This window comes from Streptomyces sp. NPDC091287 (genome assembly GCF_044768525.1).
Classification (GTDB): domain Bacteria; phylum Actinomycetota; class Actinomycetes; order Streptomycetales; family Streptomycetaceae; genus Streptomyces.
Map to the genome: position 1 here is coordinate 339,971 of NZ_JBIVUV010000006.1, position 56,913 is coordinate 396,883.

Below are 56,913 nucleotides of genomic sequence, written 5' to 3' on the forward strand. Positions count from 1 at the left end.
CTCGATCATCCGGTCCCGCAAGGCGAAGGGGAAGTACAGCACCTTCCCCGACTTCCTCGACAAGGTCGAGGCGGTCGTCTGCAACAAGCGCACCGTGGAATCGCTCATCAAGGCCGGCGCGTTCGACGAGATGGGCCACACCCGCAAGGGCCTCGTCGCCCACCACGAGCCGATGATCGACAACGTGGTGCAGGTCAAGCGCAAGGAGGCCGAGGGTCAGTTCGACCTCTTCGGGGGCGGCGAGGAGGAGAGCGGCGAGCCGGGGTTCGGGCTCGACGTGGAGTTCTCCGACATCGAGTGGGAGAAGGCCTACCTCCTCGCCCAGGAACGGGAAATGCTCGGCCTGTACGTCTCCGACCACCCGCTGTTCGGCCTGGAGCACGTGCTGTCCGACAAGGCCGACTCCTCGATCTCCCAGCTCATGAGCGGGGACTACGGAGACGGCGCCATCGTCACCGTCGGCGGCATCATCTCCGGCCTCCAGCGCAAGATGACCAAGCAGGGCAACGCCTGGGCCATCGCCACCGTGGAGGACCTGGCCGGTTCCATCGAGTGCATGTTCTTCCCCGCCACCTACCAACTGGTCTCCACCCAGCTCGTCGAGGACACCGTCGTCTTCGTCAAGGGACGGCTCGACAAGCGCGAGGACGTGCCCCGGCTGGTCGCCATGGAGATGCAGGTCCCCGACATCTCCAACGCCGGGACCAACGCGCCCGTCGTCCTCACCATCCCCACCGTGAAGATCACCCCGCCCATGGTCACCCGGCTCGGCGAGGTGCTCAGCCACCACCGGGGCGACACCGAGGTGCGCATCAAGCTCCAGGGCCCCCGCAAGACCACGGTCCTCCGGCTCGACCGGCACCGGGTCAAGGCCGATTCGGCCCTCTTCGGCGACCTGAAGGTGCTGCTCGGCCCGGCCTGCCTGGCCGGCTGAGCAGGCGCCACCGCCGACGAGAACGGCAGGAGGGGCGTCCCGCATGTGCGGGACGCCCCTCTCGCTGTCCTCAACGCCTGTCTCTACCGCGAGCGGCCGACGGGTCAGTTGTGGCCGAAGCGTCGCTGATGCTTGCGCGCCACGTCGGACGGGCTGCCCTGGGCCTGCGTCTGCGCCTCGTTCTGCGACTCGTACGCCGTCGACTTGGCCTGCTCCGCGCTACGCTCCGACGCGGACGCGCGGTCGTGCTGGCTGCCCTGCTTGCGGTTCTTGTTCTTGGCCATGGTGAATGCCTCCTGTGGGGAATCCTGGGGGGCCAGGACCGCTGTCAGATTCACATAGCGCCGCAAACACCGCATGTTGGATCATTACCGTGCGTAGCGGTTTCCGCAGTGGGGCCCCGTTCCACCGCCTTCGCCCGGTCTTTCCGCGTTTCCCCGACGCCTTGCGCAACGCGACCTTCTTCCCTTCTCGCCTTTCCCTCCCCCTTCCTTTCCGGATCCGCCACGCCGATGATCCAGTTCCGGCCGTTAACCCCCGCGCGGTCGGGCAGACTCGAAGGAAACCCTGGGTAAGCGGACCCGGTCATCGAGGAGCGGGCCGCTGAACCGTTCCCGAATTCGGAAGAGGGTGGAACGCGTGGACCGTTGCGTCGTCCTGGTGGACGCCGGCTACTTGCTGGGCGCAGCCGCGAGTCTGCTGGCCGGAGAGCCCGCCCGTTCCCGCATCACCGTCGACCACGCGGCCCTCATCCAGGGGCTGCGCGAGCGTGCCGAGGCCGACACCCAACAGCCCCTGCTGCGCATCTACTGGTTCGACGGCGCCCCCGACCGGGTGCCCCAGCCCGAGCACCGCCGGCTCCGCGTGATGCCCCGCGTGACCGTCCGGCTCGGCGCCCTGACCCGCAGCGACGGGCGCTGGGCGCAGAAGGGCGTCGACGCCGCCATGCACGCCGAGCTGACCGAACTGGCCCGGAACCGGGCCTGCTCCGACGTGGTCCTGGTGACCGGTGACGGCGATCTGCTGCCCGGTCTGATGTCCGCCAAGGAACACGGGGTAGCCGTCCACCTCTGGGCCGTGCAGGCCGCCGACGGCGACTACAACCAGTCCGAGGACCTCGTCGCCGAGGCCGACGAACGGCGGGTCCTGGACCGGGCCTGGATCACCAAGGCCGTACGCGCCAAGGACCTCGGCGGCACCTGCGCCCCGCCGCCCGTCCCGCGCCCCGAGATCGCCGCGATCCTCTCCGCACCGCTGCCGGAGGCCGCCCTCGCCGCCTCCGCCGAACGCGCCTCCGAGGCCCAGGCCGCCGCGGCCCGGAGCGGCGCCGCCGCCCCCGCCGAGAACGCCGCAGCAGCGTCCGACACCCCGTCCGCCCCCGGCCACAAGACCGTCCCCACCCCCAAGGATCTGGCCGCGCTGCGCGCCCACGCCACCCACCCGGACCGCCAGCACCCGCCCCAGCCCGCGAACGCCACGCTGCGCTGGTCCTCCGACAAGGGCTGGGTGGAGCGCGGCGGGCCCCTCGGCGAGCCGGCGGAGACCGCGTCCCTGCCGACCCTTGCCCAGGTCACCAGCGCCGAACAGCGCTGGGCGGACCGGGAAGAGGACATCACCACCGTCGGCGGCGACCCCTTCGAGGTGGGCCAGGTCTTCGCCCGCCGCTGGATGGAGCGCCTGCCGGAAACCGTCCACCTGCAGAAACTCTCCACCATGTACCCGCGCATCCCGCACCGGATCGACGGTGAACTCCTGCGGTACGCGGCCCGCTTCGGGCTCCTCGCCCACAAGGACGACCAGATCGACGAGCACGACCGGTACGCGATCCGGGCCGGCTTCTGGCGGGAGATCGACGTGCGGGCCGCCGCCGAGCACGTACCGGCGGGGGAGTAGCCGTCCCGCACCGCCCCGCGCCGCCCGGCGACGCGGGGTGGCCCCGGACGTGAACCGGGGCATGTGACCCCGTACCCTCGTACCTCGTGAGTACGGGCACTGCACAGGCGCAGAGGGACACCGGCACCGTGTGCGCGGTGCGCGATCTGGTCAAGACCTATCCCGCCGTCCGAGGCCGTCGGGGTACTCCCGCGACGCCCGAGGTCCGCGCCACCGACAGCATCAGTCTGGACGTCGAGCGCGGCGAGATCTTCGGACTGCTCGGCCCCAACGGCGCCGGCAAGTCCACCCTGGTCCGCCAGCTCACCGGGCTGATGCGGCCCGACTCCGGCAGCGTCGAGGTGCTGGGCCACGACCTCGTACGCCACCCCGAGCGGGCCTCCCGGCTGATCGGCTACCTCGGGCAGGAATCCACCGCCCTCGACGAACTGACCGTCTCGCTCGCCGCCGAGACCACGGGGCGGCTGCGCGGTCTCGCCGTTCGGGACGCGCGCGCCGAGCGGGACGCGGTCCTGGAGGAGCTGGGCCTCACCGCGATCGCCGGGCGGCCCCTGAAGAAGCTCTCCGGCGGTCAGCGGCGGCTCGCCTGCTTCGCCGCCACCCTGGTCGGCGACCGGCCCGTCCTCGTCCTCGACGAACCGACCACCGGAATGGACCCGGTCGCCCGCCGCGCCGTCTGGGCCGCCGTCGACCGTCGCCGGGCGGAGCGCGGGGCCACCGTCCTGCTGGTCACCCACAACGTGATCGAGGCCGAGACCGTCCTCGACCGGGTCGCCGTCCTCGAACGCGGCCGGGTCATCGCCTGCGACACCCCCGCCGGGCTCAAGGAGCAGGTCGCCGGGGAGGTGCGCGTCGAGCTGGTGTGGCGTGAACGGGCCCCGCTGGACGTCCCCGAGGTGGCGGCTCTGCGGCCGTCCGCCCAGGAGTCCGGGCGGCGCTGGGTGCTGCGGCTCGGGCCGGACGAGGCGCGGGCAGCGGTCGCCGCGGTGACGGGCGGCGCGGCCTTCGCCGCGCTCGACGATTTCACCCTGGCCACGCCCAGCCTGGAGGATGTCTATCTCGCGCTCGGGGGAGACGCGGCCAATGCGACCAAGGGGCTGGTTAAGGCGTGAGAGGCGTGGGCAGCGTGAACGGGGTGAACACGGTGAACGCGGTGCATGTACGCGGCAGTTCGGGTGTGTTGGACGTGTTGGACGTGTTGGACCTGTCTCAGGGGGGCAGCCGCAGGTGACAAGCATCATTCCGGCCAGGACCGCACCGCCGGGCGTCCGGCCCGCGCCCGGCACCTCCGGCACGGGCCCCGCCCGCACCGTCGCCGGGCCCCTCGCGCCGCGCGCCCGGCTGCTGCCCTCGCTGGCCGCCGTCTACCGCGCCCAGCTCTCCCGGGCGCGCGTCGCCCGGATCCCGCTGCTCTTCGTGGCGACCTTCCAGTCCGTCGGGATCATGGTCCTGATGCGGGGGGTCGTGGACGGCGGCGCGGAGGCCCGCGCGGTGGTCGCGGGATCCAGCGTCCTGGTCGTCGCGTTCGTCGCGCTCAACCTGCTCGCCCAGTACTTCGGGCAGCTGCGGGCGGGCGGTGGGCTCGACCACTACGCCACCCTGCCGGTTCCGCCCGCCGCGGTGGTGCTCGGCGCGGCCGCCGCCTACGCCTCGTTCACCGTGCCCGGCACGGTCTTCACGGCGATCACCGGAAGCGTGCTGTTCCAGCTGCCGATGACCCATCTGTGGGTCCTGGTGGCCGTCGTCCCGCTCTCCGGCGCGGCCCTGGCCGGTCTCGGCGCCGCCCTCGGGCTGCTCGCCCCGCGTCCGGAGCTGGCGACCCTGCTGGGCCAGCTGGGGATGTCCGCCGCCCTGCTGCTCGGGGTGCTGCCGGCCGACCGGCTGCCGGAGCCGGTGGGGTGGGCGCGTGACCTGCTGCCCTCGACGTACGGGGTCGAGGCGCTGGCCCGGTCCTTCGACGCCCGCCCGGACTGGGGGCTCATCGCGTTCTTCCTGGCGATCTGCGCGGCGGTGGGTGTTCTCTCGCTGGCCGTGGCGACGTGGGCGTACCGGCGGGCCGCCGTACGCTAGCGGCGCCGGGGGCGGCCCGGGTGCGGCATCCGGTGAGGCGCCTCACAGGGTGGCCTGGCACGATGGCACGGTGACCGCACCTCTGACGCCGCCCCACCAGCCCGGCCCCCATGACCCGTGGCAGGCCCCGCCCTCGGGCTCCCACCCAGCGCCCTCGGTGGGCGATCCGGACAACCCGGATACGGCCACGGAGCTCCGTCAGGCCGCCGTCGTCCTCGTCCTGGTCGCGCTCGCGGGCCTCGCGCTCGGGCTGCTGTGGCTGTGGCTCGCGCCGCGTGTGCCGCTGGTCTCCGACGACACGGCCGTCTTCCTCAAGAACAGCGAGGGCGAGGAGGCGATCGGGGCGGACGGGACGTTCGTCCTGCTGGCCCTCGGCTTCGGCGCGCTCTCGGCCGCCGCCGTCTTCTGGCGGCTGCGTCGCGGGGGCGTCATCGTGGTCGTGGGGCTGGCGCTGGGCGCGCTGCTCGCCTCGCTGGTGGCGTGGCGGGTCGGCATCTGGCTGGGACCGTCGTCCGACGTGGTGGCGCGGGCCCGGGAGGCCGGCCAGGGCGTGACGTTCGACGCGCCGCTGGAGCTGCACTCGGTGTGGGTGGCGGTGCTGGCGTGGCCGTTCGCGGCGATGGGGATCCATCTGCTGCTCACGGCGGCGTTCGGGCCGCGGGATGTGGGGCCGGACTGGTCGGGGTACTCGGAGTATTACGGGGGGCCGGTGCAGGGGCCCCTGGCGGGGCCGTCTACCGGGTCTCCGGGTGGGGGGACGCCTTCTGCGGGTGGGGGTGGTGGGGCGGCCTAGGGTCGCCTGCGGCGGGCCTGTTCCCCTACCCATCCCCAAGCTCTCAACTTCGTTCGAGCAGGGGAGACCCCACTCTTCCCGAAACCGGGGCGCTGCCCCGGGCCCCGCTCCTCAATCGCCGGAGGGGCTGGAAATTCAGTCCCTCCGCGCGATCTCCGCGAACGTCGCCCCCGCCAGTTCCGCCAGATCCGTGGCCGCCAGTTCGACCTCCAGGCCGCGGCGGCCCGCCGACACGCAGATCGTGGGGTGGGCGCGCGCCGACGTGTCCAGTACCGTGCGCAGGCGCTTGCGCTGGCCCAGGGGGGAGATGCCGCCGCGTACGTAGCCCGTGGTGCGTTCCGCGGCGGCCGGGTCCGCCATCGCGGCGCGTTTGCCGCCCACCGCGGAGGCCAGGGCCTTGAGGTCCAGGGAGCCGGCCACCGGGACCACCGCGACCGTCAGAGCGCCGTCCACGTCCGCCACCAGGGTCTTGAAGACCCGGTCGGGGGAGACGCCCAGGGCCTCGGCGGCCTCCTCGCCGTAGGACGGGCTCGCCGGGTCGTGGTCGTAGGCGTGGACCGTGAAGGCGGTGCCCGCCGCGGTCAGGGCGACCGTGGCCGGGGTGCCGCCCGACTGCTGCTTCTTGGGTTTCTTCGCCACCGGGGGCCTGTTCTCGTCAGTTGGGGTGGGTGGGGGCCCGGGTCAGGTCGGTCGCGGGCAGCGAGGGCAGGTGCCGGATGACCGCGGTCTCCTTGCGCAGCAGCGTCAGCTCCTCGCGCAGTCGGGTCGCCGTGTCCGGGGCCTGGAGCAGGCGCTGTTTGGTGGGGACGTCCAGGACGGTCGCCGCCGCGACCAGGTAGGAGATCACGGACGGGTCGTCGGGGAGGTCGGCGCCGGTCGCCAGCGACCGTTCGCTCGCCCCGGCCAGCCGCTTCTGGTAGGTGCGGAAGGCCCGCAGGACGCCCTCGGCGAGCGCTCCCGCCTCGTCCCCCTCGTCCTCGCCGGGCGGTTCCTCGGTCAGCTCCTCGACCTCGGCGGTCAGATACGGGCCGCTCGCCTCGACGGACAGCAGCCTGACCCGGGTGGTGCCGGTGGCCAGGACCTCGAAGCTGCCGTCGGCGCGCTCGCGGATCGTCGCCGCGTCGGCGACGCAGCCCACCCGGTGGAAGGTCTGGATCGGGTCGGGGCCGAAGCCCTCCGCCGGGGCGCGCTCGGAGGGAGGGGCGGCCGCGACGGTGTCCGGCATGCCGGTGGCCGTCGGGGCGGTCTCGCGGCCGTCGCGGATCGCGACCACGACGAAGCGGCGAGGTTCGTCCTCGTCGCTCTTCAGCAGCTCCCGCATCATGGCGCGATATCGCTCTTCGAAGACGTTGAGCGGCAGCACCAGGCCGGGGAACAGCACCGCGTTGAGCGGGAAAAGGGGAAGGCGGGCGGTGGTCACAACGCTCAAGCGTAATGGCCCCGGGGGCGGCCGTGGTCGGCCCGGTTGCGCAACGGGGTCAGGGAGGCCGCCTGGAGCCGTGCGCCGTCCCGCGCGTCCAGGAACCGGCCGAGCGCGTCCTCGGACACCGACGACCACGGGAACGACGTCGCGTACAGGCCGATCAGGTTGAACTGGTGCAGCGCCTCCGCCCAGCGGCCCCGGGCGAGCAGGACGTACGCGAGGAGGTTGCGGACCTCGGCCGGCCACGGATCGCCGGGCCGGTAGGCGGCGGAGAGCCTGATCGCCAGGTCGGCCGCCGCGTCGATCCGCTCCTCCAGTACGGAGGTGGTGCGGCCCGCCGCCTGGGTGTCCAGGAGCAGCGCGAAGGCCGCCCGGACGGGGAGGGCCTGCACCAGGGAGTCGGGCAGCGCGTCCTCGGCGGCCTGCTCGGCGAAGTCGAAGCACTCGCGGTGCGAGCCGTACCAGGCGGCGGAGAGGTAGCGCAGGGCCGCCACATGGCAGCCGTAGTGGTGCGCGGAGCGCCGTACGGCCTGCTCCCACAGCGCTTCGAAGGCGGTGTGCGAGGCGTGGGTGCCGCGTGCGTGGTCCAGGGCGAGCCGCCACGGCACGGGGTCGCGCGGGTCCGCGTCGGCGGCGGCGGTGATCAGCGGGCCGACCTCGCGGAGCCGTTCCGCGCGGGCGGGCGACTCCCAGGCCCGGCGGACCGACAGCTCCGCCTTGACCAGCAGCGCGTCCGGGTCGCGCGGGGCGGCGGCCAGCCAGTCGACGAGCCAGCCGTCCCGGCCGCGGGCGAAGGCGACGAGCCGGCCGAGGTAGCGGTCCCGGTTCTCCCAGTCGGCGGCGGACCGGGTGGTGGCGAGCAGTTCGGCGGCGGGTTCGTAGTCGCCCAGGGCAGCGGCGACCAGCGCGGGAGAGAGCCGCTCGTCCGGGGCGTCGAGCAGCACCGCGTCATCCGCGGACAGTCCGGCGGACAGCGGAGGGCTGTGCCGGATCATGCGCGCGGTACTGAGCAGAGCGCGAAGGAATGCCATGGTGCAGACCATTGAAAAGCGCTGGTGAGGGCCGCGCCAGGGGTGTGCTGTGAAGCTTCTGTGCCGAGTGAATGGGTTGTATCGGACCGGGTCAAGAAAGGGCAAAGGAAATGTCCTTCGATGGCTTGATCGCACCCTCCCGTGACGCTCGCCCGTCCCTACGGTCACACGGTGCGGGCGGCCGGGTCCCTGGCCCCGACCGCCCCACGCCCGCGTGCGCAGCCCTCCGGGGTCAGCCCCTGCGCAGCATCCGGGACGCCCCCGCCGCCACCGTGGTGGCCAGAACCCACCCCACCAGCACCAGACCGGCCGCGGCCCACTGCCAGGCGTCCTCCATCCGCCAGTAGCCGTCCTGCCCGAGGTTGATCACCGGGATCAGCAGGTCCAGCGCGTACAGGGCGGGGTTCCACTGCGGATGCTCCTCGCCCTTGATGGAGGGCGGAACGTGCTGCGCGAACGCCGCCGTGCCCGCCGCCCACAGCACCGCCATCCACACCGCGGCCCGCCCCGGACGGTAGCCGTACGCCACCGTCCAGTCCTGGAGGTAGCCCCACGCCTTCGCGGCGGGCGGCAGCGTCTCGCGGCGGCGGCGCTGCTTGGCCAGCAACACCTCGCGCGCGTCCGCGTCCTCGCCGCAACTGCGCATCACCGTGGCCAGCCGCTCGTACGGCTCGGGGACGTACTCCGGGGTCGCGGCCTGCACCCACTCCAGCCGCCGGGAGAGCGGGAAGTGGCCGTAGGGGACGAGGTTCTCGTAGACGAAGCCGCCCATCGCCAGACCGCCCGGGCCCGGCCAGCTCGTCGACAGGTCGATCAGGGTCACCACCTTCGCGCCGTTCAGCACGACCCGGCCCTCCTCCGGGCGCTCCGCGTTGAACCGCAGCTCCGGCGTCACGATCCGGCGCAGCGACAGCTCCTCCTGCCGGGTCATGGTGAACCGGGCCTTGTGCAGGTCCACCGCGTCCCCGAACCGCCCGTCGTCCAGCCGCACCCCGCCCCGGCACTCGAAGATCTGCGAGCGGGTGCCGCGCGCCGGCGTCGGGGCGTAGACCACGCCGTACGGGGGAGTGGTGCCCTGGTTCCCCGTGTCGACGCTCACCCACGCCTCGGTCATGTAGAGCGTGCGCTCCACCGTCAGCTGCGGGGCGTTCAGCGCGCGACGGTCCTCCGCGGCGCGCAGCCGGCTGCCGCGCAGGCTCAGCGAACCGCCCACCTTCGCCCCGCGCAGGCTCAGCTCGCCGAGCGTCTCGATCATCTCGGCCTGGAGGTCCTGGGCGACCGCCATGCCGTCCCCGACGACGGCCCGGCCGTGCCGGTCCGGGCCGACGCTGAGCTGGTTGATCAGCAGATCCGTGCCGATCTGGGCGTCGGTCAGCCGGATGCCCCGGTCGACCCGGCAGCGCGGCAGATGCAGATCGCCCTCAGTGTGCAGCCGCGCGGCCTCCAGCCGTGGCAGCGCGCACCCCACCAGCCGCAGGGTCGTGAAGTGGCACTCGGGGAGCACCACCTCCTGCTCGAAGCGGCAGCCGGTCAGCTCCACGTACGGAGCCACCCGGCCGCCCGCCAGATCCAGCTTTCCGGTGATCCGCACCCCCCGGAGCTTCAGCGCCGCCACCCGGCCGGGCCGGGCCGGCGGGCCGCTCAGCAGCAGTCGCGCCACCGTGCGCGCGCCGACGCTCCGCTCGGGCCCCCACACCTGCGGGGCGAACGGATCGTTGTGGGTCGGGTCGTAGCTGCGTAAGTCGTAGGTGGTCCCGTTGCGGAAGGACTGCCACATGCCCAGCTCCGCTGCGCTGAGGCCGTCCGGGATATCGCCTTCGTGCGGCTCGGTCACGGCCGCTCCCTCCGTGCACACATGCTGTAGTGCTGTTCTTCCCTCCCTGTGACGCCGTGAAAGCTAGCGGTCAGCAGTGACAGCCGGACATGGCCGAGACGCGTATCGCCCAGTGGTACGGGCGACCGATATCAGCCAGTGATACGGGCGACCGGTCGCTCCGAGCGGTCTGAGAGAATTGCCGTGTGATCTCTCGAATCGATCTGCGCGGTGACGTCCTCCCCGAGGGCGCCGCCCTGCGCGACCTGCTGCCCCGTGCCGAGTTCGACGTGGAAGCCGCCCTGGAGACGGTGCGGCCCATCTGCGAGGACGTGCGCCATCGTGGCTCCGCGGCAGTGATCGACTGGGGGGAGAAACTGGACGGTGTCCGGATCGCGTCGGTCCGGGTGCCCGCCGACGCCATCACCCGCGCCCTGGCGGAGCTGGACCCGGCCGTCCGGGCAGCACTCGAGGAGTCGATCCGCCGCGCCCGCCTCGTCCACCGCGAGCAGCGCCGCACCACGCACACCACCCAGGTCGTCCCCGGCGGCACCGTCACCGAGAAGTGGGTGCCCGTCGAGCGCGTCGGGCTCTACGTCCCCGGCGGCCGCTCGGTCTACCCCTCCTCCGTCGTGATGAACGTCGTCCCGGCCCAGGAGGCGGGCGTCGAGGGCGTCGCGGTCGCCTCCCCGCCGCAGAAGGACTTCGGCGGGCTGCCGCACCCCACGATCCTCGCCGCCTGCGCCCTGCTCGGCGTAGACGAGGTGTACGCGGCCGGCGGCTCCCAGGCCATCGCGATGTTCGCGTACGGCACCGAGGACTGCCTCCCGGTCAACCTGGTCACCGGCCCCGGCAACATCTACGTCGCCGCCGCCAAGCGCCTCCTCAAGGGCCGCATCGGCATCGACGCCGAGGCCGGGCCCACCGAGATCGCGATCCTCGCCGACGCCACCGCCGACCCGGCGCACGTGGCCGCCGACCTGATCAGCCAGGCCGAGCACGACCCGATGGCCGCCGCCGTCCTGGTCACCGACTCCGAGGAGCTGGCCGCCGCCACCGAGGCCGAGCTGGCCCCCCAGGTCGCCGCCACCAAGCACATCAAGGACCGCGTCGAGCCCGCCCTGGCCGGCCGCCAGTCCGCGATCGTCCTGGTCTCCTCCATCGAGGACGGCCTCAAGGTCGTCGACGCGTACGGCGCCGAGCACCTGGAGATCCAGACCGCCGACGCGGCCGCCGTCGCCGACCGGGTCCGCAACGCCGGAGCGATCTTCGTCGGCCCCTGGTCGCCCGTCTCGCTCGGCGACTACTGCGCCGGCTCCAACCACGTCCTGCCCACCGGCGGCTGCGCCTGCCACTCCTCGGGCCTGTCCGTGCAGTCCTTCCTGCGCGGCATCCACATCGTCGACTACAGCCGCGACGCGCTCGCCGAGGTCACCCACCACGTCGTGACCCTCGCCGAGGCGGAGGACCTCCCCGCCCACGGCGCGGCCCTCAAGGCACGTTTCGCCGAAGGCGAACTCGACGAGCGCAGTGGCTGGAAGGTTCCGCAGCAGTGAGAGACGACAGCACCACCCGCGAGACCGTGAACCCCTGGGACGAGCTCCCCATCCGCGACGAACTGCGCGGCCAGTCCCCGTACGGCGCACCCCAGCTCGACGTCCCCGTACGCCTCAACACCAACGAGAATCCGTACCCGCTCCCCGAGGCGCTGGTCGACCGGATCGCCGAGCGGGTCCGCGAGGCCGCCCGCGGCCTCAACCGCTACCCCGACCGGGACGCCGTCGAGCTCCGCACCGAGCTGGCCCGCTACCTGTCCCGCACGGCTGGACACACGGTGAGCAGGGCCAACGTATGGGCCGCCAACGGCTCCAACGAGGTCCTCCAGCAGCTGCTCCAGACCTTCGGCGGGCCCGGCCGCACCGCGATCGGCTTCGAACCCTCGTACTCCATGCACGCCCTGATCTCCAGGGGCACCGGCACCGGCTGGATCTCCGGCCCGCGCAACGACGACTTCACCATCGACGTGGACGCCGCCCGCGCCGCCATCGCCGAGCACCGCCCCGGGGTCGTCTTCATCACCTCGCCCAACAACCCCACCGGCACAGCCGTCGACGCGGAGACCGTCCTCGCCCTGTACGACGCCGCCCAGGCCGCCGGCCCCTCGATGGTCGTCGTCGACGAGGCCTACGGCGAGTTCAGCCACCACCCCTCGCTGCTCCCGCTGATCGAGGGCCGCCGCAACCTGGTCCTCTCCCGGACCATGTCCAAGGCGTTCGGCGCGGCCGGGCTCCGCCTCGGCTACCTCGCCGCCGACCCGGCCGTGGTCGACGCGGTCCAGCTGGTACGGCTGCCGTACCACCTCTCCTCCGTCACCCAGGCCACCGCGCTCGCCGCCCTGGAGCACACCGATACGCTGCTGGGATACGTCGCGCAGCTCAAGAGCGAGCGCGACCGGCTGGTGGCCGAGCTGCGCGCCACCGGCTACGAGGTCACCGACTCGGACGCCAACTTCGTCCAGTTCGGCCGCTTCGACGACAGCCACGCCGTCTGGCAGCAGATCCTCGACCGGGGCGTCCTGGTCCGGGACAACGGCGTACCGGGATGGCTGCGGGTCTCCGCGGGAACCCCGGCAGAGAACGACGCGTTCCTCGATGCGGTACGCGAACTGAAGAAGGAGCACGACGCATGAGCCCCCGCGTAGGCCGCGTGGAACGCACCACGAAGGAAACGTCCGTGCTCGTCGAGATCAACCTCGACGGCACCGGCAAGGTCGATGTCGCCACCGGGGTCGGCTTCTACGACCACATGCTCGACCAGCTCGGCCGCCACGGCCTCTTCGACCTCACGGTCAAGACCGAGGGCGACCTGCACATCGACAGCCACCACACCATCGAGGACACCGCCCTCGCGCTCGGCGCCGCCTTCAAGCAGGCCCTCGGCGACAAGGTCGGCATCTACCGCTTCGGCAACTGCACCGTCCCGCTGGACGAGTCGCTCGCCCAGGTCACCGTCGACCTCTCCGGCCGCCCCTACCTCGTGCACACCGAGCCCGAGAAGATGGCGCCGATGATCGGCGAGTACGACACGACGATGACCCGGCACATCCTGGAGTCCTTCGTCGCCCAGGCGCAGATCGCCCTGCACGTCCACGTGCCGTACGGGCGCAACGCCCACCACATCGTCGAGTGCCAGTTCAAGGCGCTCGCCCGCGCCCTGCGGTACGCCTGCGAGCACGACCCGCGCGCCGCCGGCATCCTGCCTTCCACGAAGGGCGCCCTGTGACCGGCCTCAACACCATCCTGATCGTCGTCGGCCTCTTCCTGGCCGGCGGCGTCTACTCCTTCGCGAAGCAGGGGATGCCCAAGGGCGTCATCGTGCTGCTGTCGATCGGCTCCGTGATGTGCCTGGTGGCGGGCATCCTGCGGATCCAGGGACTGTGGGACTGAGAGGCACGCTGTGACTGACCGAACGACTGGCAAGAAGAAGGTCGTCGTCTTCGACTACGGCTTCGGCAACGTCCGTTCCGCCGAGCGGGCCCTCGCCCATGTCGGCGCGGACGTCGAGATCACCCGCGACTACGACCGCGCGATGAACGCCGACGGGCTCCTCGTCCCCGGCGTCGGCGCGTTCTCCGCCTGCATGGACGGGCTCAAGCGGGCCCGCGGCGACTGGATCGTCGGCCGCCGGCTCTCCGGCGGCCGCCCCGTCATGGGCATCTGCGTCGGGATGCAGATCCTGTTCGAGCGCGGCATCGAGCACGGCGTGGAGACCGAGGGCCTGGACGAATGGCCCGGCACGGTCGGCCCGCTGAAGGCCGACGTCGTCCCGCACATGGGGTGGAACACCGTCGAGGCCCCCGAGGACTCCCGGCTCTTCGCGGGCCTGGACGCCGACGCGCGGTACTACTTCGTGCACTCCTACGCGGCGCACGACTGGTCCCTCGAAGTGACCAACGCCAAGATCCGTGCCCCCAAGGTCACCTGGGCCACGCACGGCGAACGGTTCGTGGCCGCCGTGGAGAACGGCGCGCTGTGGGCCACCCAGTTCCACCCCGAGAAGTCCGGCGATGCCGGCGCCCAGCTGCTGACCAACTGGATCGAGACGCTGTAATGCCGAAGCTTGAACTGCTCCCCGCCGTCGACGTCCGTGACGGCCAGGCCGTCCGCCTCGTGCACGGCGAGTCCGGCTCCGAGACCTCCTACGGCTCCCCGTTGGAGGCCGCCCTCGCCTGGCAGAGCGCCGGCGCCGAGTGGCTGCACCTCGTCGACCTGGACGCCGCCTTCGGCACCGGCGACAACCGCGCCCTGATCGCCGAGGTCGCCGGGGCCATGGACATCAAGGTCGAGCTGTCCGGCGGCATCCGCGACGACGCCTCGCTCGCCGCCGCCCTCGCCACCGGCTGCCGCCGGGTCAACCTCGGCACCGCCGCCCTGGAGACCCCGGAGTGGGTCGCCAAGGTCATCGCCGAGCACGGCGACAAGATCGCCGTCGGCCTCGACGTCCGCGGCACCACCCTGCGCGGCCGGGGCTGGACCCGCGACGGCGGCGACCTCTACGAGACCCTCGCCCGTCTCGACGCCGAGGGCTGCGCCCGCTACGTCGTCACCGACATCGCCAAGGACGGCACCCTGGAGGGCCCCAACCTGGGCCTGCTGCGGGACGTCTGCGCCGTCACCGACCGCCCGGTCGTCGCCTCCGGCGGCGTCTCCTCCCTCGCCGACCTCCGCGCGATCTCCCTCCTCGTACCCGAAGGCGTCGAGGGTGCGATCGTCGGCAAGGCGCTGTACGCGAAGGCGTTCACGCTGGAAGAGGCCCTCAAGGCGGTCGCCGCATGACCGATTCTCCCGAGTCCACCGCGGCTTCCTCCGTGCGCCGGATCTCCACCGGCGCGCCCTGGGAGGAGAAGTTCGGCTATTCGCGCGCCGTCGAGCTCCCCAACGGGCTCGTCCTGGTCGCCGGCTGTACCTCCGTGGTGAACGGCCAGATCTCCGCGGGCTCCCCGTACGAGCAGGCGATCACCTCCTTCGACGTCGCGTTCGCGGCGCTGGAGCAGGTGGGCCTCACCCGCGAGGACGTCGTCCGCACCCGGATGTACATCACGCACGCCCGGGACGTGGAGGACATCGGCCGCGCCCACAAGGAGCTGTTCGATGCCGTACGTCCCGCCGCTTCCATGATCATCGTGTCCGGTTTCGTGGACCCGAGCCTGGTCGTCGAGGTCGAGGTCGAGGCCTACCGGGGAGGCGCGAAGTGAGCCTCGCCGTACGGGTCATCCCCTGCCTGGACGTCGACAACGGCCGGGTCGTCAAGGGCGTCAACTTCCAGAATCTGCGCGACGCGGGCGACCCCGTCGAGATGGCCAAGCTGTACGACGCCGAGGGCGCCGACGAGCTGACCTTCCTCGACATCACCGCCTCCAGCGGCGACCGCGAGACGACGTACGACGTGGTCCGCCGCACCGCCGAGCAGGTCTTCATCCCGCTCACCGTCGGCGGCGGCGTCCGCACCCCCGACGACGTCGACAAGCTGCTGCGCGCCGGGGCCGACAAGGTCGGCGTCAACACCGCCGCCATCGCCCGCCCCGACCTCATCCGTGAGATCGCCGAACGCTTCGGACGCCAGGTCCTGGTGCTCTCCGTCGATGCCCGCCGCACCCCGGAGGGCACGTTCGAGGTCACCACGCACGGCGGCCGCAAGGGCACCGGCATCGACGCCGTCGAGTGGGCCCACCGGGCCGCCGAGCTGGGCGCGGGCGAGATCCTGCTCAACTCGATGGACGCCGACGGTACGAAGGACGGCTACGACACGGAGATGATCGAGGCGGTACGGAAGCACGTCACCGTCCCCGTCATCGCCTCCGGCGGCGCGGGCCGGCTCGCCGACTTCGCCCCGGCGATCGAGGCGGGGGCCGACGCGGTGCTCGCCGCGTCCGTCTTCCACTTCGGTGACCTGCGGATCTCCGAGGTCAAGGGCGCCCTGCGGGAAGCGGGCCACCCGGTCCGCTGAGCCCGTACGGGAGCCCGAGGCGGTATCACCGGTCTGCCGGGACCGGTGATACCGCCGATGCGTGTCCAGGGGGCGCACCGTGAGAGTGGCGAACGCCGGCGGACGACGTCGGCGGCCACGCGGCGCACCCCGAGCCCCCGGACGACGGGCTTCGTGGGTCTCGCGTGGTGTGGTTCCGCCACCACCGAGAGGATCCCCCTCGTGCAGCAGCACCTCCTCCCCTCGCACCAACACCCCCCGCGCCCGAGCCGCCCCCTTACGTCCACACTCCGCCCCCGTACGGTCGCGGGTCTGCTGACCGCCGCAGCGGCCACCGCTGGTCTCCTGATGACCGCCCTGGTCCCGGGCGCCCAGGCCGCCGACAACCCCTACGAGCGCGGCCCCGCCCCCACCAACGCCTCCATCGAGGCGAGCCGCGGCTCCTACGCCACCTCGCAGACCTCCGTCTCCTCGCTCGCCGTGAGCGGGTTCGGCGGCGGCACCATCCACTACCCGACCTCCACCGCCGACGGCACGTTCGGCGCGGTCGTCATCTCGCCCGGCTTCACCGCCTACGAGTCCTCCATCGCCTGGCTCGGCCCGCGCCTGGCGTCCCAGGGCTTCGTGGTCTTCACCATCGACACCAACACCACCCTCGACCAGCCCGACAGCCGGGGCCGCCAACTCCTCGCCGCTCTGGACTACCTGACCCAGCGCAGCTCGGTGCGGACCCGGGTCGACGCCTCCCGGCTCGGGGTGATGGGCCACTCGATGGGGGGCGGCGGCAGCCTGGAGGCGGCCAAGAGCCGCACCTCGCTGAAGGCGGCGATCCCGCTGACCGGCTGGAACACCGACAAGACCTGGCCCGAACTGCGTACGCCGACCCTCGTGGTGGGTGCGGACGGTGACACGGTCGCCTCTGTCGCCACGCACTCCGAGCCGTTCTACGAGTCGTTGCCCGGCTCCCTGGACAAGGCGTATCTGGAGCTGCGCGGCGCCTCGCACTTCACGCCGAACAGCTCCAACACGACGATCGCGAAGTACAGCATTTCCTGGCTGAAGCGATTCATCGACAGTGACACCCGCTACGAGCAGTTCCTCTGCCCGCTCCCGCAGCCGAGCCTGACCATCGCGGAGTACCGGGGCAACTGCCCGCACACCGCGTAGTCCCGGCGTCCCCCGGCCCTGCCGTGCTGTGCTCCGGCACAGCGCGGCAGGGCTCCGGCTGGGAGCGCGCACCGCACCGGGCCGTCCCCGCCGGGTACCTGGACGCGGCGCTTCCACCCTCGCCGACGCGACCGTACGGTGCCGGTGTGACCCCATCGACGACCGTGCGCAGTCCGCTCCGGCTGTACGGCCGGGACGATGAACTCGCCACTCTGGAAAGCCTGTTGAAGCTGTTGTGGCGGGGTGACGGAGGTGCGCTCGTGCTGGCCGCGCCGCCCGGTCTCGGCCGTACGGCGCTGCTGCGCGCCGCCGCCGACGCACACCGCGACCGGGGGCCCGTGCTGTACGCCACGGCGGCCTCCACCGGACGGTCCGTGCCGGGTGGCGGGCCGGTCGCCCTGCTCGGCCCGTCCCTCACCACCGGCCTGTCGCCCGCCCCGTACCCGGTCATCACCCCCGAGGCGCTGGCCCGCCGACTGCGGGAACCGGGCGCCGGGCACCCCCTGTTGGTCTGCGCCGACGACGCGCACGCCTGGGACCGGGCGTCCCGGTCCGCCCTCGCCTTCGCGGCCCGCGGGCTGGGCCCGGGCAGCCGGACCGCCGTCCTGCTCTCGGCCGCCGACGGCACCGCCTTCGCCGGGCTGCCCACGCTCCACCTCGCACCCCTGGACGAGGGCGCGGCCTCGGCGCTCCTGGACCGGCTGACCGGCGGCACGGCCCTCGGACCGGCCCCTGGTGCGGCCCTCGGACCGGCCCCCGGTTCGGCTCGCGGTACGGCTTGCGGTGCGGCTCCCGGTTCGGCTGGCGGTACGGCCCTCGGGCCGGCCCCCGGTACGGCTTTCGGGCCGGCCCCCGGTGCGGCCCTCGGTTCGGCCGCCGGTACGGAGGGGATCGACCCGGTCGTGCGGGCCGAGCTGCTCCGTGAGGCGGCCGGAAACCCGCGCCTGCTCGTCGGGCTCGCCGGACGCCTCACCCCGGACCAGCTCGCCGGCCGCACCCCGCTGCCCTTCCCCCTGCCCGGCGGTGAACCGGTGCTCGCCGCCCACGCCGAACGGCTCGACGGCCTCCCGGACCGGACCCGCACCCTGCTCCTGCTCGCCGCCGCGGCCCAGGAGCACGAGCCGGACGGCGCCGGGGCGGACGCCCTGCTCGTGCTGCGTGCGGGCACTCGCGTCGGACTGCCCCGGGACTTCCTGGACCGGGCCCTGTTCGGTGCCACCGCCACCGACGGCCTCCTCCAACGGGCGGGCAGCCGCGTCCACTTCGCCCACCGCCTCGTCGCCCGCGCCGTACTCCACCACGCCCCTTGGCCGGACCGCCGAGCCGCCCACGAGCTGCTCGCCACCCTGTTGGCGGAGACCGGCGACCGGGCCTTCCCGGGCGCCTCCTCCCCGTCCCCTCCGGACGCCCCGGCCACCGCACCCCCGTCCGTCCCGCTCGCCGCCCTCGTCCAGCGGGCCTGTGCCGCGCCCGGGCCGGACGCCGCGCTGGCCGCCCGGCTCGAAGCGGCCGCCGGAGCCCCCTACCCGCACGCCGAACGGTCCGCCGCCCTGGCCCGCGCCGCCCTGCTCTCCACCGAACCGGCGCTGCGGGCGGCCCGCCTCGCCGCGGCGGCCGAGCAGGCGGGGCTCGCGGGCGACCCGGCCCTGGCCCGGGCCCTGCTGGCCAGGACCGGACCCCGGGCGCCCGGCACTGCGGGGCCGGCCCCCGAGCCCGCGCGGGGCCTCGCCCCCTACGTCCACGGCATGCTGGCCCTGCGCTCCGGGCCCGCGGCCGACGCCCACGAAGCGCTGCTCGCCGCGGCCGCCCTGCTCGGCCCGCGCGATCCCCGCCGGGCCCTCGACGCCCTCCTCGGCGCGGCCGAGGCCGCCTGGTCGGCGGGGGACGCGCTCGGCTACCTCGACGCCATGAACCGTCTCGCCCGCACCCCGCTGGAAGCGGGTTTGGAGCACTACCGGGCCGGCATGTGCGCCGTGCTCGAAGGCCGCACCGCCGAGGGCCACGCCCTGCTCCGCCACTGCCTCGACCCCGCCGGGGACTCCGGCGCCCCGGCCGCGCTGCTCCGGGCCGGGGTCGCGGCCCTCGTCCTCGGGGATGTCGCCGCCGCCTGCCGCGCGGGCGCCCGCGCGCTCGCCGCCGTACGGACCAGGGGCCCCGACGCGCTGCTGCCCCAGGCCCTCGAACACCTCGCCTACGCCGAACTGCGGGCCGGGCGCCACGCCGGTGCGCGGGCCCACGCCCTGGAGGGGCTGCACGCCGCCCGCCGTACGGGGCAGCCCAACAGCTCCGCCCATCTGCACGCCGTGCTCGCCCTCGCCGCCTCCGTGGAGGGGCCCGCCGAGGCGTGCGCCGCGCACGCCGACGCCGCGCTGACCGGGGCGGGGCCGCACGGTCTTGCCCAGGCCGTCACCCTCGCCACCTGGGCACGGGCCCGCGCGGACCTGGCCTCCGGGCGGCCCGGCGAGGCGGCCGCCCGGCTGGCCCCCCTCGTCGGGACCGGCCCCGGACGGGGCCACTTCGCCGCCCGGATGCTCGCCGTGCCCTGCTGGGTCGAGGCCGCCGTGCTGGGCGGCCGACAGCCCGAGGAGTCCCGCGAACTCCACGCCGCCGTCGACGAGTTCGCGTCCTGGGCCGCCCGGACCGCCGACCCGGGGGCACCCGCCCAACTGGCCCGCTGCCGGGCCCTGCTGGCCCCCGCCGACGAGGCCGACGCCCGCTACGCCGAGGCCCTGGCCCACCACGGCCGGGCGGGCGGCGACTTCGAACGGGCCCGTACCCAACTGCTGTACGGGCAGTGGCTGCGCCGCCGTCGGCGCACCCGTGAGGCACGCGGCCCGCTGCGTGACGCCCTGGTCGCCTTCCAGTGCTGCTCGGCCCGCGCCTGGGCCGACCGGGCGGCCGGGGAGCTGCGGGCGGCGGGGGAGCCGGTCGGGGCCCCGCGGAACGCGGCGGACGGACCGCTGGCGGCGCTCACCCCCCAGCAGCTGCGCATCGCCCGCTGCGTCGCCGACGGGGCCACCAACAGGGAAGTGGCGCTGCGGCTGTCGCTCAGCCCCCGCACGGTCGACCACCACCTCCGCAACGTCTTCGCCGCCCTCGGCATCCGTTCCCGCACCGAACTGGCCCGGCTGCTCGCCGGCTAAGGGCTGTCCCGCGATTCCCGGTGGATCAGCGCGCGGCGTCAGATGCGGTGCATCGCAAGGCGGAGGGGCATCCGCATACTGGATGTATGGGGATGTTCCGACAACGCGGCGAGGTGCCGTAGCTGTCGTCGTGCGCCCGCCGGGAATCGCGGGACAGCCCTGAGAAGGGGTCCGGAAGGCCCGGAGGTTGCGAGACCGTGATGACGAGTTCCGCGCAGACCCCTAGGTACCGACTGGGCGGTATGTCATTCTGCGGGCGTCAGGATCGTGTCGCCGCGCTCGCGCCCCGCCCGGGCCGGGCGCCGGGCCCGCCGCTCGCGCGGCCGGTCGATTCCCGGTGGAGGCCGCCATGCCACAGGTCGTACGTTCGCGGATCGGGGCGCCGCACGGACCGTCCCCGGCAACGCCGTTGCCGCACCGCTTCCGGTCCCTGGCCGACCGCGAGGCCGTCGAGGTGCTGCACCGGGCCGCCCGGGTCCTCGTCGCCTCACTGCCGGCCCTCACCGACCGGCTCGTCGAGGCCCTGTACGCCCAGGAGCCCGGCTACCGGGCGGCCATCGACTCCGGCCGGGCCGAGGTCTGGCAGGAGGTCCACCACTCGCTGCGGCACAACGTCGGCTCCCTGATCCAGCCCCGGGAGTTCCGGGAGTCCGCCCACCGCACCTCCCGCTGGATCGGTGAGATCCGCGCCGAGCAGGGCGTGCCGCTCGACGCCGTCCTGCACGCCTTCCGGATGGGCGGCGCGATGGTCTGGCAGGACCTCGTGGACGAGACCGCCCGGCGCGACCCCGACGACGTACGGCTGCTCGTCCATGTCGCCGCCGACGTGTGGAATTTCGTCGACGAGCACTGCGGGATCGTCGCGGACGCCTACCGGCAGGCCGAGCGGCGGCTGTCCTGGCGGCGCGAGAACCGGCAGCGGCTCATGGTCGCCGCCCTGCTGGACGGGACCGCCCGGATCGCCGACCTCGCCGAGGCGGCCGCGATGCTGGGCCTGCCGGAGCAGGGCCGGTACGCCGTGCTCGCGGTGGCCGCCGCCCCGCGCGGTCCGGGGGTCGCCGCCCGCCCGCCGCTGACGCTGCCCGCCGCCGCCCCGGACGCCCCGGCGCTCTGGCACCCGGGCCCGGACGCCGAGTTCGCGATCCTGCCGCTGGCGGGCCCGCCCGGCGAACTGAGCGCGCTGGCCGCCGCGCTGGACGTACCGGCCGGCGCCCGGGCCGGGATCGGCTCCGCGGTCGAGGGCCTGGCCGCCCTCGGCGACGCCCGGCGGCTGGCGGAGACCGCGCTGCGCGCCTGCCCCGCGTCCGGGGGCACCGTCCTGCTCGACGAGCACCTCCCGGACGCCCTGGTGGTGTCCTCCCCGGCGCTCGCCGGGGCGCTCGCCGACCGGGTGCTGGGCCCGCTGGACCGGCTGGACCCCGCCGACCGCGACGTCATCGTGGAGACCCTCACCGCCTGGCTGGACGCGGACGGCTCGGCGCAGCGGGCGGGCGCGAAGCTCTACTGCCACCGCAACACCGTCCTCAACCGCCTCCGCCGCTTCGAACAGCTCACCGGCCGCTGCCTGACCCGCCCCCGGGACGCGGTCGAGGTCGCGCTCGCCCTGGCGGCGCGGAGGCTGCTCGGCACCTGAAGAACCGACACCTGGAGAACTCCGCAACGAATATTGCGCAATTAATCTTGCGCAACTTTTCCTGTGCATCTACGGTCGAGTCATGCCCAGTGAAGAGCGACACCGCGTCTCCGACCTCGACACCCTCAAGGCGATCGGCCACCCCCTGCGCCTGAAGCTCTACCGAGCCCTGCACATCAAGCGCACCGCCACCGCCTCCCAGCTCGCCGACCAGGTCGACGAGGCGGTCTCCCTCGTCAGCTACCACCTGCGCAAGCTCGCCGACCACGGACTGATCGAACCGGCCGAGGGCCAGGGCACCGACGGCCGGGAGCGCTGGTGGCAGCCGTCCTCCCGAGGGCTGACCTTCAGCGACACGGACTTCGACGACGCGCCGGACAAGGCGGCCGTCTACGCCGCCGCCGGCCGGATGTCCTTCGACCAGCACGTCGAGCTCTACCGGGCCCACCAGGACGCACGGCACACCTGGGACGCGGAATGGCGTGGCGCCTCCTGGAGCGCGGAGAACCTCCTGCGCCTCACCGCGGAGGAACTGGCAGCCCTCGGCCGGGAGATGGGCGCGCTGATCGACCGCTACGAGGAAGCGGGCCGCGCCCGCGAGGAAGCGGGCGACACCGAGGGCCGCGAGAGCGTCGCCCTGCACACGTACGGATTCCCCTTCCGCCCCTGAGCCCGCGTCACTCCGCCCCGAAGGACGAACCCATGACCGTCACCGCCGTGGAAGCCCCCGAACGCCCCGCCCACCGCGACCCCAACGTCCAGCGCTGGCTCGGCGCTTACACCGCGTCGATGATCGGCGACAGCATCTACTTCATGGCCCTCGCCTGGGCCGCCGCCCGCACCGGCAGCGCCTCCGGCACCGGCCTGGTCCTCGCCGCCGGCTCGATACCCCGGGCGCTTCTCATGCTCGGCGGGGGAGTGCTCGCCGACCGGCTCGGGCCCCGCCGCGTCGTCATCGGCAGCGACGCCGCCCGTGCGCTGCTCGTCCTCGGGCTCGCCGCGACCCTGGTCCTCACCGCGCCCACCGTGGGCGTCCTGGTGGCCGTCGCCCTGCTCTTCGGCGCGGTCGACGCCCTGTTCCTGCCCGCCGTCGGAGCCCTGCCGCCCCGGATCAGCCCTGCGGGCCAGCTCGCCCGGATCCAGGGCCTGCGCGGACTCGCCGCACGCGGCGCCTCCATCGTCGGCGCGCCGCTGGGCGGGGTCGCCGTGGCCACGGGCGGCCCCGCGCTCACCTTCGCCGCCGCCGGAGTGCTCTTCGCCCTCTCCCTGCCGCTGCTCCTGCGCCTGCGGATCAGCCCGCTGCCCGCGCCGGTGGGCGGGACGGCCGAGGCGCAGGAGACGCCGACGGACACCGGGAGGACACCGAACGCCTGGCAGGACCTCGTCGACGGGCTCCGGTACATCCGCCGCCACCCCATGCTTGGCCCGCTCATGCTCGTCATCGCCCTCAGCGAGCTCGGCTTCGTCGGGCCGCTCAACCTCGGGCTGATCCTGCTCTCCGAGCAGCGCGGCTGGGGCGCGGCCGGCATGGGCTGGATCGTCGCCGGATTCGCCTCCGGCGCCGCCGGGTCCGCCCTCCTCCTCGCCGTCCGGGGCCGGGTGCCGCGCGCCGGGCTGGTGATGTGCCTGACGGTCCTCGTCGGCGCGACGGGCATCGCCGGCCTGGCCCAGGCCCCCTCGGTGGCCCTCGCCGCCGCGACCGCCGCGTTCGTCGGCCTCTCCATCGGGCTGGCCGGTGCACTGTGCGCCGCCCTCGTCCAGACCGCCGCCGACCCGGCGTACCTGGGCCGGGTCACCTCCGTATCGACGCTCTTCACCTACGCGCTCATCCCGCTGAGCTACCCCGTCACGGGGGCCGCCATCGCCCTCTGGGGCACCGGGCCGGTCTACGCCGTCAGCGCGGCCGTGTGCGCGGCCGGCGGCGCGATGGGCCTGGCCTTCACCGCACTCCGCCGCGCCGAACTGCCCCGCTGACCCGGATCCCCCCGGAGCCCCCGGGCCTACATGCCCAGCTCGGACGCCCTCAACCGCTCCACCGCCGCCTGGTCGCCCGCCACCTCGACGTCCGCCGCGTCCTGCCGGCCGAACGCGTACAGCAGCAGCTCGGCGGGCTCCCCGGTCACCGTCACCACCGGCGTCCCCTTGTGGGCGACCGCCGTCTGGCCGTCCGGGCGGCGCAGCACCAGCCCCACCGGGGACCTGCGGCCCAGCAGGCGGGCCGTCTTCTCGGTCCTGGACCACAGCACGTCGGAGAAGACCGGGTCCAGCTCGCGGCGCGACCAGTCGGGCTGGGCCCGGCGCACATCCTCCGCGTGGACGAAGAACTCCACGGTGTTCGCCGCCTCGTCGATCTGCTTGAGGGACATCGGGGAGAACCGGGGCGGGCCGGTGCGGATCAGCTGGATCAGTTCCTCGTACGGTTTCGCCGCGAACTCCGCCTGCACCCGTTCCAGCCGGGCCTTCAGCGCGCTCACCAGCAGCCCGCCCGCCGCGTCCGCGCGGCGTTCGCGGACCACCACATGGGCGGCCAGATCGCGGGTCTTCCAGCCGTCGCACAGGGTGAGGGCCTCGGGACCGGCCGCTTCCAACAGATCGGCGAGCAGAAGACGTTCACGCTTCGCATGGGTCGACATGCCCGCCAGCGTACGACCGTCACCCCTGCTCCGCCCAGTGGACGTCGTCCCGGAAAGCCCTCGCGGCCACGGCACAATGGGCCCATGACGAGCACGCCCGGCACAACGCCGCCCGCCAGCAGCCTCGACCCGGCCGTCGCCGCCCGCCTCAAGCGCGGCGCCGACGGTCTGGTCCCGGCCATCGCCCAGCAGTACGACACCGGAGAGGTGCTGATGCTCGGCTGGATGGACGACGAGGCGCTGCACCGCACCCTCACCACGGGCCGCTGCACCTACTGGTCGCGCAGCCGCCAGGAGTACTGGGTCAAGGGCGACACCTCCGGTCACGTCCAGCACGTGAAGTCCGTCGCCCTGGACTGCGACGCCGACACCGTCCTCGTCAAGGTCGACCAGACCGGCGCCGCCTGCCACACCGGCGACCGCACCTGCTTCGACGCCGACGCCCTGCCTCTCGGGAAGTAAGGTCACCGGCCATGGATCTCGACACCTTCCGCAAACTGGCCGTCGACCGGCGCGTCGTCCCCGTCAGCCGTCGCCTCCTCGCGGACGGCGACACCCCGGTCGGCCTGTACCGCAAGCTCGCCGCCGAACGCACCGGCACCTTCCTCCTGGAGTCCGCCGAGAACGGCCGGACCTGGTCGCGCTACTCCTTCATCGGCGTCCGCAGCGACGCCACCCTCACCGCCCGCGACGGCGAGGCCCACTGGCTCGGCACCCCGCCCGTCGGCGTCCCGGTCGACGGCGACCCGCTGGACGCCCTGCGCGCCACCGTCGAGACCCTCCACACCCCCCGCGACCTGGTGAGCGACGCGGGCCTTCCCCCCTTCACCGGCGGCATGGTCGGCTACCTCGGCTACGACGTCGTACGCCGTCTGGAGAAGATCGGCGAGCACGGCGGCGACGACCTGAAGCTGCCCGAACTGACCATGCTCCTCACCTCGGACCTCGCCGTCCTCGACCATCAGAACGGCACCGTCCTGCTGATCGCCAACGCGATCAACCACAACGACCTCGACACCGGCGTCGACGAGGCGCACGCGGACGCCGTCGCCCGCCTCGACGCGATGGAGCGGGACCTGCGCCGCCCGGTCGAGAACGCCCCCGCCGTTCTGCCCCCGTCCGAGCTGCCGCCGTACACCGCACTGTGGGGCGGCGAGGCCTACAGGCACGCCGTCGTGGACATCAAGGAGCGCATCAGGGCGGGCGAGGCCTTCCAGGTCGTCCCCTCCCAGCGCTTCGAGACCCCGTGCACGGCGAGCGCCCTGGACGTCTACCGGGTGCTGCGGGCCACCAACCCGTCCCCGTACATGTACCTCTTCCGCTTCGACGGGTTCGACGTCGTCGGCTCCAGCCCCGAGGCGCTCGTCAAGGTCGAGGACGGCCGGGCCATGGTCCACCCGATCGCCGGGACCCGGCACCGGGGCGCCACCCCGCAGGAGGACCAGGCGCTCGCCGACGAACTCCTCGCCGACCCCAAGGAGCGCGCCGAGCACCTGATGCTCGTCGACCTCGGCCGCAACGACCTGGGGCGGGTCTGCGAACCCGGCAGCGTCGAGGTCGTCGACTTCATGTCGATCGAGCGCTACTCCCACGTAATGCACATCGTCTCCACCGTCACCGGCCGCGTCACCGAGGACCGCACCGCCTTCGACGTGCTCACCGCCTGCTTCCCCGCGGGCACCCTCTCCGGCGCCCCCAAGCCCCGCGCCATGCAGATCATCGAGGAGCTGGAACCGAGCCGCCGCGGCCTGTACGGGGGCTGCGTCGGCTACCTCGACTTCGCCGGGGACTCCGACACCGCCATCGCCATCCGGACCGCCCTGCTCCGCGACGGCACCGCGTACGTGCAGGCCGGAGCCGGGGTCGTCGCCGACTCCGACCCGGTCGCCGAGGACACCGAGTGCCGCAACAAGGCGGCGGCCGTGCTCCGCGCCGTCCATACGGCCAACCGGCTCCACGACCGCTGAACCGGTAGGGGATAGTGGAGGGCGTGAGTGCTGTCCCCGTACCCCAGCCCCGTGCCCGAACCGCCGACTCCGCGTCCGGCGCCGCGCCCGACTCCGCAGGGAGCCGACGCAGTCTCGCGGCCGGTCTGCTCCTCGGCGCGGCCGGCGCGACCGTCGTCCTCCTCGCCTCCGGGCAGACCTGGGCCGAGGGCGACGCGGCCACCGGCGGCGGCGCCCTCCCGCTGACCGTCGACGGCCAGGACGTCACCGGCGTCCCGGCCGCCCTGGCCGTCGTCGGCCTCGCCGCCCTCGTCGCCGTCTTCGCCGTACGCGGCGTCGGCCGCCGGATCGTCGCCGCCCTCCTCGCCCTCAGCGGCCTCGGAGCGACGCTCAGCGCCTGGGCCGGCGGCTCCGACAGCACGGCCCTCGACGAGGAGGCCGCCAGAACCACCGGCGACGCGGCGGCCACCATCCACGCCATCGGTCACACCGCCTGGCCCTACGTCACCGCCGCCGGCGGCCTGCTGATCCTGCTGGCCGGGCTCCTCGCCCTGCGCTACGGCAGCCGCTGGCCCGCCATGTCCGGAAAGTACGAGCGCGACGGCACCCCCCGCCCCGGCAAGGCGTCCGCCACCGCCCCCGACCCGGACCGGCCCGAGGACCTGTGGAAGGCCCTGGACCGCGGCGAGGACCCGACGCGCGAGGCCTGACCCCACGCTCACCTCCCCAGGTCCCGTACGGGACAATGAACCCGAGCCGTCCCCGGGCGGCGGCCACACGTACAGCGCCACTCACGGCGCAACACCAACGAGGAGCAACTCATGGCGGGCACGAGCCACGGACACACCCCGGCCGCCTGGACCGGTGTCATCATTGCTTTCATCGGCTTCTGCGTCGCAGGCGTCTTCATGGTCGCGGCCAACCCGCTCGGCTTCTGGGCCGGTATCGCCGTCATCTTCGCCGGCGGTCTCGTGGGCCTCGCCATGAAGGTGGCCGGCCTCGGCATGCCGAAGGAGTCGGCCGAGCTGGTCGAGGCCAGGGAGCGCGCCGGGCGGGCGCAGATCTCCCACTGACCCGGACGCCGGCCCGTCCCGGCGACCGACACGCCGACAGGCGCAGCCCTCACCCGGGGCTGCGCCTTTTCGCGTCGGCGGGGGACAATCACCGGGTGGACGCCTCGCCTACCCCCTCCGCCCCCCAGCCCCCGGACCCGGAACCGGCCCCTCAGCAGGGCCCCGGCCCCTGGAACATGCCGCTGACGGTCTGCCCGACCCCCGACATGGCCCGGCCCACCCCAGCCGGTCCGGCGCTGGAGGACGGGTCCCTTGCCGCCCCAGCGTTCGCGGACGGAACCCTCGCCACCCCAGCCGGTCCGGCGTTTGAGGACGGAACCCTCGCAGGGGTGGGCCCGGAGCGCACTGGCCCCTCGGGCGAAGGGCCCCCGCAAGTGCCCGGCCCCCAGGGCCACGGTTCCGTCCTCAAACGCCGGACGGGCTGGTTGGGCGCCCCTGAACGCCCGAAAGGCTGGACGGGCACTCCCGAGCCGGCCCGCCCGGCAGGGCGGGTGCGACGCCTCGCCACCCCCATCGGCATCCTCGCCGCCGTCGCAGGCGCCTTCGCGTACGTCGGTACCGTCGACCCCAACGAGTCCGGCCACTACCCGGTCTGCCCGCTGCTCAAGCTGACCGGCGTCCTCTGCCCCGGCTGCGGCGGGCTGCGCAGCGCCCACGCCTTTATCCACGGAGACCTCGGCGCGGCGCTCGCAGCCAACGCGATCGCCACCGTCGGCTACTTCCTCTTCGCCGCGGTCTGGGCCCTCTGGCTGGTCCGGGCCTGGCGAGGACAGCCCCTGCGCATCGGTCTGGCACCCGTCTGGTGGTGGGGTGTGGGCGCCGTCCTGCTGATCTTCACCGTGGTCCGGAATCTGCCGTTCGGCTCGGCTCTGGCCCCCTGAACGACCGGGTCGGCCCACTGAGTGACCAGGAAGTGGGACGCGACATGGCCGGATGCGAGCCCCGGGGCATCCTGCGGATACCATCGGTAGGGCTGATCCAGTTCACCGTCAACCGTTCGGAAGGGGGCCGCTCGCGTGAGTGTGCTCGACGAGATCATCGACGGCGTTCGCGCCGACCTCGCGGAGCGGCAGGCGCGCGTCAGCCTCGACGAGCTGAAGGAGCGCGCGGCCCGCGCTCCCCAGGCCAAGGACGGAGTCGCCGCCCTGCGCGGCGAGGGCGTGACCGTCATCTGCGAGGTCAAGCGCTCGTCCCCCTCCAAGGGGGCCCTTGCCGCCATCGCCGACCCGGCCGCGCTCGCCGCGGACTACGAGGCGGGCGGCGCGTCCGTCATCTCGGTACTCACCGAGGAGCGCCGCTTCGGCGGTTCGCTCGCCGACCTGGAGGCCGTTCGCGCCAAGGTCGACACCCCGATCCTGCGCAAGGACTTCATCGTCACCTCGTACCAGCTGTGGGAGGCCCGCGCCTACGGCGCCGACCTCGTCCTGCTGATCGTCGCCGCCCTCGACCAGGAGGCCCTGGTCTCCCTGATCGAGCGTGCCGAGTCGATCGGGCTCACCCCGCTCGTCGAGGCACACGACGAGGAGGAGGCGGAGCGCGCCGTGGACGCCGGAGCCAAGATCATCGGTGTCAACGCGCGCAACCTGAAGGACCTCAAGGTCGACCGCTCCACCTTCGAGCGCGTCGCCCCCGAGATCCCCGACCACATCGTCAAGGTGGCCGAGTCCGGCGTCCGGGGCCCGCACGACCTGATCGCGTACGCCAACGCGGGCGCCGACGCCGTCCTGGTCGGCGAGTCCCTGGTCACCGGCCGCGACCCGCGCGCCGCCGTCGCCGACCTCGTCGCCGCGGGCGCCCACCCGGCGCTCCGCCACGGCCGCGGCTGATCCGGGGACGTAGCGACCATGACCGGACGTCCCGTGCCCCGCACCCGGTCGGGCCTCGCCCCGGCCGGGGCTCCGGCCCGGGATCCGCACGCCCCGCTGGCGCGCGGGTGCAGGCCGCGCGGCTGCCGCGCCCCCGCCCGCCGGGTGCACGGCCGGCGCGTCCGGTACGTCATCGGCGACGAGCCCGGCCAGGTGAACGGCATGCGATGGCGCCCGGGGTCCGCGCAGTAGGCGAGCCCCGGCCGACGTACCGCAGTACCCCTTCTCGTACGTACGACCGCACCGCCGCGACCGCGAACGGTCCCGGTGGCGCTCGCCGCTTCGCGCATCCGGTCAACCACCCGTTGCCATGCCAAGGAGCACGTCGCATGTCGTCCGACTTCTTCATTCCGGACCCCGAGGGTCTGATCCCCAGCGCCGAGGGCTATTTCGGCGCGTACGGCGGCAAGTTCATCCCGGAGGCGCTCGTCGCCGCCGTGGACGAGGTCGCCGTCGAGTACGACAAGGCCAAGGCCGACCCGGCCTTCGCCGCCGAGCTCAACGAGCTCATGGTCGACTACACGGGCAGGCCCAGCGCGCTGACCGAGGTCCCGCGCTTCGCCGAGCACGCCGGCGGCGCCCGGATCTTCCTCAAGCGCGAGGACCTGAACCACACCGGCTCGCACAAGATCAACAACGTGCTGGGCCAGGCCCTCCTCACCAAGCGCATGGGCAAGACCCGTGTCATCGCCGAGACCGGAGCCGGCCAGCACGGCGTCGCCACCGCGACCGCCTGCGCCCTCTTCGGCCTCGAATGCACCATCTACATGGGTGAGATCGACACCGAGCGCCAGGCGCTGAACGTGGCCCGGATGCGGATGCTCGGCGCCGAGGTCGTCGCCGTGAAGTCCGGCTCGCGGACGCTGAAGGACGCCATCAACGAGGCGTTCCGCGACTGGGTCGCCAACGTGGACCGCACGCACTACCTCTTCGGTACGGTCGCGGGCCCGCACCCCTTCCCGGCGATGGTCCGCGACTTCCACCGCGTCATCGGCGTCGAGGCCCGCCGCCAGATCCTGGAGCGCGCGGGCCGCCTCCCGGACGCGGCGGTCGCCTGCGTCGGCGGCGGCTCCAACGCCATCGGCCTCTTCCACGCCTTCATCCCCGACGCCGACGTCCGTCTGGTGGGCTGCGAGCCCGCCGGGCACGGGGTGGAGACCGGCGAGCACGCGGCGACCCTCACCGCGGGGGAGCCCGGCATCCTGCACGGTTCGCGCTCCTACGTCCTCCAGGACGACGAGGGCCAGATCACCGAGCCGTACTCCATCTCGGCGGGACTGGACTACCCCGGCATCGGTCCGGAGCACGCGTACCTCAAGGACATCGGGCGCGGCGAGTACCGCGCGGTCACCGACGACGCGGCCATGCAGGCCCTGCGCCTGCTGTCCCGCACCGAGGGGATCATCCCGGCCATCGAGAGCGCCCACGCCCTCGCCGGTGCCCTGGACCTCGGCAAGGAGCTCGGCAAGGACGGGCTGATCCTCATCAACCTGTCCGGCCGCGGTGACAAGGACATGGACACCGCCGCCCGCTACTTCGGGCTCTACGACACCGACGCCGCCGTCGAGGCGGACGCCGACAGCGACCGCGCCGAGATCGAGGGGGACGCCAAGTGAGCGGCAACATCGAGCTGTTGAACACCACCCTGGCCGCCACCAGGGCCGCGGACCGGGCGGCGCTCATCGCCTACCTCCCGGCGGGCTTCCCGACCGTCGAGGGCGGCATCGAGGCGGTCAAGGCCGTCATCGCGGGCGGCGCGGACATCGTCGAGATCGGGCTCCCGCACAGCGACCCGGTCCTGGACGGGCCGGTCATCCAGACCGCCGACGACATCGCCCTGCGCGGCGGTGTCCGGATCGCCGACGTGATGCGTACGGTCCGCGAGGCGCACGAGGCCACCGGCGTCCCGATCCTGGTCATGACGTACTGGAACCCCATCGACCGCTACGGCGTCGAGCGCTTCACCGCCGAGCTGGCCGAGGCCGGCGGCGCCGGGTGCATCCTGCCCGACCTGCCGGTCCAGGAGTCCGCGCTCTGGCGCGAGCACGCCGACAAGCACGGCCTCGCGACCGTGTTCGTCGTCGCCCCCAGCAGCCAGGACGCCCGTCTCGCCACCATCACGGCGGCCGGGAGCGGCTTCGTCTACGCCGCGTCCCTGATGGGCGTCACCGGCACCCGCGCCTCCGTCGGCGCCCAGGCCCAGGATCTGGTGGGACGCACCCGCGCCACCACCGATCTCCCGGTCTGCGTCGGCCTCGGTGTCTCCAACGCGGCACAGGCCGCCGAGGTCGCCGGGTTCGCGGACGGCGTCATCGTCGGCTCGGCCTTCGTCAAGGCCATGCTGGACGCCCCCGACGAGGCCGCCGGTCTCGCCGCCGTCCGCTCCCTGGCGGGCGAACTGGCCGAGGGCGTTCGAAAGCGCTGAGCCCATGAATCACCCGAATGGGTGGATTGTGGACCGGGGAGGCGCGGAGGTGCCTCACCGGTTCGTTCCCCGGGTGTGAGCGACAAGATCCCTGAGGGAAACAGAAGCGCGCGTGAGCGCCTGGCCCAGCAGCGCGAGCGGGAGAAGGGGCGCGAGAAGCGCCGCCGGACGCTGATCGTCGCCTCGGCGGTGGTCGGGGTGCTCGCCCTGGCCGCCGTGGTCGGCCTGATCGCGGCCAACGCGGGCAAGGACGACGGCGGCGACACCGCCTCCGGCCCGGCGGTGGCCCCTTCGGGCGCGATTGGCGAGGACGCCCTGACCCTGCCGGTCGGCGCCGCCGACGCCCCGTCCACCCTCACGATCTGGGAGGACTTCCGCTGCCCCGTCTGCGCCCAGTTCGAGACCGCCTTCCGGGACACCATCACGGAGCTGGCGGACGACGGCCAGGTCAAGGTGGAGTACCACCTGGCCACGATCATCGACGGCAATCTCGGCGGCACCGGGTCGCTGCGCGCCGCCAACGCCGCCGCGTGTGCCCAGGACGCCGGCAAGTTCGCGCCGTATCACGACGTGCTCTTCGCCAACCAGCCTCCGGAGCCGGACGACGCCTTCGGCAAGAACAGCCGGCTGATCGAGCTGGCCGGCGAGGTCGAGGGGCTCGACACACCGGACTTCCGCAGCTGTGTGGAGGACGGCGAGCACGACAGCTGGGTGAAGAAGTCCGACACGGCGTTCCGCGAGGGCGGCTTCCAGGGCACGCCGACGGTGCTGCTCAACGGGGAGTCCGTCTTCCCGAGCAAGGGCGACGAGCAGATCTCCCCGGAGAATCTGAAGAAGTGGGTCGCCGAGGCCAACAAGGGCAAGAAGCCGGGCACCGCCACCCCGTCCGACCCGGCCGGCCCGTCCGAGTAGTTGTCGGGCTCCGCTTCCTGAGCGCGCCCCGCCCACGCGTCGGGCCGCGTGAGGGCGGTCCCCGTTACCCAGAAGTTGCCGGGGAGCTTGCCGTACCCACCGCCCGGCAAGGTAGCGTCGACCTCGCCATGAATCTTGCCTTCATCCCCAGTCCGTCGACCGGCGTGATCGAGCTCGGCCCGATCCCGCTCCGCGGCTACGCGTTCTGCATCATCATCGGTGTCTTCGTCGCCGTCTGGTTCGGCAACAAGCGCTGGGTAGCCCGGGGCGGCAAAGCCGGCACCGTGGCCGACGTCGCCGTCTGGGCGGTGCCCTTCGGCCTCGTCGGCGGCCGGCTCTACCACGTGATCACCGACTACCAGCTGTACTTCAGCGACGGTGAGGACTGGGTCGACGCCTTCAAGATCTGGGAGGGCGGCCTCGGTATCTGGGGCGCCATCGCGTTCGGCGCCGTCGGGGCCTGGATCGCCTGCCGCCGCCGGGGCATCCCGCTGCCGGCCTGGGCCGACGCACTGGCCCCGGGCATCGCCATCGCCCAGGCCATCGGCCGCTGGGGCAACTGGTTCAACCAGGAGCTGTACGGCAAGCCCACCGATCTCCCCTGGGCGCTGGAGATCAGCGAGGGCCCGAACCGGGTCGCCGGGACGTACCACCCGACCTTCCTGTACGAGTCGCTGTGGTGCATCGGCGTCGCGCTCCTGGTCATCTGGGCCGACCGCCGCTTCCGGCTCGGCCACGGACGGGCGTTCGCGCTGTACGTCGCCGCCTACTGCGCGGGACGCGGCTGGATCGAGTACATGCGGGTCGACGAGGCCCACCACATCCTCGGCCTCCGCCTGAACGTGTGGACCGCGATCATCGTCTTCGTCCTCGCTGTCGTCTACATCGTGATCTCCGCGAAGATCCGTCCGGGCCGCGAGGAGATCGTCGAGCCCGACCGGGACGCCGCCCCCGCGAAGAAGGACGGCCCCACCGACGAGGACGGCTCCGACGAGAACGGCTCCGACGAGGGCGGCTCCGCGAAGGCGGACGCCGCCGAGAAGGACCCGCTCACGAAGGACGAGCCCGGCAAGGACGCCACCGCCGAGAACGCCGAAGCGGCCGGCGCAGCCGGGGCAGCCGAGAAGAGCTGACCGGCCGCGCCCTCGGGCGCACCCCCGCACACCTCCCGCTCGCCGGGCGGGCCCGCAGTCTCAGGCCCGCCCGGCGAGCGCAATCGTTCTGCGGGCGGACGCCACCACCGCCGCGTCCACGAACCTCCCGTCCGGCAGCGCCAGCGCCCCCTCCTCCACCGCCGAGGCCGCGACGATCTCCTCGGCCGCCTCGATCTCCTCGGCCGTCGGCCGGAACGCCCGCTCGATCACCGGCAGTTGCCGCGGGTGGATCGCCGCCCGGCCCAGCAGCCCGAGCGCCCGCCCCCGCCCGCACGAGGTCCACAGCCCGTCCAGGTCCCGGACGTCCGGGAACACCGACTGGGCGGGCGGCGGAAGGGCCGCCGCCCGGGCCGCCATCACGACGCGGCTGCGCGGCCAGTCGAGCCCGACGTCCTCCCGTACGCCCAGGTCCGCCCGCAGGTCCGCCTCGCCCAGGGCGATGCCGTGCACGGCGTGATGGGCCGAGGCGATCGAGTACGCGTGCTCGACCGCGAGCGCCGACTCCAGCAGCGGATACAGCGGTACGCCCGGGGCCACGGCCGCCACATGGGACACCGAGACCGCGTGGGTGATCTTCGGCAGCCGGAACGCGGCCAGGCCAGGCAGCTCCGCCAGCGCCCGGATGTCGTCCTCGCCGTGCACCCGGACATGGACCGGCACCGCGTCCGGAGCCGCCGTGACCTGGTCGCCGAGGAGTTCGGCGGTGGCGGAGCGTGCGTACTCCTTACGGTCCGGGGCGACGGCGTCCTCCAGATCGACGATCACCACGTCCGCCCCGCTGCCCAGCGCCTTGGCCACCACCTCCGGCCGGTCCCCGGGCACGTACAGCCAGGTCAGCGGCGGCCGGCCGACGGGCGGCGGCGGGCCGTCCGGCAGCGGCGGGGCCGGGATCGGCCGGCCCGTCACAGCGCCCCCTGGTCGCGCAGCGCCGCGATCCGGGTCTCCGAGAGGCCGAGGCCGGCCAGGATCTCCTCGGTGTCCGCGCCGTGCGGCCGGCCGGCCCACCGGATCCCGCCGGGGGTCTCCGAGAGCCGGAAGAGGACGTTCTGCATCCGCAGCGGCCCCAGCTCCGGGTCGTCGACCTCGGTGACGGTGTCCAGCGCCCGGTACTGCGGGTCCTCCATCACCTCCCGTACGTCGTGGATCGGCGCGACGGCCGCCTCCGCCTTCTCGAAGCCGTTGAGCACCTCCTCGCGGCTGTGCCGGGAGATCCAGTGGCCCACGGCCGCGTCCAGCTCCTCGGTGTGTTCGGCCCGGGTGGTGCCCGCGCCGAACCACGGCTCGTCGATCAGCTCCGGGCGCCCGACGAGGCGCATCACCCGCTCGGCGACGGACTGGGCGGAGGTGGAGACCGCGACCCAGTGGCCGTCGGCGGTGCGGTAGGTGTTGCGCGGGGCGTTGTTGCGGGAGCGGTTGCCGGTGCGCGGCTGGACGTAACCGAGCTGGTCGTACCAGAGCGGCTGCGGGCCCAGCACGGTGAGGATCGGCTCGATGATCGCCAGATCCACCACCTGCCCCTCGCCGGTCTTCTCCCGCCCGGCGAGCGCGGCCATCACCGCGTACGCCGTGGCCAGCGCCGCGATGGAGTCCGCGAGCCCGAACGGCGGCAGCGTCGGCGGTCCGTCCGGCTCCCCGGTGATCGCCGCGAAGCCGCTCATCGCCTCGGCGAGCGTGCCGAAGCCGGGGCGGTGGGCGTACGGGCCGAACTGGCCGAAGCCGGTGACCCGGGCCAGCACCAGACGCGGGTTGACGGCGTGCAGCTCCTCGGGGCCCAGGCCCCAGCGCTCCAGGGTCCCGGGCCGGAAGTTCTCGATGATCACATCCGTCTCGGCGGCCAACTCCACCAACACGTCCCGGCCGCCGGGCGCGGACAGGTCGAGGGTCAGGGTGCGCTTGTTGCGGCCGAGCAGCTTCCACCACAGGCCGATCCCGTCCTTGGCGGGCCCGTGCCCGCGTGAGGGGTCCGGTTTACGGGGGTGCTCGACCTTGATCACATCGGCGCCGAAGTCCCCGAGCATGGTGGCCGCGAGCGGTCCGGCGAAGAGGGTGGCCAGGTCGATGACCTTCAGCCCGGTCAGGGGTCCTGCTGCGGTGGCGCTCATGAGGCCTCGATCTCGCTGCGGTAGGGCATGGACGTGGACGCGCCGGGTTTCTGGACGCAGAGCGCGGCGGCCGAGGAGGCGAACGCCACGGCTTCGGCCACCGGCCGCCCCTCGCCGAGCGCCACGGCCAGCGCCCCGACGAAGGTGTCCCCGGCGCCGGTCGTGTCGACGGCGATCACCGAAGGGGCCTCGAAGAGCACCGGCTCGCCGCCCCGGGCCGCGTACAGGCAGCCCTTCGCACCGAGCGTGACGATGACCTCGGGCACCAGGCGGAGCAGGATCTGGGCGGCGGCGTGCGGTTCCTCCTGCCCGGACAGCTCGGCGGCCTCGTGCTCGTTGGGCACCAACAGGTCGATGTGGTCGAGGAGTTCATCAGGCAAGGGCTGTGCGGGGGAGGGGGTGAGGATGGTCCGTACACCTTGGGCGCGGGCCGCGCGGGCTCCCTCCACCACGGCGGACAGGGGGAGTTCGAGCTGCATCAGCAGCAGATCCGCCGCGGCGATCGCCGCGATCTCCCCGGGCCCGAGCGCGGTGACGACGCCGTTCGCGCCGGGGACCACCACGATCGCGTTGGCCCCGCTGTCGTCCACCACGATGTGCGCGGTGCCGCTGGGGCCCTCGGCGGTGTGCAGGAGGTCGGTGTCCACCCCCGCGTGTTCGAGGCCGTCGCGCAGCAGGGTGCCGTAGGCGTCGTCGCCGACCGCGCCGATCATCGTCACCTCCCCGCCCGCGCGGGCGGCGGCGACGGCCTGGTTGGCGCCCTTGCCGCCGGGGACCGTCCGGAACTCCCGTCCGGTGACGGTCTCGCCGCGTCCCGGGGCGCGGGCGGTGTAGGCGACGAGGTCCATATTGGTGCTGCCGAGCACCGCGATGCGGGTCATGGGCGCAGAGCCTCCTGGTGGGTCAGTGCGGCGAGGGTGTCGAACCCGGTCCGGTCGAAGCCGGGTACGGAGGTGGCGAGCCGGTTCTTCAGCGGAGCCGTCCAGTGGTCGGGCAGGGCGTCCGGCCCGCCCGCGAGGAGTCCGGCCAGCGATCCGGCGGTCGCTCCGTTGGAGTCGGTGTCCCAGCCGCCGGAGACCGCGAGGCCGATCGACCGGGTGAAGTCGCCGTCGGCGTGGGTGAGGGCGGCGGCCAGCAGCGCGGCGTTGGGCAGCACGTGCACCCAGTGGTGGGTGTCCGCGTAGACGGCGTGCAGCCGGTCCACGACGACGTCGAACTCCCCTTCCGTACGGGCCGTTTCGATGCCGAGGCGGATCGCGCGGGCGTACCGCGAATGTGGCGGCACCACCCGCAGTCCGGCGGCCAGGCAGCCGTGCACATCGCTCTCGCCGCCGGCCGCGACGGCGAGGGCTGCCGCTGTGAACATCGCGCCGTAGACCCCGTTGCCGGTGTGGGTGAGGACCGCGTCGCGGTGGGCCTGGGCGGCGGCTCCGGCCGGGTCGCCGGGGTGCGTCCAGCCGTGCACGTCGGCCCGGATCTGCGCGCCGATCCACTCCCGGAACGGGTTGCGGCGGCGGGCGGTCCCCGGGGGCTCGACGCCCGCGAGGAGGTTGCCGTACGCGATGCGCTCGGCGGTGAAGGTCCGCCCGGCCGGCAGTGCGTCGAGCCAGAGCCGGGCCAGGTCGGCGGTGGTGAAGGAGCGGCCGTGCCGTTGGAGCAACAACAGGGTGAGAAGCGGGTGGTTGAGGTCGTCGTCCTCCGGCATGCCGTCGATGTTCTCGGCCAGGGACGTGGGGGCCGAGCGGCGGTTCCAGGGGTGGGCGGCCAGCAGTTCGGCGGGTACGCCGTGTGCGGTGAACCAGCTGGTCAGGGGCCAGTTGCCGGTGGCGCGGGCCAGGGCGCGGATGCCGTCCAGGGGCAGCTTCTCGACCGGTTTGCCGAGCAGGCAGCCCGCCGCCCGGCCGAGCCACGCCGCGTGCAGTCGGTCCCGGCCGACGACGGGCGCGCTGTCCACCGGGCTGGGCCAGTGCGGGCAGGCGGCCACGATCTCGTCCAGCCCGGTCGGCTCGTCCGCCGCCAACGGCGAATCCAGCAGCGCGAGTTCGTCGAGAAGCAGTTCAGCCAGTGCGCGCAGGCGCGGCGGTGCCGGCGGCTCGGAGGCGCCGGCCCGGCCCGGGGCGGGGGCGCCCCCGGCCGCGTACCACCGCTCCTCGATCTCCCGGGCGTCCCGGCCGTCCTGCGCGGCCTGCCGCAGCTCGTGACCGACCAGGTCCTCGGGCTGCACCCAGGTGAGACGGACGTTCACCGCTCGCCGGCCAGCGCGCCGAACGCCTGCTCATGGGCCCGGCGGCGCTCCAGGTCCCGGGCGAAGACCTCCCGGGCCACCTGTGCCAGCACCCCCGCCGGGGCGTCCAGGTCCAGCCGGCTCGCCTCCGCGACCGTGGCGGCCCAGTCGGCGGGGACCTCGCCGCCCAGCGCGCCCACGATCGCCCCGCTCATCGTTGCGATGGAGTCGCAGTCCCGCCCGTAGTTCACCGAACCGAGCACCGTACGCCCGTAGTCACCGCCCCCGACCAGCAACATCCCGAGCGCGATGGGAAGTTCCTCGATGGCGTGCAGCCGGGAGGGGCGGCGTGCGCCGAGCGAGGGGTTCCGGTAGTCGGGGCCGACCGTGTCGAAGGGCTCCACGGCCGCCCGCAGCGGGGCGAGCGCGGATTCGAAGTCCTCGTGGCGCACGGCCACTTCGGCGACCGCCTCGATCGCGGACCGGGTGCCGTCCCTGGCCGTGGAGAGGGCCGCGTCGACCACGGTGCCGGGGGTGGCGCCCGGGCGGCAGGCGGCGGCGACGGCGGCGGCGAAGACCCCGGCGGCCTCCCGGCCGTAGGAGGACTGGTGGGGGGCCGCGACCTCCAGCGCCTCGGCGTACGCGGCCTCCGGGTGACCGGCGTTGACCAGCCCGACCGGGGCCATGTACATCGCCGCCCCGCAGTTGACGATGTTGCCCGCACCGGCCTCGCGCGGGTCGACGTGCCCGTAGTGCAGCCGGGCCACGATCCACTTCTCCGCCAGGAAGATCCGCTGGAGGGGGAGGGCCTGTGCCTCCAGCTCCGGGATCCAGCGGGGCGACAGCAGGTCCGGGACGAGGTGGTCCGCGACGGCGTACGCGTCGAGGTGGTCGCGGACCCGGTCGTAGACCCGGATCAGGGCGTGGGTCATCAGGGTGTCGTCGGTGACGTGTCCGTCGCCCTTGTGGTACGGGGCGATGGGGCGCGCGGTGCGCCAGTCCTCGCCGTACCAGGGGCCGACGACCCCGGTCACCCGGCCGCCGTGGCGCTCGGCGATCTGCTCGGGGGTCCAGCCCTCGACCGGGCCGCCGAGGGCGTCGCCGACGGCGGCTCCGACGAGGGCCCGGCGGATGCGTTCATCGAGTCCTGGCGTGGTGGGGGAGGGGCGCGGGGCCGAGAGGGCGGCTTCCATGGCCGTTGTGGGCGTCATGCCGGAATTGTCCACCCGAGGTGGCCGGTTCCGTGGCTGCCAGCAGCCCGGCGAGTTCGATCAGGTCCGTGCCCGCGAGCCGGGGCAGCGCACAGCCCGCCAGCGTTCGGCACGCCTCGCGCCAGCCCGCCGGCACGGCGGTGACCGAGCCGATCGCCCCGGTCAGTGCCCCGGCCAGGGCGGGCGCGGAGTCCGCGACCCGGGACAGGCAGGCGGCGGCAGGGATCGCCTGGGCGATCTCGCCCCGGGCCGCGGTGGTGAGGGCCAGGGCGACCGGAACGGTCTCCGCCGCCGCGATCCCGTAGCTGTAGACGTGGTCCACGATCTGGTGTTCCAACACCGGGACCAGGGCGAACGCCCCGGCGGGCTCGTCCGCGAACTCCCGGGCCAGGCGGACGGCGTGCGCGGCGTTGCGGGCGATCTCGGTGCCCTCGGGGAGCTGGGCGAGGGCCGCGTTCACCACGGTGTCGACGTCCGCCCCGGCCAGTGCCACGGCGATCGCGGCGGCCACGGCCCGTGCCCCGTGCACCCCGTCGCCGTCCTGGGTGTAGCGGGCGTCGAACTCGGCGAGCGCCGCCGCCTCTTCCGGGTCGCCCGGGTGGACCACGGCGAGGACGGCGGCCCGTACGCAGGCGGCGTCGTCGAAGTAGTGCGGGTTGTCGTGCCCGCTGGCGGGGGGCCGCAGCCCGGCGGCCAGGTTGCCGAGCCCGGCCCGCACCGAGATCCGGGCCCGCAGCGGGAGTACCGCGGCCTCGACCTCGGGGGCCCGGGCGCTGGCGGCGGCGACGGTGGCGGCCAGCGCGTTCCAGGCCCGGTCGACCGCGTCCCGCATCCGGCGGCCGGGGGCCAGGCCCACCGCGTCGTCGGCCGCCGCCAGCACCGTACGGGCGGCGAACGCGGCCCACTCGGCGTCGTCGGACGGGCCGAGCCGCAGCGGCTCGGGCGGCTGGTTGAGGGCGATGGGCACCGGGAGCGTGGTGGTGGCGTTCTGCTCGGCGAAGGTGTCCAGCTCCCGGGTGAGCCGCCGGGTCCACTCGGGCATCCGGGCCGCCCGGTGCCGGGCGGCGGGCCACCCGGCGGCGTCGCCCGCCGCGAGACCGAGCAGCAGCCCCTCGATCCGGGCGCGGCGGGAGGGGGTGGGGGCCCCGGGGGCGGCCGTCGGCCCGGCCGCGTCGCGTGCCGTCTCCGCCGGGCCTCCCGCGGGCCCTCCGCGTGGCGTGGTCACGGCCGGTCCGCCTCCGGTCGCCTCGCCCGACGTCGTCATCGCCGGTCCTCCCCTACGGGTACGGAGGAGGCCGCCGCGGACGCCATGTCCCGTACGGCCCCGAAGGGAGCCGCCACCGCCGCCAGGTCCCGTACGGCCGACGGCTCGCGGCCGCCGCCCCGCTCCTGCGCGGACCCCGCCGACCCGGTCCCGTCCGGGTCCTCCGGGGTCAGCAGTTCCGCGATGTCCAGCACGTGGTATCCGCGCATCGAGGGCAGGCAGCTGCCCCGGACCGGGCCGATCGCGCCCGCCCAGTCCGGCGGGATGGCGCTCTCCCCGTTCAGCGCCCCGGCCAGGGCGCCCGCCACCGCCGCCGTCGTGTCCGCGTCGCGGCCCATGTTGACGGCCGTGAGCACCGCCGTCCGGAAGTCCCCGCGCGCCGCCGTGAACGCCCCGAACGCCAGGCCCACCGCCTCCGGCGCGAGGTCCGTCCACGGGTAGCCGGCGATCACCACCGCCGAGCGCACCGCCCGCTCCATCGTGAGCCGGTCGGGGTAGGGCCGCTGGGCCGCCGCCACCGCCCGGCGCAACGACCGGGCCGTCCAGGAGTCCATCGGGACCACCGAGAGCGCGGCCGCGATCACCGAGGCGAGGCCCGAGCCGACCATGGCCGCCGCCACCCCGGCCGCGACCGCCTGGCCCCCGTAGATCCCCTCGCCCTCGTGGCTGACCCGGCCGTCCACCGCGACCAGCCGGGCCGCCTCGGCGGGGCGGCCCGCCGCGAAGACCCCGAAGGGGGCCGCCCGCATCGCGAGCCCGTCGCTCCAGGCGTGCCGGTGCTGGGCCGAGATCGGCGCGGCCAGGCCCCGGCGCAGGTTCTCCAGCGTGCCGCGCTCGCTGAACCCGGCCCCCCGGAACGGGCCCTCGTCCAGATCGGCGATCCAGTGGTGCCAGGCCCGCTCCACATGGGAGACGGCGAGCGCCGAGCCGTGCCGGGCCAGCAGCAGCCCGGAGAAGATCGCGTACTCCGTGTCGTCGGTGCCCGCCGGATCATCGCTCACGAAGCCCTCGATCCGCCCCCAGCGGCGGCGGATCTCGGAGGGCCGCAGGTTCTCCGCCGGGGCGCCGAGCGCGTCCCCGACCGCCAGTCCCAGCAGCGCACCCCTGGCCCGGTCATTGCCGACGGCCGTGTTCATCGCGTCGCCCTTCGCTCGTCCGGCGGTGTGCATCCGCATCCGAGTCCGGATCCGATGCCGTTTCCGGGCTCTGTCCGCATCTGTGCCACGCGGAGGGCGAAGGGAGGCGGGAAACACCGGGAAAGGGGCCAGGCGGATGACGGCCCAGATAGCTAAGGCTGGCCTTTCTTCGCAGGTCAGAGCGGTGGTAAGCCAGGCCTGGCTTGCTGGCGGCGGTCATCCGGACGGCGTAGTTTGGACTTTGTCGAAAGTTGTATTCAGCGGGGAACGGCGGGGTGACGGCCCGCCGGAGCGAAGGGGAGAAGCACGCCGTGGCCATCATCGAGACCGAAGCCGTCCTGCACGAGGCGCACCGGGACAACCACACCCATCGGGATGTGAACGGCGGCTGGCTGCGCCCCGCCGTCTTCGGCGCGATGGACGGTCTGGTCTCCAACCTCGCCCTGATGACCGGGGTCGCCGGCGGCGCCGTCTCCCAGCAGACCATCGTGATCACCGGTCTGGCGGGGCTCGCGGCCGGGGCCTTCTCCATGGCGGCGGGCGAGTACACCTCCGTCGCCTCGCAGCGTGAGCTCGTCGAGGCCGAGCTCGACGTCGAGCGCCGCGAACTCCGCAAGCACCCCCAGGACGAGATGGCCGAGCTGGCCGCCCTCTACGAATCCCGCGGCGTGGACGCCCCGCTGGCCCGCGAGGTCGCCCGGCAGCTGTCGCGCGACCCGGAGCAGGCGCTGGAGATCCACGCCCGCGAGGAGCTCGGCATCGACCCCGGCGACCTGCCCTCGCCGCTCGTGGCCGCCGTCTCGTCGTTCGGCGCGTTCGCGCTCGGCGCCCTGCTGCCCGTCCTGCCCTACCTCCTCGGCGCGAGCGCCCTGTGGCCCGCGGTGCTCCTCGCACTGATCGGCCTGTTCGCCTGCGGCGCGGTGGTGGCCCGGGTGACCGCCCGCAGCTGGTGGTTCAGCGGGCTGCGCCAGCTCGCCCTGGGTGGCGCGGCGGCGACGATGACGTACGGACTCGGCACCTTGTTCGGTGTGGCGGCCGGCTGACGGAGCACCTCCCCCGGCGGTACGGCCAGGCCGGTGCGGAGCGCGGGAGACCTGCGCGTACCGGAACCCGCGGCGTACAGGTCGCCTCCGGCGTACAGGTCGCTCCGCGTACGCGTTTCACCGGTCCCGGTTCTCTCCGGTGACGGTTTCTCCCGTGCGCGGCAAAGGCACGGCTCGCCTCGGGCCGTGCCTTCGCCGGCTCACTCACGATCGTTACCGGATACCGGCGAAGCTCTTCCAGCCGGTGCCGATCTTGACTCCCGTGCCGATGCCCCCTGTGCCGTTGCCGGCGTACCGGTAGAGGTCTCCGCCCGTCGTACGGCCCAGGACGTCGTCCGTGCCGTCGCCGGTGAGGTCGCCGATGCCGACGATGTCGGCCATCCCGCCCCAGCCGGTGCCGATCTTCACGCCGTTGCCGATGGCGCCCCTGCCGGTGCCGTCGTACCGGTACAGGTCGCCCGCGGCGGTGCGGGCGACGAGATCGGCGTGCCCGTCGCCGTTGAGGTCCCCCGCGCCGACGATGGTCAGGTTCTTCCAGCCGTTGCCGATCTTTCCGGTCCGGGTGAGGCCGCCCGCGGCGGTGCCCGCGTACAGGTACAGGTCGCCGGTCGCGGTCTCCCGGGCCACCAGGTCGGGCCGGCCGTCCGCCGTGAAGTCGCCGGAGCCGGTCAGGCCGTCGAAGGCCTTCCAGCCGCTGCCGATCTTCTTCGCCGGCCCCTGGGGCGTGACGACGCTGCCCCGCTGCGGGCTGTGGCGGTACAGGTCGCCCGCGCTGTTGGTCACCAGGGTGTCGTTCGCCCCGTCACCGTCGAGATCCCCGAAGGGGATCAGCGTGGAGGTCGTGGGCCAGGTCCCGCCGTCGGCGGTGCCCGGCAGCTTCCCCGCGGCGTCGCCCCGGTACACGCGCAGCGAACCGTTCGTCCCCCGCGCGTAGAGGTCGGGGAAGCCGTCGTCGCCGACGTGGTCCCGGTGCGTCGGCTTCGCCGCTCCGGTGGCCGTCGCCCAGACCTGATCGATCGGGTAGTAGTCACTTGTCGTGCCGAGCCGCTTGTTCCATACGGCGACCGCGCTGCCGTCCGGGCCGGCGGCGACGGAGCCCACCGTGTGGAGGTCGGCCCGACCCACGTACAGCGGTTTGGGCCAGGTGCCCTCCGAGCGGACCAGCGCCCACAGGTCGCCTTCGAATGTCGTCCACATGACCGCGAGTGAGCCGTCCCGGCCGATGTCGGGGACCCAGAACCTGGACGCTTCGCTGTTCTCGACCAGGGTGCGGATCGGCGACCACGTCCCGTTCACCGCGCGGCTCGCCGTCCGGAGCTGGGCGCCTTCGAATTCCCAGAGAGCCGTCACCCGGCCGTCCGGTTCGAGCTGCGGCGCGAGCGTGGAGTTCCTGGCCTCGTCGACGGGAAGGTATTCGGTCCGGCCCCACGTCGTGCTGCCGGCCGGGCGGTAGACGAAGGAGCGGCCGGAAGTGATCCCGGACCAGCTGACCAGGGCAGCGCCGTCGGGTGCGGCCTGCACGTCGAGTTCGCCCGGGTTCGAAGCGTCGTCGTTCCTGATGACCTCGGGGACACTCCAGGCGACCGCCCCCGCCGCCCGGGTCGAGACCCGCAGCGCCTCCGGTCCGGAGATGTCGGCCTGCCAGGCGACGGTCACCGTGCCGTCGCCCGCCGCTGCCGCCCGCAGTTCGTAGGCCGACCCGCTGCTGATCTGCACCGCCTGCGACCAGGCGGCTCCCCGCTCCGCGAGGTCGGAGGTGAAGACCCCCACGTCGCTCTCGTCCTCGCCCGGGGTCGGGTTCCCGTTCCAGACAGCGGTGAGGCGGCCGCCGGGACCGCTCACCAGCATGAGGTCGTACCCGAAGAGCGCGGACGTGATCGGCGCGGGCGCCGTCCAGGACGCGGCGCCAGGCAGCAGCGCCGAGGTGCTGTGCGAGTCGAAGCGATCCGAGGTGAAGCGGTCCCAGGAGACGGTGGCGGAGCCGTCCAGGCCCATGACCAGGTGCACGTCGGACACACGTTGCTGATCGGTGGCGATCCGGACCGGAGCGCTCCACGCGGTGGCACCGGCCGGGCGGGTGGCGCCCCACAGCTCCTGAGGGCCGTCCTTGGTACCGCTGATCCACACCGTGACTGCGGTGCCATCGGTCGTGACCTTTACACCCGAGCCGGTGTTGGCGCCGCGCTCGTCCGTCAGCGCGGCGGGCGTCCCCCACGCCCGCTCGGCGGCGGAGGCGGCGGGAGTCCCCACGACGAGGGCTGTGGTGAGGCCCGCGCCGACGACGCCGAGCGTCAGGGTGAGCGTAGGTACGAGTGCGATGCCGATGATCTTGATGCGGCGCATGTGTTCCCCCCTGCTGTCCATTGACAAACGCCCTGAATCTAGCAAGGGGGAACGGCCCCCACCAGCGGCTTTTCCGCCTCCCGGCGCCTGCGTCGACCTCTCGGTGTGACGTACGTCGTGACGCACCCCTCTGGGCGGAGGACGCGGGGCGGTCGTAAAGTGGGGCACTATGCAGGGCTACACATAAGTAGCCATTACTCGGCGGTTTCAATTCCGTGTCCGCCGGGAAATAGCCGTAGACACCGCAGGCAACGACGCCTGCTCTCTGCGGGTCCCCGGGCGCCGATCGTTCCGACCGCGACCCACCCCCTGGTCAACCCGGTCACTTCTGGTCACCCAGTCACTTCCGGTCACCACGGTGTCCGCATGTTGGAACACGCCTTCCGCTTCTTGAGAAGCGCCCCATCATGTAACCTGCACGAAATTTCGCAGAGGGCCAACGTCGTCCCTCGGCACCGCAAATGCCACGACGACGACGGGAGAGCCGATGCGTATCGACGCCTGGTCGCCCATGGACGGTCGCCCCGCCCAGCAGGGGATGTACGACCCCCGTAACGAACACGACGCCTGCGGTGTCGGGTTCGTGGCCACTCTGACCGGTGTGGCCAGCCATGAGCTGGTCGAGCAGGCGCTGACCGTACTGCGCAACCTCGAACACCGCGGCGCCACCGGCTCCGAGCCCGACTCCGGCGACGGCGCCGGCGTTCTCTGCCAGGTCCCGGACGCCTTCCTCCGCGCCGAGACCTCCTTCGAACTTCCCGAGGCCGGCTCGTATGCCGTGGGCATCGCCTTCCTCCCCGCGGACGACTCCACCGAGGCCGTCCGGACGATCGAGCACATCGCCGCGCAGGAGGGCCTGACGGTCCTCGGCTGGCGCGACGTCCCGGTCACCCCCGCACTTCTCGGCAACGGCGCCCGCGCCACCATGCCCACCTTCCGCCAGGTCTTCGTCGCCGACGGCGAGTCCACCGGCATCGTCCTGGACCGCAAGGCCTTCGTCCTGCGCAAGCGTGCCGAGCGTGAGGCCGGGGTGTACTTCCCCTCGCTCTCCGCCCGCACCATCGTCTACAAGGGCATGCTCACCACCGGGCAGCTGGAGCCGTTCTTCCCGGACCTCTCCGACCGCCGCTTCGCCTCCACAGTCGCCCTGGTCCACTCCCGCTTCTCCACCAACACCTTCCCCAGCTGGCCGCTGGCCCACCCGTACCGCTTCGTCGCGCACAACGGCGAGATCAACACGGTCAAGGGCAACCGCAACTGGATGAAGGCCCGCGAGTCCCAGCTCGCCTCCGAACTCTTCGGCCAGGCGCAGCTCGACCGGATCTTCCCCGTCTGCACCCCGGACGCCTCCGACTCGGCCTCCTTCGACGAGGTCCTGGAGCTGCTCCACCTCGGCGGGCGCTCGCTGCCGCACTCGGTGCTGATGATGGTCCCCGAGGCGTGGGAGAACCACGACTCGATGGACCCGGCCCGGCGCGCGTTCTACCAGTACCACGCCACGATGATGGAGCCCTGGGACGGCCCGGCCTGCGTGACCTTCACCGACGGCGTCCAGGTCGGCGCGGTCCTCGACCGCAACGGTCTGCGCCCCGGCCGCTACTGGGTCACCGACGACGGCCTCGTCGTGCTCTCCTCCGAGGTCGGCGTCCTGGACATCGACCCCGCGAAGGTCGTCCGCAAGGGCCGCCTCCAGCCCGGCAAGATGTTCCTCGTCGACACCGCCGAGCACCGCATCATCGAGGACGACGAGATCAAGGCGTCCCTCGCCGCCGAGCAGCCCTACCAGGAGTGGCTGGAGACCGGCGAGATCGAGCTGAGCGACCTGCCCGAGCGTGAGCACATCGTGCACACCCACGCCTCGGTCACCCGCCGCCAGCAGACCTTCGGCTACACCGAGGAAGAGCTCCGCGTCATCCTCGCCCCGATGGCCCGCACCGCCGGTGAGCCGCTCGGCTCCATGGGCACCGACTCGCCGATCGCCGCGCTCTCCGAGCGCCCCCGGCTGCTCTTCGACTACTTCACCCAGCTGTTCGCCCAGGTCACCAACCCGCCGCTGGACGCCATCCGCGAGGAGCTCGTCACCTCGCTGCGCTCCTCGCTGGGCCCCCAGGGCAACATCCTGGAGCCGACCGCCGCCGCGTGCCGCAGCGTCACGCTGCCCTTCCCGGTGATCGACAACGACGAGCTCGCCAAGCTGATACACATCAACGCCGACGGCGACATGCCGGGCATGACGGCCGCCACCCTCTCCGGTCTCTACCGGGTCGGCGGCGGAGGCGACGCGCTGGCCGCGCGGATCGAGCAGATCTGCACCGAGGTCGACGCCGCCATAGAGGACGGCGCCCGCCTGATCGTCCTCTCCGACCGGCACTCCGACGCCGAGCACGCGCCGATCCCCTCGCTGCTGCTCACCTCCGCCGTCCACCACCACCTCATCCGCACCAAGCAGCGCACCCAGGTGGGCCTGCTGGTCGAGGCCGGGGACGTCCGCGAGGTCCACCACGTCGCGCTGCTCATCGGCTACGGCGCCGCCGCGGTCAACCCGTACCTCGCCATGGAGTCCGTCGAGGACCTGGTCCGCGCCGGCACCTTCATCGAGAACATCGAGGCCGAGCAGGCCATCCGGAACCTGATCTACGCGCTCGGCAAGGGCGTCCTGAAGGTCATGTCCAAGATGGGCATCTCCACCGTCGCCTCCTACCGCGGCGCCCAGGTCTTCGAGGCCGTCGGCCTCGACGAGGCCTTCGTCGCGACGTACTTCAACGGCACCGCCACCAAGATCGGCGGCGCCGGCCTGGACGTCGTCGCCAAGGAGGTCGCCGCCCGGCACACCAAGGCGTACCCCGCCTCCGGCATCGCGGCCTCGCACCGCGCGCTGGAGATCGGCGGCGAGTACCAGTGGCGGCGCGAGGGCGAACCGCACCTGTTCGACCCCGAGACGGTCTTCCGCCTCCAGCACGCCACCCGCAACCGGCGCTACGACATCTTCAAGCAGTACACGGAGCGGGTGAACGAGCAGTCCGAGCGCCTCATGACGCTCCGCGGCCTCTTCGGCTTCGACTCCGGCCGCGAGCCGATCTCCCTCGACGAGGTCGAGCCCGCCTCCGAGATCGTCAAGCGCTTCTCCACCGGCGCCATGTCCTACGGCTCCATCTCCCGCGAGGCGCACGAGACGCTCGCCATCGCGATGAACCAGCTCGGCGGCAAGTCCAACACCGGTGAGGGCGGTGAGGACCCGGACCGCCTGTACGACCCGGCGCGCCGCTCCTCCATCAAGCAGGTCGCCTCCGGCCGCTTCGGTGTGACCAGCGAATACCTGGTCAACGCGGACGACATCCAGATCAAGATGGCGCAGGGCGCCAAGCCCGGCGAGGGCGGCCAGCTGCCCGGCCACAAGGTCTACCCGTGGGTCGCCAAGACGCGGCACTCGACGCCCGGCGTCGGCCTCATCTCGCCGCCGCCGCACCACGACATCTACTCCATCGAAGACCTCGCCCAGCTGATCCACGACCTGAAGAACGCGAACCCGCAGGCGCGGATCCACGTGAAGCTGGTCTCCGAGGTCGGCGTCGGCACGGTCGCCGCCGGTGTCTCCAAGGCCCACGCGGACGTCGTCCTCATCTCCGGCCACGACGGCGGAACGGGCGCCTCCCCGCTCACCTCGCTCAAGCACGCGGGCGGCCCCTGGGAGCTCGGCCTCGCCGAGACCCAGCAGACCCTGCTGCTCAACGGCCTGCGCGACCGCATCGTCGTGCAGACCGACGGCCAGCTCAAGACCGGCCGCGACGTCGTCATCGCCGCGCTGCTGGGCGCCGAGGAGTTCGGTTTCGCGACCGCGCCGCTCGTCGTCTCCGGCTGCGTCATGATGCGCGTCTGCCACCTGGACACCTGCCCGGTCGGCATCGCCACCCAGAACCCGGTGCTCCGCGACCGGTTCTCCGGCAAGGCCGAGTACATCGTCAACTTCTTCGAGTTCATCGCCGAAGAGGTCCGCGAGATCCTCGCCGAGCTGGGCTTCCGCACCATCGAGGAGGCCGTCGGCCACGCCGAGCTCCTCGACACCGACCGGGCGATCACCCACTGGAAGGCGCAGGGCCTGGACCTGGCTCCGCTCTTCTACGTCCCCGAGCTGCCCGAGGGCGCGGTCCGCCACCGCATCGTCGAGCAGGACCACGGTCTGACGAAGGCGCTCGACAACCAGCTGATCAAGCTGGCCGCCGACGCCCTCGGGGCGGAGACCCCCGAGGCCGCCCAGCCGGTCCGCGCCCAGGTCGCGATCCGCAACATCAACCGGACCGTCGGCACCATGCTCGGCCACGAGGTGACCAAGAAGTTCGGTGGTTCCGGCCTGCCCGAGAACACCATCGACATCACCTTCACCGGCTCGGCCGGCCAGTCCTTCGGCGCGTTCCTGCCGAGCGGAGTGACCCTGCGCCTGGAGGGCGACGCCAACGACTACGTCGGCAAGGGCCTCTCCGGCGGCCGGGTGATCGTCCGCCCCGACCGGGGCGCCGACCACCTCGCCGAGTACTCCACCATCGCCGGCAACACCATCGGCTACGGCGCGACCGGCGGCGAGGTCTTCCTGCGCGGCCGCACCGGCGAACGCTTCTGCGTCCGCAACTCCGGTGCGCTCGTCGTCTCCGAGGGCGTCGGCGACCACGGCTGCGAGTACATGACCGGCGGCCAGGCCGTCGTCCTCGGCGAGACCGGCCGCAACTTCGCGGCCGGCATGTCGGGCGGCGTCGCGTACGTCATCGACCTGAACCCCGACAACGTCAACGTCGGCAACCTCGGCGCGGTCGAGGAACTGGACGACACCGACCGGCAGTGGCTGCACGACGTCGTGCGCCGCCACCGCGAGGAGACCGGCTCCACCGTCGCCGAGAAGCTCCTCACCGAGTGGGACACCTCCGTGACCCGCTTCAGCAAGATCATCCCGTCCACGTACAAGGCAGTGCTCGCCGCCAAGGACGCCGCTGAGCTCGCCGGTCTCTCCGAGCAGGAGACCACCGAGAAGATGATGGAGGCGGCGACCCATGGCTGACCCCAAGGGCTTCCTGACCACCGGACGCGAGGTCGCCCAGACCCGCCCCGTGGCCGAGCGCGTCAAGGACTGGAACGAGGTCTACGTTCCGGGCTCCCTGCTCCCGATCATCAGCAAGCAGGCCGGCCGCTGCATGGACTGCGGCATCCCGTTCTGCCACAACGGCTGCCCGCTCGGAAACCTCATCCCCGAGTGGAACGACTACGCCTACCGCGAGGACTGGACCGCTGCCTCCGAGCGGCTGCACGCCACGAACAACTTCCCGGAGTTCACCGGGCGGCTGTGCCCGGCCCCCTGCGAGTCGGCGTGCGTGCTCGGCATCAACCAGCCCGCCGTCACCATCAAGAACGTCGAAGTCTCCATCATCGACAAGGCGTGGGACAGCGGCGACGTCACCCCGCAGCCGCCGGAGCGGCTCTCCGGCAAGACCGTCGCGGTCATCGGCTCGGGCCCGGCGGGACTCGCCGCCGCCCAGCAGCTGACCCGGGCCGGCCACACCGTCGCCGTCTACGAGCGCGCGGACCGCATCGGGGGTCTTCTCCGCTACGGCATCCCCGAGTTCAAGATGGAGAAGTCGCACATCAACCGCCGCATCGAGCAGATGCGCCTGGAAGGCACCAAGTTCCGTACGGAGGTGGAGATCGGCAAGGACATCGACGCCGCGAAGCTCCGCCGCCGCTACGACGCGGTCGTCATCGCGGCCGGCGCCACCGTCTCCCGCGACCTGCCCGTCCCCGGCCGTGAGCTGGGCGGCATCCACTTCGCGATGGAGTACCTGCCGCTCGCCAACAAGGTGCAGGAGGGCGACCTGACGGTGGCCCCGATCCACGCCGGCGGCAAGCACGTCGTCGTCATCGGCGGCGGCGACACCGGAGCCGACTGCGTCGGCACCGCCCACCGCCAGGGCGCGGCCTCCGTCACCCAGCTGGAGATCATGCCGAAGCCGGGCGAGGACCGGAACGCCAACCAGCCGTGGCCGACCTTCCCGATGCTCTACAAGGTCACCTCCGCGCACGAGGAGGGCGGCGAGCGGGTCTACTCCGTCTCCACCACCCACTTCGAGGGCGACGAGGACGGAAACGTCGCGGCCCTCCACCTGGTGGAGGTCGAGTTCAAGGACGGTAAGCTGGAGCAGAAGCCCGGCACGGAGCGGCGCATCCCCGCGCAGCTCGTCACCCTCGCCATGGGCTTCACCGGAACCGACCAGTCCAACGGTCTGGTCCAGCAGTTCGGCCTGGAGCTCGACCAGCGCGGCAACGTCGCCCGCGACGAGCACTACGCGACCAACGTCGACGGCGTCTATGTCGCCGGTGACGCGGGACGCGGCCAGTCGCTGATCGTCTGGGCGATCGCCGAGGGCCGCTCCGCCGCCCGCGGAGTGGACCGCTTCCTGACCGGGACCAGCGCCCTGCCGGCGCCGATCCGCCCGACGGACCGCTCGCTGCTGGTCTGAGCACCACCCGGGTTCCCCCTGGGCCGCGCGGCCCGGGGGAGCCCCCACAAGACGTCCCGTACAACGGCGTACGGAACTGAACGCGGCGCCTGCCTGTCCCCGACCGGACTCAAGCGGGCGCCGTGGCGCGTCCGGGGCCGGGTGCCTTCCACGGCGCCCGGCCTCAGCGGCGCCCGGCCTCAGCCGCCGGTCAGAGCCGAGGTCCGCAGGGCCACCGCCACCGCGAACAGGCCCGCCAGCACCAGCCCGCCCGCGAGCTGGACCGGCCACACGCGCAGCTTCGCCGGTGCGAAGGCGAGCCCGTACGTCACCAGCGCCCCGGTCAGCAGCCCGCCCAGGTGCCCCTGCCACGAGGTGAACGCGGCCGAGATCAGCATCCAGAGCAGGAATCCGGCCATGAAACGGTTGACGGCCGCCATGTCACGGCCGAGCCGCCGGTGGATGACCCAGTACGCGGCAGCCAGCCCGAAGACCGCGCCGGAGGCGCCGACCGTCGAGGTGTCCGGGGCCAGCAGGTACACCAGGACCGAACCGCCCACCGCCGACAGCAGATACAGCGCCAGATAACGGGCCCGCCCGAGCTGGCCCTCCACCGCCCGGCCGATGTTCCACAGCGCGAACATGTTGAACACCAGGTGCATCACCCCGAACGAGGCGTCCGGCGGAAGGTGCAGGAAGGCCCCGGTCACCAGCCGGTACCACTCCCCGTCCGCGATGCCCGTCAGCTCGTACCCGGGATAGGTGTCACCCCGGTAGTAGTACTGCTCGCCGTCCGGCCCGGTGAGCGCCGCCCCGAGCACCGCGAACCGGTCCACGATCTCCGGCCTGACCACCTCGCCGATGTAGACCAGGACGTTGAGCGCCATCAGGACGTACGTCACGATCGGCGCCGTCGCCCGGGACACCGCACCGCCGAAGACCGTACGGGCCTGGCGCACCGAGCGCTGTCCCTCCTTCACGCACTCCACGCAGTGGTGCCCTACGGCCGCCTCCCGCATGCAGTCCGGGCAGATGTAGCGGTCGCAACGGGTGCAGCGGACATACGTCTCGTAGGACGGATGGCGGTAACACGCGGTGGCGGCGGCCTCCATGGCCGGCTCCTTCACTGGGGATGTGCAACGGGGCCGGTGGGGGCGGCGGCGATCAAGATAGCGAACCGGTGCGGTGGGCCGTGTGCCCGGGGCCCGGCGGTGGCCTACGCTCAAGGTCCGCGGAGCACAGAACGGGGGGCCGTCATGCAGGGTGCGAACACGGCCGTGGGCACCGGCCCGGCCATCAGCCTCACCAAGGTGCGGGAGACGGCTCCGGCCCTGGTCGGTCACTACACGAGCGCCGGGATCTCACTGGAGAAGCACGGACTGGACGGTCACCGCGCGGCCGTCTACCTCGTCCTCGACCACTCCGGCTCGATGAAGCCGTACTACAACGACGGCAGCGTCCAGGCGCTCGCCGACCGGGTGCTGGGCCTGTCGGCCAACCTCGACGACGACGGCACGGTGCCCGTCGTCTTCTTCTCCACCGATGTCGACGCGGTCACCGACATCGCCCTCGACAACCACCACGGCCGGATCGACGAGATCTGGGCGGGCCTCGGGCACATGGGGAAGACCAGCTACCACCTGGCGATGGACGCGGTCATCGACCACTACCTCGACAGCGGCTCCACCGCGCCCGCCCTGGTCGTCTTCCAGACGGACGGCGGGCCGATCAACAAGCTCGCCGCCGAGCGCTACCTCTGCAAGGCCGCGAAGCTGCCCCTGTTCTGGCAGTTCGTCGGCTTCGGCAACACCCGCAGCAGCCAGTTCGACTTCCTGCGCAAGCTCGACGAGCTGGCCGTCCCCGCCAAGCGGACGGTCGACAACGCCGGGTACTTCCACGCCGGCGAGGACCCCCGGAAGGTCCCGGACTCCGAGCTGTACGACCGGCTCGTCGCCGAGTTCCCGCTCTGGCTGGCCGCCGCCCGGGAGCAGGGGATCGTCCGATGACGGTACGGATCCTGCGCGCCGCCGACCGCCCGCCCGTCCCCTGGAAGAACGGCGGCGGGACCGTCCGCGAGATCGCCATCGGCCCCGAGGGCGCGGGGACGGACGCCTTCGACTGGCGGGTGAGCCTGGCGGACGTCACCGCCGACGGGCCGTTCTCCGCGTTCCCGGGCGTGGAGCGCGTGCTGACCGTGGTCGAGGGCGCGGGCATGGACCTCGTCGTCGGCGGCGAGCACCACATCGTCGACGAGCCGCTGTGGCCGCACGGCTTCCCCGGCGACCTGCCCACGGAGGGCTTCCTGCTGGGCGGCCCCGTCGTCAATCTCAACGTCATGTACCGCAGGGCCCGTACGCGGGCGGAGACCGCCGTCGTCTGCGGCACGGTCCGCCTGCTGCCGCCGGAGGGCGGTGTCGTGCTGGCCGTCTCCCTGGACGACGGCGCGGAGCTGGAGGGCGGGGGCGTCCGGCTGGACCGCTACGACGCGGTGCTGGCGGCCGGGGCGTCGCCCGGGGTCCTGCGGACGATGGGCCAGGCGGTGCTCATCACGTTCTCGGACGTGTGACCGGACTGCCCAGCGGGCTTCCGACGGGCCCTGGCCGTGCCCTCCGTGAGCGGGAAACTCGGCTGCCGATCGCCCCGCCGCGGGATACGGTCGCGCGCATGCCCGAAAACGCGTCCCGAACCACCGTGATCCGTCGCTATGCCGCCGAGGACGAGAACGCGGCGGTGGACGTCTGGTCCCGGGCCGGCGGCGCGGCCCACCCCTTCATCCCCGGCGAGGGCGAGGGCGAGCGCGCCCGCAAGATGCGCGAGATCTATCTCGTCCACGCCGAGAACTGGGTCGCACAGACGGACGGCCGTGTGGTGGCCCTCCTGGGGCTCTTGGGCGCCGAGATCGGCGGCCTCTTCGTGGCCCCGGAGGCACAGGGCACCGGGGTGGGCCGGCGCCTGGTCGAACACGCGGCGGCGCTGCACGGTGCGTTGACCCTTGAGGTGTACGAGAAGAACACGGGGGCCCGGAGCTTCTACGCCCGGATGGGCTTCGTGGAGGAGAGCCGCCGCGTCGACGAGGAGTACGACGAGGTCATGCTGAGGCTCACCCGGCCGGCTCCGGAGGACCACGCCTGAGGCGGTGCGGTGGTGACGCCGTAGGGCGTGATGGCGTTCGCTGCGCGTTCGGTTCGCCGAAATTCGTCCGCCTGTCGCGCGCGAATACCGACAGGAGTTGTCGGGTATCCGGTGTTCCATGGCGTCCATGACGTCTTCACCGCCTGCGCACGCGCCTGTCTCCTGGGACGCCTTCGCCGCCGCCGAGCCCGAGTTCGCCGACACCGTGCGAGCCCGCTTCCGGCTCTACAAGCACCACGTCCTGGCCACCCTGCGGAAGGACGGCTCGCCCCGGGTCACCGGCCTGGAGGCCGACTTCCGCTTCGGTGAGCTGCTGCTCGGCATGATGCCGAACTCCCGCAAGGCCCTGGACCTGCGGCGCGATCCGCGCTTCGCGCTCCAGGCCAACCCGGGGCCCGACGCCGAGCTGAACGACGGGGACGTCCGCGTCAGCGGCCGGGCCGTGGAGATCACCGACCCGCAGGTGATCGCCCGCTTCATCGAGGAGGCGACCCCGCCGGAGCCCTTCCACCTCTTCCGGGCCGAGCTGACCGAGGTGGTCCGCATCGGGCTCGACGGCGAGGCGCTGGTCATCCGGTCCTGGCGTCCCGGGCAGCCGCTGCGCACCGTGCGCCGCACCGGCGACGACACCTCGCCGACCGACGTGTCCTGAACCGGGGCGGCGCCCGGACCGGGGGCGGCGCGCGCCCGGGTCTCAGCCCGCCAGCACCCGGGCCCGGCAGGCGGACGGCGTCCCCCAGGCGTCCCGCAGCGGCCGGGCCCGGCGCAGCCACCACGCGAGGTCCAGCTCCTCGGTGTAGCCGACCGCGCCGTGCGACTGGAGCGCGGTGCGGGCCGCCGCGTACCCCGCCTCGCCCGCCGCCGCCTTCGCCGCCGCGACCGCCGCCCCCGCCCCGGCCGTTTCCCCGGCCAGCTCCACCGCCGCCCCGTACAGCAGCGGGCGGGCGAACTCCAGGCCGAGCAAGGTGTCCGCGAGGCGGTGCTTGACCGCCTGGAACGACCCGACGGGCACCCCGAACTGGGTGCGCTGCCTCACGTACGCCACGGTCGCCCGCAGCAGCTCCTCCCCGCAGCCCAGCGCCAGGGCCGCCGTGGCGAACGCCGCCAGATCGCCCGCCGCCCGCGCCGCCTCGCGCACCCCGGGACCGGCCGCCGCCACCTCGCCGCCCGCCTCCGGCCGGAACAGCCGCCGCGCCGGATCCGCCGATGCCGACGGCTCCCCGGGCCCCGGCGCGAGCCGCAGTTCGTCGCCGTCCACCGTGAACACCGCGTCCGCCGCGTCCGCGTCCAGGGCGTACGGCCCGTGCCCCGCCAGCCGCAGCGAGACGACCGCGCCGCCGGAGGCGATCCCGGGCAGCCACTCCTCGGCCGCGGGCCCGCCCGCCCCGCTCAGCAGCACCCCGGCCGCCAGGGTCTCCGCCACCGGTCCGGGCACCGCGTGCCGCCCCAGCTCGACGCAGGCGACGGCCACCTCCACGGGGAGCGGACCCAGACCCCCGTACGCCTGAGGAACCGCGAGCGCGAACACTCCCGCGTCCGCGAGCCGCCCCCACAGGGCCCGCCCCGGCTTGTGGTCCCCGGCGGCCCACGCCCGCAGGACCGACGGTGTGCCGGCCGCCGTCAGCATCGCGTCCAGCGACCGGGCGAACTCCCGCTGCTCGTCGTCGAGGAGGAAACGCATCAGCGCCGTCCCTTCGGCAGGCCGAGCAGCCGCTCGGCGATGATGTCCCGCTGTATCTCGTTGGTCCCGGCGTACACGGGGCCCGCGAGCGCGAAGACGTACCCCTCCGCCCACGCCGTGTCCGCCAGCTCCGCGTCCGGGCCCAGCAGATCGAGCGCCGTCTCGTGCAGCGCGATGTCGTACGTCGACCAGAACACCTTGTTCAGGCTGGACTCGGGCCCCAGCGACGCCCCCGCCGCGAACCGGGACGCGGAGGCGGCCGTGAACAGCTGATACGCCCGCGCCCCGATCACCGCGTCCGCTACCCGGTCCCGCAGCGCCGTGTCCGCCGGGTCGCCCGCCTCCCGCCACAAGGCCTGCAACCGGTCGGCGGCGGCCAGGAAACGGCCGGGGGAGCGGAGGGTG

General features: G+C 73.3%; 53 protein-coding genes (2 of these 53 only partly in view). 36 read left to right on the forward strand and 17 right to left on the reverse strand.

Annotated elements, in window-relative coordinates:
• On the forward strand, nt 1-934 hold the end of the coding sequence (gene dnaE, locus ACIQRW_RS12655; protein ID WP_361867381.1) for a DNA polymerase III subunit alpha. 2,603 nt of this gene lie to the left of the window's left edge; 934 of the gene's 3,537 nt are visible here — the last part of the coding sequence; its start codon lies beyond the left edge, outside the window; the stop codon is at nt 932-934.
• Between the two features lie 104 nt (nt 935-1,038).
• Here the strand turns inward: dnaE and ACIQRW_RS12660 are convergent, their stop codons facing one another.
• A complete protein-coding gene (locus tag ACIQRW_RS12660) occupies nt 1,039-1,218 on the reverse strand; it encodes a hypothetical protein (protein WP_403758156.1) in 180 nt (59 codons plus the stop codon).
• A gap of 346 nt (nt 1,219-1,564) precedes the next feature.
• Here ACIQRW_RS12660 and ACIQRW_RS12665 point away from each other — a divergent pair, with 346 nt between their 5' ends.
• From ACIQRW_RS12665 to ACIQRW_RS12680, 4 genes are all read left to right on the forward strand, one after another.
• Complete coding sequence (locus ACIQRW_RS12665) at nt 1,565-2,827, forward strand: NYN domain-containing protein (protein WP_403758159.1); 1,263 nt, start codon at nt 1,565-1,567, stop codon at nt 2,825-2,827.
• Between the two features lie 128 nt (nt 2,828-2,955).
• Nucleotides 2,956-3,939: an ABC transporter ATP-binding protein gene (locus ACIQRW_RS12670; RefSeq protein ID WP_398615373.1), complete on the forward strand. Its 984-nt coding sequence runs from the start codon at nt 2,956-2,958 to the stop codon at nt 3,937-3,939.
• Nucleotides 3,940-4,054: 115 nt separating this feature from the next.
• Nucleotides 4,055-4,897, forward strand: a complete 843-nt coding sequence (locus ACIQRW_RS12675) for an ABC transporter permease (protein WP_403758162.1) — start codon at nt 4,055-4,057, stop codon at nt 4,895-4,897.
• A 49-nt stretch (nt 4,898-4,946) separates the two neighbouring features.
• The gene (locus ACIQRW_RS12680; RefSeq protein ID WP_403758165.1) at nt 4,947-5,690 is read left to right on the forward strand and encodes an ABC transporter permease; all 744 of its coding nucleotides are present in this window, start codon (nt 4,947-4,949) and stop codon (nt 5,688-5,690) included.
• Between the two features lie 135 nt (nt 5,691-5,825).
• Here the strand turns inward: ACIQRW_RS12680 and ybaK are convergent, their stop codons facing one another.
• The 4 genes from ybaK to ACIQRW_RS12700 all read right to left on the reverse strand — a co-directional run bounded on the left by ybaK (nt 5,826) and on the right by ACIQRW_RS12700 (nt 9,978).
• The gene (gene ybaK / locus ACIQRW_RS12685) at nt 5,826-6,329 is read right to left on the reverse strand and encodes a Cys-tRNA(Pro) deacylase (RefSeq protein WP_403758168.1); all 504 of its coding nucleotides are present in this window, start codon (nt 6,327-6,329) and stop codon (nt 5,826-5,828) included.
• Nucleotides 6,330-6,345: 16 nt separating this feature from the next.
• Entirely contained in the window at nt 6,346-7,110 is a 765-nt protein-coding gene (locus ACIQRW_RS12690) for an LON peptidase substrate-binding domain-containing protein (protein ID WP_403758171.1), read from the reverse strand.
• A gap of 5 nt (nt 7,111-7,115) precedes the next feature.
• A complete protein-coding gene (locus tag ACIQRW_RS12695; RefSeq protein WP_403758173.1) occupies nt 7,116-8,156 on the reverse strand; it encodes a hypothetical protein in 1,041 nt (346 codons plus the stop codon).
• Between the two features lie 220 nt (nt 8,157-8,376).
• Nucleotides 8,377-9,978 carry an oxidoreductase gene (locus ACIQRW_RS12700; RefSeq protein WP_403758176.1) on the reverse strand — a complete coding sequence of 534 codons (1,602 nt, stop codon included), beginning with the start codon at nt 9,976-9,978 and terminating at the stop codon, nt 8,377-8,379.
• A gap of 185 nt (nt 9,979-10,163) precedes the next feature.
• Here ACIQRW_RS12700 and hisD point away from each other — a divergent pair, with 185 nt between their 5' ends.
• From hisD to ACIQRW_RS12765, 13 genes are all read left to right on the forward strand, one after another.
• On the forward strand, nt 10,164-11,513 hold the full coding sequence (gene hisD / locus ACIQRW_RS12705) for a histidinol dehydrogenase (protein WP_403758179.1): 1,350 nt from the start codon (nt 10,164-10,166) through the stop codon (nt 11,511-11,513).
• Nucleotides 11,510-12,646 carry a histidinol-phosphate transaminase gene (locus ACIQRW_RS12710; protein ID WP_403758182.1) on the forward strand — a complete coding sequence of 379 codons (1,137 nt, stop codon included), beginning with the start codon at nt 11,510-11,512 and terminating at the stop codon, nt 12,644-12,646. Before hisD ends, ACIQRW_RS12710 begins: the two co-directional genes overlap by 4 nt.
• Nucleotides 12,643-13,239, forward strand: coding sequence for an imidazoleglycerol-phosphate dehydratase HisB (gene hisB, locus ACIQRW_RS12715; RefSeq protein WP_093686685.1), 597 nt, complete (start codon nt 12,643-12,645; stop codon nt 13,237-13,239). Before ACIQRW_RS12710 ends, hisB begins: the two co-directional genes overlap by 4 nt.
• Nucleotides 13,236-13,403, forward strand: coding sequence for a hypothetical protein (locus ACIQRW_RS12720; protein WP_003969742.1), 168 nt, complete (start codon nt 13,236-13,238; stop codon nt 13,401-13,403). The genes hisB and ACIQRW_RS12720 overlap by 4 nt, the downstream gene beginning before the upstream one ends.
• A 10-nt stretch (nt 13,404-13,413) precedes the next feature.
• Nucleotides 13,414-14,067, forward strand: coding sequence for an imidazole glycerol phosphate synthase subunit HisH (gene hisH / locus ACIQRW_RS12725; RefSeq protein ID WP_403758187.1), 654 nt, complete (start codon nt 13,414-13,416; stop codon nt 14,065-14,067).
• Nucleotides 14,067-14,792 carry a bifunctional 1-(5-phosphoribosyl)-5-((5-phosphoribosylamino)methylideneamino)imidazole-4-carboxamide isomerase/phosphoribosylanthranilate isomerase PriA gene (priA, locus tag ACIQRW_RS12730; RefSeq protein WP_403758190.1) on the forward strand — a complete coding sequence of 242 codons (726 nt, stop codon included), beginning with the start codon at nt 14,067-14,069 and terminating at the stop codon, nt 14,790-14,792. The genes hisH and priA overlap by 1 nt, the downstream gene beginning before the upstream one ends.
• On the forward strand, nt 14,789-15,211 hold the full coding sequence (locus ACIQRW_RS12735; RefSeq protein ID WP_403758193.1) for a RidA family protein: 423 nt from the start codon (nt 14,789-14,791) through the stop codon (nt 15,209-15,211). Before priA ends, ACIQRW_RS12735 begins: the two co-directional genes overlap by 4 nt.
• Nucleotides 15,208-15,963, forward strand: coding sequence for an imidazole glycerol phosphate synthase subunit HisF (gene hisF / locus ACIQRW_RS12740; RefSeq protein WP_003969747.1), 756 nt, complete (start codon nt 15,208-15,210; stop codon nt 15,961-15,963). Before ACIQRW_RS12735 ends, hisF begins: the two co-directional genes overlap by 4 nt.
• A 201-nt stretch (nt 15,964-16,164) precedes the next feature.
• Complete coding sequence (locus ACIQRW_RS12745; RefSeq protein WP_403758196.1) at nt 16,165-17,109, forward strand: alpha/beta hydrolase; 945 nt, start codon at nt 16,165-16,167, stop codon at nt 17,107-17,109.
• A 146-nt stretch (nt 17,110-17,255) separates the two neighbouring features.
• Complete coding sequence (locus ACIQRW_RS12750; protein ID WP_403758198.1) at nt 17,256-20,252, forward strand: LuxR C-terminal-related transcriptional regulator; 2,997 nt, start codon at nt 17,256-17,258, stop codon at nt 20,250-20,252.
• A gap of 349 nt (nt 20,253-20,601) precedes the next feature.
• Entirely contained in the window at nt 20,602-21,885 is a 1,284-nt protein-coding gene (locus ACIQRW_RS12755) for a PucR family transcriptional regulator (RefSeq protein ID WP_403758201.1), read from the forward strand.
• A gap of 82 nt (nt 21,886-21,967) precedes the next feature.
• Nucleotides 21,968-22,555, forward strand: coding sequence for an ArsR/SmtB family transcription factor (locus ACIQRW_RS12760; RefSeq protein ID WP_403758204.1), 588 nt, complete (start codon nt 21,968-21,970; stop codon nt 22,553-22,555).
• A 32-nt stretch (nt 22,556-22,587) separates the two neighbouring features.
• Nucleotides 22,588-23,859 (forward strand): MFS transporter, encoded by a 1,272-nt coding sequence (locus ACIQRW_RS12765; RefSeq protein ID WP_403758207.1) that lies wholly within the window; start codon nt 22,588-22,590, stop codon nt 23,857-23,859.
• Between the two features lie 26 nt (nt 23,860-23,885).
• Here ACIQRW_RS12765 and ACIQRW_RS12770 read toward each other — a convergent pair whose 3' ends face one another.
• The gene (locus ACIQRW_RS12770) at nt 23,886-24,518 is read right to left on the reverse strand and encodes a TIGR03085 family metal-binding protein (RefSeq protein ID WP_403758210.1); all 633 of its coding nucleotides are present in this window, start codon (nt 24,516-24,518) and stop codon (nt 23,886-23,888) included.
• A gap of 84 nt (nt 24,519-24,602) precedes the next feature.
• Between ACIQRW_RS12770 and hisI the strand changes: the two genes are divergently transcribed.
• From hisI to lgt, 11 genes are all read left to right on the forward strand, one after another.
• Entirely contained in the window at nt 24,603-24,980 is a 378-nt protein-coding gene (hisI, locus tag ACIQRW_RS12775) for a phosphoribosyl-AMP cyclohydrolase (protein WP_403758213.1), read from the forward strand.
• A gap of 11 nt (nt 24,981-24,991) precedes the next feature.
• The gene (locus ACIQRW_RS12780) at nt 24,992-26,485 is read left to right on the forward strand and encodes an anthranilate synthase component I (RefSeq protein ID WP_403758216.1); all 1,494 of its coding nucleotides are present in this window, start codon (nt 24,992-24,994) and stop codon (nt 26,483-26,485) included.
• 14 nt (nt 26,486-26,499) lie between these two features.
• Nucleotides 26,500-27,174: a TIGR02234 family membrane protein gene (locus tag ACIQRW_RS12785; RefSeq protein ID WP_403758219.1), complete on the forward strand. Its 675-nt coding sequence runs from the start codon at nt 26,500-26,502 to the stop codon at nt 27,172-27,174.
• Between the two features lie 111 nt (nt 27,175-27,285).
• Entirely contained in the window at nt 27,286-27,537 is a 252-nt protein-coding gene (locus ACIQRW_RS12790; protein WP_403758222.1) for an HGxxPAAW family protein, read from the forward strand.
• Nucleotides 27,538-27,911: 374 nt separating this feature from the next.
• Nucleotides 27,912-28,418, forward strand: coding sequence for a DUF2752 domain-containing protein (locus ACIQRW_RS12795; RefSeq protein ID WP_403758453.1), 507 nt, complete (start codon nt 27,912-27,914; stop codon nt 28,416-28,418).
• Between the two features lie 135 nt (nt 28,419-28,553).
• Nucleotides 28,554-29,363: an indole-3-glycerol phosphate synthase TrpC gene (gene trpC / locus ACIQRW_RS12800; protein WP_384329974.1), complete on the forward strand. Its 810-nt coding sequence runs from the start codon at nt 28,554-28,556 to the stop codon at nt 29,361-29,363.
• Nucleotides 29,364-29,381: 18 nt separating this feature from the next.
• The gene (gene trpM, locus ACIQRW_RS12805; RefSeq protein ID WP_403758225.1) at nt 29,382-29,594 is read left to right on the forward strand and encodes a tryptophan biosynthesis modulator TrpM; all 213 of its coding nucleotides are present in this window, start codon (nt 29,382-29,384) and stop codon (nt 29,592-29,594) included.
• Nucleotides 29,595-29,731: 137 nt separating this feature from the next.
• Nucleotides 29,732-31,018, forward strand: coding sequence for a tryptophan synthase subunit beta (trpB, locus tag ACIQRW_RS12810; protein ID WP_403758228.1), 1,287 nt, complete (start codon nt 29,732-29,734; stop codon nt 31,016-31,018).
• The gene (gene trpA / locus ACIQRW_RS12815) at nt 31,015-31,827 is read left to right on the forward strand and encodes a tryptophan synthase subunit alpha (RefSeq protein ID WP_403758231.1); all 813 of its coding nucleotides are present in this window, start codon (nt 31,015-31,017) and stop codon (nt 31,825-31,827) included. Before trpB ends, trpA begins: the two co-directional genes overlap by 4 nt.
• Nucleotides 31,828-31,902: 75 nt before the next feature.
• Nucleotides 31,903-32,739 carry a DsbA family protein gene (locus ACIQRW_RS12820; RefSeq protein ID WP_403758234.1) on the forward strand — a complete coding sequence of 279 codons (837 nt, stop codon included), beginning with the start codon at nt 31,903-31,905 and terminating at the stop codon, nt 32,737-32,739.
• A 128-nt stretch (nt 32,740-32,867) separates the two neighbouring features.
• Nucleotides 32,868-33,872 carry a prolipoprotein diacylglyceryl transferase gene (gene lgt, locus ACIQRW_RS12825; protein ID WP_403758237.1) on the forward strand — a complete coding sequence of 335 codons (1,005 nt, stop codon included), beginning with the start codon at nt 32,868-32,870 and terminating at the stop codon, nt 33,870-33,872.
• A 60-nt stretch (nt 33,873-33,932) separates the two neighbouring features.
• Here lgt and ACIQRW_RS12830 read toward each other — a convergent pair whose 3' ends face one another.
• The 7 genes from ACIQRW_RS12830 to ACIQRW_RS12860 are packed head-to-tail and all read right to left on the reverse strand — an operon-like array spanning nt 33,933 to nt 41,830.
• Nucleotides 33,933-34,799 (reverse strand): HpcH/HpaI aldolase/citrate lyase family protein, encoded by an 867-nt coding sequence (locus tag ACIQRW_RS12830; RefSeq protein WP_403758239.1) that lies wholly within the window; start codon nt 34,797-34,799, stop codon nt 33,933-33,935.
• Nucleotides 34,796-35,995: a CaiB/BaiF CoA transferase family protein gene (locus ACIQRW_RS12835; protein ID WP_403758242.1), complete on the reverse strand. Its 1,200-nt coding sequence runs from the start codon at nt 35,993-35,995 to the stop codon at nt 34,796-34,798. The genes ACIQRW_RS12830 and ACIQRW_RS12835 overlap by 4 nt, the downstream gene beginning before the upstream one ends.
• Entirely contained in the window at nt 35,992-36,876 is an 885-nt protein-coding gene (gene rbsK, locus ACIQRW_RS12840) for a ribokinase (protein ID WP_403758245.1), read from the reverse strand. Before rbsK ends, ACIQRW_RS12835 begins: the two co-directional genes overlap by 4 nt.
• Nucleotides 36,873-38,240, reverse strand: a complete 1,368-nt coding sequence (locus tag ACIQRW_RS12845) for an ADP-ribosylglycohydrolase family protein (protein WP_403758248.1) — start codon at nt 38,238-38,240, stop codon at nt 36,873-36,875. Before ACIQRW_RS12845 ends, rbsK begins: the two co-directional genes overlap by 4 nt.
• On the reverse strand, nt 38,237-39,430 hold the full coding sequence (locus ACIQRW_RS12850; RefSeq protein ID WP_403758251.1) for an ADP-ribosylglycohydrolase family protein: 1,194 nt from the start codon (nt 39,428-39,430) through the stop codon (nt 38,237-38,239). The genes ACIQRW_RS12845 and ACIQRW_RS12850 overlap by 4 nt, the downstream gene beginning before the upstream one ends.
• The gene (locus tag ACIQRW_RS12855; protein WP_403758254.1) at nt 39,357-40,694 is read right to left on the reverse strand and encodes an ADP-ribosylglycohydrolase family protein; all 1,338 of its coding nucleotides are present in this window, start codon (nt 40,692-40,694) and stop codon (nt 39,357-39,359) included. The genes ACIQRW_RS12850 and ACIQRW_RS12855 overlap by 74 nt, the downstream gene beginning before the upstream one ends.
• A complete protein-coding gene (locus ACIQRW_RS12860; RefSeq protein WP_403758257.1) occupies nt 40,691-41,830 on the reverse strand; it encodes an ADP-ribosylglycohydrolase family protein in 1,140 nt (379 codons plus the stop codon). The genes ACIQRW_RS12855 and ACIQRW_RS12860 overlap by 4 nt, the downstream gene beginning before the upstream one ends.
• A 311-nt stretch (nt 41,831-42,141) precedes the next feature.
• Here ACIQRW_RS12860 and ACIQRW_RS12865 point away from each other — a divergent pair, with 311 nt between their 5' ends.
• Nucleotides 42,142-42,873 (forward strand): VIT1/CCC1 transporter family protein, encoded by a 732-nt coding sequence (locus tag ACIQRW_RS12865; protein WP_403758260.1) that lies wholly within the window; start codon nt 42,142-42,144, stop codon nt 42,871-42,873.
• Nucleotides 42,874-43,086: 213 nt separating this feature from the next.
• On the opposite strand, the gene ACIQRW_RS12870 is transcribed toward ACIQRW_RS12865, so the two are convergent.
• Nucleotides 43,087-45,216 (reverse strand): FG-GAP repeat domain-containing protein, encoded by a 2,130-nt coding sequence (locus ACIQRW_RS12870; RefSeq protein WP_403758263.1) that lies wholly within the window; start codon nt 45,214-45,216, stop codon nt 43,087-43,089.
• Between the two features lie 487 nt (nt 45,217-45,703).
• Here ACIQRW_RS12870 and gltB point away from each other — a divergent pair, with 487 nt between their 5' ends.
• Together gltB and ACIQRW_RS12880 are read left to right on the forward strand one after the other, a co-directional pair.
• Entirely contained in the window at nt 45,704-50,263 is a 4,560-nt protein-coding gene (gene gltB / locus ACIQRW_RS12875) for a glutamate synthase large subunit (protein WP_403758266.1), read from the forward strand.
• Nucleotides 50,256-51,716, forward strand: coding sequence for a glutamate synthase subunit beta (locus ACIQRW_RS12880; RefSeq protein ID WP_210933111.1), 1,461 nt, complete (start codon nt 50,256-50,258; stop codon nt 51,714-51,716). Before gltB ends, ACIQRW_RS12880 begins: the two co-directional genes overlap by 8 nt.
• A 179-nt stretch (nt 51,717-51,895) precedes the next feature.
• On the opposite strand, the gene ACIQRW_RS12885 is transcribed toward ACIQRW_RS12880, so the two are convergent.
• Nucleotides 51,896-52,807, reverse strand: coding sequence for a rhomboid family intramembrane serine protease (locus ACIQRW_RS12885; protein WP_403758271.1), 912 nt, complete (start codon nt 52,805-52,807; stop codon nt 51,896-51,898).
• Nucleotides 52,808-52,951: 144 nt separating this feature from the next.
• Between ACIQRW_RS12885 and ACIQRW_RS12890 the strand changes: the two genes are divergently transcribed.
• The 4 genes from ACIQRW_RS12890 to ACIQRW_RS12905 all read left to right on the forward strand — a co-directional run bounded on the left by ACIQRW_RS12890 (nt 52,952) and on the right by ACIQRW_RS12905 (nt 55,479).
• A complete protein-coding gene (locus tag ACIQRW_RS12890) occupies nt 52,952-53,701 on the forward strand; it encodes a vWA domain-containing protein (protein ID WP_403758273.1) in 750 nt (249 codons plus the stop codon).
• Nucleotides 53,698-54,261, forward strand: a complete 564-nt coding sequence (locus tag ACIQRW_RS12895; RefSeq protein WP_403758275.1) for a HutD family protein — start codon at nt 53,698-53,700, stop codon at nt 54,259-54,261. Before ACIQRW_RS12890 ends, ACIQRW_RS12895 begins: the two co-directional genes overlap by 4 nt.
• A 98-nt stretch (nt 54,262-54,359) precedes the next feature.
• Nucleotides 54,360-54,827: a GNAT family N-acetyltransferase gene (locus tag ACIQRW_RS12900; RefSeq protein WP_403758279.1), complete on the forward strand. Its 468-nt coding sequence runs from the start codon at nt 54,360-54,362 to the stop codon at nt 54,825-54,827.
• A 118-nt stretch (nt 54,828-54,945) separates the two neighbouring features.
• Nucleotides 54,946-55,479, forward strand: a complete 534-nt coding sequence (locus ACIQRW_RS12905) for a pyridoxamine 5'-phosphate oxidase family protein (protein WP_403758282.1) — start codon at nt 54,946-54,948, stop codon at nt 55,477-55,479.
• A 42-nt stretch (nt 55,480-55,521) separates the two neighbouring features.
• Here ACIQRW_RS12905 and ACIQRW_RS12910 read toward each other — a convergent pair whose 3' ends face one another.
• Together ACIQRW_RS12910 and ACIQRW_RS12915 are read right to left on the reverse strand one after the other, a co-directional pair.
• On the reverse strand, nt 55,522-56,508 hold the full coding sequence (locus ACIQRW_RS12910; RefSeq protein WP_403758285.1) for an acyl-CoA dehydrogenase family protein: 987 nt from the start codon (nt 56,506-56,508) through the stop codon (nt 55,522-55,524).
• Nucleotides 56,508-56,913: the end of an acyl-CoA dehydrogenase family protein gene (locus tag ACIQRW_RS12915; RefSeq protein WP_403758287.1), read on the reverse strand. The gene runs 740 nt beyond the window's last position; 406 of the gene's 1,146 nt are visible here — the last part of the coding sequence; its start codon lies beyond the right edge, outside the window; its stop codon occupies nt 56,508-56,510. The genes ACIQRW_RS12910 and ACIQRW_RS12915 overlap by 1 nt, the downstream gene beginning before the upstream one ends.

Coding starts and splice junctions, on each gene's coding strand:
- ACIQRW_RS12850 (WP_403758251.1), bottom strand. CDS start 39,430: ATGACGCCCACAACGGCCATGGAAGCCGCCCTCTCGGCCCCGCGCCCC.
- ACIQRW_RS12855 (WP_403758254.1), bottom strand. CDS start 40,694: ATGACGACGTCGGGCGAGGCGACCGGAGGCGGACCGGCCGTGACCACG.
- lgt (WP_403758237.1), top strand. CDS start 32,868: ATGAATCTTGCCTTCATCCCCAGTCCGTCGACCGGCGTGATCGAGCTC.
- ACIQRW_RS12895 (WP_403758275.1), top strand. CDS start 53,698: ATGACGGTACGGATCCTGCGCGCCGCCGACCGCCCGCCCGTCCCCTGG.
- ACIQRW_RS12760 (WP_403758204.1), top strand. CDS start 21,968: ATGCCCAGTGAAGAGCGACACCGCGTCTCCGACCTCGACACCCTCAAG.
- hisB (WP_093686685.1), top strand. CDS start 12,643: ATGAGCCCCCGCGTAGGCCGCGTGGAACGCACCACGAAGGAAACGTCC.
- ACIQRW_RS12735 (WP_403758193.1), top strand. CDS start 14,789: ATGACCGATTCTCCCGAGTCCACCGCGGCTTCCTCCGTGCGCCGGATC.
- ACIQRW_RS12790 (WP_403758222.1), top strand. CDS start 27,286: ATGGCGGGCACGAGCCACGGACACACCCCGGCCGCCTGGACCGGTGTC.
- ACIQRW_RS12770 (WP_403758210.1), bottom strand. CDS start 24,518: ATGTCGACCCATGCGAAGCGTGAACGTCTTCTGCTCGCCGATCTGTTG.
- ACIQRW_RS12880 (WP_210933111.1), top strand. CDS start 50,256: ATGGCTGACCCCAAGGGCTTCCTGACCACCGGACGCGAGGTCGCCCAG.
- ACIQRW_RS12765 (WP_403758207.1), top strand. CDS start 22,588: ATGACCGTCACCGCCGTGGAAGCCCCCGAACGCCCCGCCCACCGCGAC.
- ACIQRW_RS12905 (WP_403758282.1), top strand. CDS start 54,946: ATGGCGTCCATGACGTCTTCACCGCCTGCGCACGCGCCTGTCTCCTGG.
- ACIQRW_RS12870 (WP_403758263.1), bottom strand. CDS start 45,216: ATGCGCCGCATCAAGATCATCGGCATCGCACTCGTACCTACGCTCACC.
- gltB (WP_403758266.1), top strand. CDS start 45,704: ATGCGTATCGACGCCTGGTCGCCCATGGACGGTCGCCCCGCCCAGCAG.
- ACIQRW_RS12695 (WP_403758173.1), bottom strand. CDS start 8,156: ATGGTCTGCACCATGGCATTCCTTCGCGCTCTGCTCAGTACCGCGCGC.
- ACIQRW_RS12660 (WP_403758156.1), bottom strand. CDS start 1,218: ATGGCCAAGAACAAGAACCGCAAGCAGGGCAGCCAGCACGACCGCGCG.
- ACIQRW_RS12890 (WP_403758273.1), top strand. CDS start 52,952: ATGCAGGGTGCGAACACGGCCGTGGGCACCGGCCCGGCCATCAGCCTC.
- ACIQRW_RS12885 (WP_403758271.1), bottom strand. CDS start 52,807: ATGGAGGCCGCCGCCACCGCGTGTTACCGCCATCCGTCCTACGAGACG.
- ACIQRW_RS12835 (WP_403758242.1), bottom strand. CDS start 35,995: ATGAGCGCCACCGCAGCAGGACCCCTGACCGGGCTGAAGGTCATCGAC.
- trpB (WP_403758228.1), top strand. CDS start 29,732: ATGTCGTCCGACTTCTTCATTCCGGACCCCGAGGGTCTGATCCCCAGC.
- ACIQRW_RS12755 (WP_403758201.1), top strand. CDS start 20,602: ATGCCACAGGTCGTACGTTCGCGGATCGGGGCGCCGCACGGACCGTCC.
- ACIQRW_RS12910 (WP_403758285.1), bottom strand. CDS start 56,508: ATGCGTTTCCTCCTCGACGACGAGCAGCGGGAGTTCGCCCGGTCGCTG.
- ACIQRW_RS12860 (WP_403758257.1), bottom strand. CDS start 41,830: ATGAACACGGCCGTCGGCAATGACCGGGCCAGGGGTGCGCTGCTGGGA.
- ACIQRW_RS12780 (WP_403758216.1), top strand. CDS start 24,992: ATGGATCTCGACACCTTCCGCAAACTGGCCGTCGACCGGCGCGTCGTC.
- trpM (WP_403758225.1), top strand. CDS start 29,382: ATGACCGGACGTCCCGTGCCCCGCACCCGGTCGGGCCTCGCCCCGGCC.
- ACIQRW_RS12900 (WP_403758279.1), top strand. CDS start 54,360: ATGCCCGAAAACGCGTCCCGAACCACCGTGATCCGTCGCTATGCCGCC.
- hisI (WP_403758213.1), top strand. CDS start 24,603: ATGACGAGCACGCCCGGCACAACGCCGCCCGCCAGCAGCCTCGACCCG.
- rbsK (WP_403758245.1), bottom strand. CDS start 36,876: ATGACCCGCATCGCGGTGCTCGGCAGCACCAATATGGACCTCGTCGCC.
- priA (WP_403758190.1), top strand. CDS start 14,067: ATGCCGAAGCTTGAACTGCTCCCCGCCGTCGACGTCCGTGACGGCCAG.